Below are 56775 nucleotides of genomic sequence, written 5' to 3' on the forward strand. Positions count from 1 at the left end.
GGCCACGGAGCGCGGGCTGGCCGAGTTCAACGCGTTCGTCGTCGGCGCCGGTGACCGGCTGGCTCCTGCGACAGGGCCGCGTTCATGGCCGTCGCGAGCTGCTTGGCCGCCGCCTCGACGTCCTGGCCGTCGGTGAACGCCTTGGTGATCGCGTCGGTCTCCAGGCGCGTCCAGGCGGCGGTGTTCTTCGAGACCGGGTACGGCCGGGCGTCCGGGACCTGGTCGATGAACGCCTGGAGGTCCAGTCCGGGCATCGACTTGACCCACGACTCCTGGAGTCCCTCGTAGGCCGGGATGACGGCGCCGGCCTCGGCCTGGATGCGGTTGGCCTGCTCCGAGCCGAGGAACTTGACGAACTCCCACGCCTCCTGCGGGTGCTTGGTCTTGGCGTAGACGACGTTGGCCAGGCCGTGGATGACGGTGGCCTCGCCCTTGGGCCCGGCGGGGAGCGGGGCGACTCCGGCCTTGAGGCCCTCGGTCTTGAAGTACTGGGAGGCGTCGTACGAGCCGTCGTACCACATGGCGAGCTTGCCGCTCTTGAACATCTCGATGGGGTCGTTGTCGGTCATCTGCTGGACCGTCGGCGAGAGCTTCCGGTCGAGCAGGTCCTTCCAGAACGTGAGGCCCTCGATGGTGGCGGGGTCGTCGTAGCCCGACTTCTTCTTGTCGTCGGAGATCACATAGCCGCCGGCCTGGAAGATCGTGTTGTAGAAGACCTCCTGCGACCAGGGCATCGCGCCGATGCCGTGGACGCCCTTGGCCGGGTCGGTCAGCTTCTTGGCCGCCGCGCGGACGTCGTCCCAGGTCCAGGAGGCGTCGGGGTACTTGACCTTGGCGGCGTCGAACAGGTCCTTGTTGTACCAGAGGCCGATGGTGTCGAAGTCCTTGGGGATGCCGTACTGCTTGCCGTCGAGGGTGTAGAGGTCGACCAGCGACTTGGGGTACTTGCCGAGGTCGAGCTTGTCGGCGGCGATCCGGTCGGACAGGGGCATCAGCGCGCCCTGGGAGGCGTACAGGCCGATGCGCGGGCCGTTCATCCAGAAGACGTCGGGCGCCGTGCCGCCGGCCGCGGAGGTCTGGAGCTTGGTCCAGTACTCCTTGTTCGGGGTGAACTGGAGCCTGACCTCGATGTTCGGGTGGGTCTTGGCGAACTCCTGGACGATCTTGTTCATCGCCTGGCCCTGGTTCTCGCTGTCCCAGTAGGCGTAGGTCAGCGTCACCTTGCCGCCGGAGCCGCCCCCGTCAGACGAGGAGCATCCCGCGAGTCCTGCCACGAGCGCACCGGCGCACATCAGCGCCCTCATCTTGCCTGTCATGTCGTCCCCATCTGTCGGGTTTGCGCGTGACTGGAAGATAGCGCTCATTTATGAAAACAACTATAGATAATCGTGCAGGATCTTGCAGAAGATGCGCGCACGCGACCGCTGCGTGACAGCTTCGTGACAGAATTATCGAAGAACTCTACGAAAAGAGCAGGTCATCGGCGCGGTCCAGCGCCCACCGGACGGCGCCCAGCGTGACGCAGTCGCTGCCCAGGCCGGAGGCCACGACCTTCGGCGGGTAGTAGCACACGTCGTCGAAGTAGCGCTGAATCGGCTCGACCAGCAGGTCGCCGGCCCTGGCCAGGCGGCCGCCGACCACCACCATCTCCGGGTCGAGCGGGTTGACCAGCGTGAGCAGGCCCTCGCCCAGGTGCCGGGCGAACGCGGTGACGGCCGCCAGCGCCCGCTCGTCGCCGGCGCGCGCCCGGGCGATGGCGAAGTCGGCCGCCTGCTGGTGCGAGCGCAGCTCGCCCGGCTCCGCCTCCATCGCGTAGTCGAAGACGTGCTTGAAGGCCGACCAGTGGTCGCGGGCCTGCCGGCCGATCTCGCCGGCGGCGGCGTTGGCGCCCCGGTGCGGCCGGCCGCCGATCAGCAGGGCGAGGCCCAGCCGATGGCCGGTGAAGAGGTAGACCACGTCGTCATGACCGCGCGCCACGCCCCGCCAGTGCTCGGCGAGCACCGCGAGCCGCATGTCGTTCTCGACCAGCACGGGCGGCGCGAGCCGCCGCCCCAGCTCGGCCCGCAGGTCGAGGCCGGTCCAGCCGGGCAGGACGGTGCTCTTGACCACGCGGCCCGCGTTGTCCACCACACCGGTGGTGCCCACGCCGACGGCCGCCAGGCCGGCCATGGACAGCCCGGCCCGGTCGGCGACGGCGGAGACCAGGCCGGCGACGGCGTCGAGGCGCTCGGCCGCGGTCATCGTCGCGTGGGTGGGCGCCTTGTGCGAGGCGACGACCTCGCCGTTGAGGTCGGCCACCATGGCGCGTACGTGGGAGGCCCCGATGCCGACCCCCGCCACGTGACCCGCCGACGCGCGGAAGCGGAAGCGCCGGGCCGGCCGGCCGCGCTGGCGGTCGCCCTGCTCCTCGCCGCACTCCTCGGCCCAGCCCTCGGCGACCAGGTCCTCGACGATCACCTCGGCCGTCGGCCTGGAGACACGGGCCGCCCTGGCCAGCTCGCTCAGCGTGGCCACCCCGGCCTCCCGCAGGATGCGCAGCACCGCGGCGGAGTTGAGCCTGCGCAGAAGGGAGGCGTCGCCGCTCTGCTGTCGCACCGGACCTCCAGGGAAACCGTCAGATCGACATCTTACTTAACAAACCTTGTTGCTTAATCGCGGGGCGGCCAGGAGGCGTGCCAACACGCCGGGCGGCGGCGTGAAGCGAAGCTGTGGGGGCACTTAAGAATCCCTCGATGGACATGCCCGGAGCCGGGACGGCACAGTGCGTTAGGTTCGGGATGAGGGGGAATCTATGATGAAAGCGCTGGTCAAGGATAGGCCCGAGCCTGGTCTCCGGCTGGTCGACGTTCCGGAGCCGACGCCGGGGCCCGGTGAGGTGCTGATCAAGGTGCTGCGTACCGGCATCTGCGGCACCGACCTCCATATCCGGAAATTTGATGACTGGGCGAGAAACACCCTGAAGCTTCCCCTCGTCGTGGGGCACGAGTTCAGCGGCGAGGTCGTCGAGCTCGGCCCCGGCGTGGAGAGCGTCGCCGTCGGCGACCTGGTCAGCGGAGAGGGCCACATCGTGTGCGGCCGGTGCCGCAACTGCATGGCCGGCCGCCGTCACCTGTGCCGCAACACCGTCGGCCTCGGCGTGCACCGCGACGGGGCCTTCGCCGAGTACGTCACGCTTCCCGCCGAGAACGCCTGGGTCCACCGCGTCCCCGTCGATCCCGACGTGGCGGCCGTCTTCGACCCGTTCGGCAACGCCGTTCACACCGCCCTGTCGTTCCCCCTCGTCGGTGAGGACGTGCTCATCACCGGCGCGGGCCCGATCGGGCTGATGGCCGCGGCCGTGGCCACCCACGTCGGCGCCCGCAACGTCGTCATCACCGACGTCAGCGACGAGCGCCTCGGCCTGGCCGCCAAGCTCGGCGTCTCCCTCGCGCTGAACGTGGCCCGCGACTCCCTCGCCGACGGCATGCGCCGCCTCGACATGCGCGAGGGCTTCGACGTGGGGCTGGAGATGTCCGGCAACCCGCGGGCCATGCGCGACATGATCTCGAGCATGACGCACGGCGGGAAGATCGCCATGCTCGGCCTGCCCGCGGAGGAGTTCGCGGTCGACTGGGCCACGATCGTCACCTCCATGATCACCATCAAGGGGATCTACGGCCGTGAGATGTTCGAGACCTGGTACAACATGTCGGTCCTGCTGGAGAAGGGCCTCGACCTGACCCCGGTGATCACCGACCGGTTCCCGTACCAGGAGTTCGACGCCGCCTTCGACACCGCCGCGAGCGGCCGTACGGGCAAGGTCATTTTGGATTGGAGTTGTGCTTGATGTTCACCAACGTGCGCGAGCAGCTGCGTGAGACGCTCGACGAGATCGGCGAGGCCGGGCTGCTCAAGCCCGAGCGCGTGATCAGCACCCCGCAGAGCTCGAACGTGCGCGTCGCCGGTCAGGAGGTGCTGAACTTCTGCGCCAACAACTACCTCGGCCTGGCCGACCACCCCGAGGTGGTCGCGGCGGCCAAGGAGGCGCTCGACCGGTGGGGCTTCGGCATGGCCTCGGTCCGGTTCATCTGCGGCACCCAGGAGGTGCACAAGGAGCTCGAAGGACGCCTGTCCGCCTTCCTCGGCATGGAGGACACCGTCCTGTACAGCTCGTGCTTCGACGCCAACGGCGGCGTGTTCGAGACGCTGCTCGACGGCCAGGACGCGGTGATCTCCGACGCGCTCAACCACGCGAGCATCATCGACGGCATCCGCCTGTCCAAGGCCCGCCGCCTGCGCTACGCCAACCGCGACATGGGCGAGCTGGAGTCCCGCCTGAAGGAGGCGTCGGACGCCCGCCGCCGGCTGATCGTCACCGACGGCGTGTTCTCCATGGACGGCTACCTCGCCCCGCTGCCGGAGATCTGCGACCTGGCCGACCGGTACGACGCGATGGTGATGGTGGACGACTCCCACGCCGTCGGCTTCGTCGGCCCCACCGGGCGCGGCACGCCCGAGCTGCACGGCGTGACCGACCGGATCGACATCATCACCGGCACTCTGGGCAAGGCGCTCGGCGGGGCCAGCGGCGGCTACGTCTCGGCCCGCCGGGAGATCTGCGAGCTGCTGCGCCAGCGCTCCCGGCCGTACCTCTTCTCCAACTCCCTCGCGCCCGTCATCGCCTCCGCCTCGCTGCGCATCCTCGACCTGCTGGAGAGCACCGGGGAGGCGCGGGAGCGGCTGCGCTCCAACACGGCCCGCTTCCGCAGCGAGATGACGCGCCACGGGTTCGACATCCTGCCCGGCGACCACCCGATCGTCCCGGTCATGATCGGCGACGCGGCGAAGGCGTCGGCCATGTCGGACCGGCTGCTGGAGCTGGGCATCTACGTGATCGGGTTCTCGTACCCGGTGGTGCCGCACGGCCAGGCCCGCATCCGCGTCCAGCTCTCGGCCGCGCACTCCGCCGAGGACGTGGACCGCGCCGTGGAGGCGTTCGCCCAGGCCCGCGGCTGACCGTCCTGGCCCCCACGGCCAGGCGGGCGCCGTAGGTATTCTCACCAGCGTGATAGACACGCGCCGCCTGCGCACGCTGCGCGCGGTGGCCGACCACGGCACGGTCACCGCCGCGGCGGCCACCCTGCACCTCACCCCTTCGGCCGTGTCGCAGCAGCTCGTCGCCCTGGAGCACGAGGTGGGGCACCGGTTGTTCACCCGCGACGGCCGCGGCGTGCGGCTCACCGCCGTGGGCACGATCATGCTCAGGCACGCGGACGAGGTGCTCGCCCAGCTCGAACGCGCCGAGGCGGAGGTCGCCGCCTACGCCTCCGGGGAGGCGGGCGAGGTCACCGTGGCCTGCTTCGCCACCGCGATCAGCGCCGTCCTCGCGCCGGCCGTCGCCGCGCTCCGGCTCAAGGCCCCGGGCCTGCAGGTCCGCGTACGGGACGTGGAGGGGGACCAGGGGCTGGCCATGCTGCTCGACGAGCGGGCGGACCTGGCCGTCGTCGTGGAGTACCGCGGCTGGCCGGAGGCGGCGGACGGCCGCCTGTCCCGGGTCCCGTTGTACGCCGAGCCGTTCGACCTCGTCCTCCCCGACGAGCACCCCCTGGCCGCGGGGCCGTCCGACGAGCCGGTGGCGCTCGCGGACCTGGGCGGTGAGACCTGGATCGGCCCCCACCCGGGCAACCCGGTCCACGACGTGATCGCCTTCGCGTGCGAGCAGGCGGGGTTCACGCCCGCGTTCGCGCACTGCTCGGACGACTTCCGCGCCGTGGCGGCGCTGGTCGCGGCGGGCGCGGGGGTGGCGCTCGTACCCCGGCTCGCCCTGCGCGACATGACGCTGTCGGGTGTCACGGTACGGCCCGCGCCGGGCCCGGAGCGGCGCGTCTTCGCCGCCGTCCGCCGCGGCGCGGCCGCCCACCCGCTCCTCCGGCAGGTGCTCGACACCCTGCGCGCCATCGCCCCGGTCTGAGGCCACTTCCCCACGGTCCGGCGAGGACCGGGTCTCCGCGTGACGTCACGTGAAATTCCGCGCTCGCCCACGGACACGTACGTGATCGAGACCGGCCAGCAGCACACCGACGCGGCCGGACGCGCGGCCGGTGTCAGCCGACGGCGTACGCCCGGGTGATGGTCTGCGTCACCCGGTCACTCGCCGCGTCCGTGACCTTGGCGCGCAGCGAGACGAACCTCTGCCTGCCCGGTCCCGGCTCCACCCGGTGGCCGGCGGAGGTGACGACGACCCGGTCGCCGGTGATCAGCGTGACCGTGCCCGTCCGGTCGTTCCCTTGCCGCGTGACCGTGCCCGTCCGGTCGCTCCCGTGCCGCGTGGCCGTCCGTCCGGCGTCGGCCGCGTCCGGACCGGCGGGCGCCGGAACGGCCGTGAAGCCGACCGACCCGGCCAGGACGGCGGCCATCAGACCATTGCCTGAGCTCATGCGCTACCTCTCGCGATCGCCTGAGGGATCTTCATGACGCATGAGGAAATGTCCAGAGGGCTTCTGTCACGGCCCCGATGAAACGGAACCCCAGAGCCGGACATCTCCTGAGATGTGTCCAAAACACCGAGAGAAGCCAACATGGGCCCCCCAACGCCCGAGCAGCGCTTCGAGGAGCTGTACCTGGCGCACTACCCCGCCATCGCCGCCTACGTCACGCGACGTACCGACTCCCCCGACGACACCGCCGACGTGATCGCCGAGACGTTCACGACGGCCTGGCGGCGGCTCGGCGACGTGCCCGGCGGCGACGAGGCCCGGCTGTGGCTGTACGGCGTCGCCCGGCGTGTCCTCGCCAACCACTTCCGCGCCCAGGAGCGCCGCTCGGCGCTGGCCGCGCGGCTGCGCGAGGAGCTGACCAGCTGGTCCCGGCCCGTGGCGGACCGGGACGGCGACGCCGCTTACCAGGCGTTCAGGCGCCTGCCGCCCGACGACCGGGAGCTGTTGTCGCTCGTCGGCTGGGAGGGACTGGGCCACGCCGAGATCGCCAAGGTGCTCGGCTGCTCGCGCGGCGCCGTACGCCTGCGCCTGCACCGCGCCCGCAAACGGCTGGCCAGAGAACTGGCCGCCGACAACCTGGATCTGACCACGTACGGCCTGCGCGCCGTCGCACTCGCGGAGGGGAAGTCATGAACACCGATGTGGATCGCGTCGTCGCCCACCTCAAGCCCGCCTCCGGGCCCGGCATGAGTGAAGGGGCCCGGGCGCTGATGCGAGAGATCATGACCGCCGAGGCCGCGCCCGCCCGGGTGCCCGCCGCGACGGAGAGACATGGGCGCCGCAGGCTGGTCCTGCGCGCCGCGGTGCCGGGCGTGGCCCTGCTGGCCGCCGCGTTCCTCGGCCTGAGCTGGCTGCTGCCCGCCGGGCTCGGCCTCGGCCCCGGGACGGCCGCGGCGCTCGACATCAAGAAGGAGGACGGCTACTTCGTCATCGAGGTCAAGGACCTGTACGCCGACGCCGCCGCCTACGAGAGCCAGCTCCGTGACGCCGGTCTGGACGTGACCCTGAGGGTCATCCCCTCGACCCCGGCGTTCGTCGGGTCCGTCTTCCCTGTCTCGCCCACCGAGAACCGGTATCTCGACGAGATCAAGACCATCGACCGGCCGGGGGACTGCGACAAGCTGGGCGGCTGCCCGATCGGGGTGAAGATCCCGGAGAACTTCCAGGGACCCGCCGAGATCACCCTCGGGCGGGAGGCCCGGCCCGGCGAGCAGTTCGAGAACAGCACCATGATCGACGCCCTGGGCGAGCCGCTGCACTGCCTGCCCTACATCGGCCGGCCCGTGTCCGAGGTGCGCGACATGCTGCGGGAACGCGGCGTGACCGTCCAGGACTTCGTGGACATGGACCCCGTCTCCGGGGGGACGAAGGAGTCGGTCCCGGACTCGTGGCTGGTGGAGGGCGGCAGCATGAGGGAGCCGGGCAAGGCGAGCCTGAACGTCTACGAGGGGTCCGAGCCGCAGGAGCCGGGGGGCCGCCGCGGCTCGAACTGCCCGACTTCCTAGGCGGCGCGGGGGCCGAACTCCTGGTCGTACCGGGGCTGCTGCCCGCACGGGGCGCCGGGCAGCCGCCCTCTCCGCGAGGACACTGGGCCCGCGGCCGCGGCGGCAGGGTAGTGACTCGATCAGCCCTTCCTGGTGCCTGCCGGCGGCGAGCAGCCGTTCCAGCACGGCCCGCAGCGCCGCGGCGTCGGCGAGCGCGACCTCGGTCATGGCCCGCTGCAACGTCAACGGCGTGCGCAGCTCGTGGAGGCGTTGGCGACGAACGCCCGCTGCGCCGTGAACGCCGACTCCAGCCGGTCCAGCAGCGCGTCGAACGTGTCGGCCAGCTCTTTGAGCTCGTCGCCGGGCCCGGACGCGGCCAGCCGCCGGTCGAGCCGGTCGGCCGTGATGTGCCGGACGGTGGCCGTCATACGGGCCAGCGGGCGCAGCACCCGCAAGGGCGAGGACGTCGATGTCCGGTCGGTGAAGTACGGCGCGGCGGTGCGGGCCTGCGGCCCGCTGCTGCCGCGCGGTGACCGGCTGCCGGGCGCCCCCGCCGCGCCCGCCGCTCCGGCCGCCCCCGTGCGATCCTGAGCCTTTTCGCCGGGGATGTCACAGCTGCTCCGGTCCGGACACTGGCCATCATGTGACACTCCCGTACCGGAAGGACGACGACGTGGGACAACCCGATCCTCGCCGCCGTTTCGAGCAGATCTACACGGAGCACTACGCGGCCGTCGCCGCTTACGTGCGGCGGCGCGCCGACTCGCCGGACGACATCGCCGACCTGCTGGCGGAGACCTTCACCACCGCATGGAGGCGGCTCGGCGAGGTGCCGGCCGGCGATCGCGCCCTGTTCTGGCTGTACGGCGTGGCCCGGCGCACCCTCGCCAACCACCGCCGCGGTGAGACCCGCAGGACGGCGCTGACCCAGCGGCTGGGTGAGGAGCTGGCCGCCTGGGCCGGGTCCCCGGCGGACCGGGCGCCCGGGGCGGCGCGCGCGGCCTTCCTGCGCCTGTCGGACGACGACAGGGAACTGCTGGCGCTGGCCGGCTGGGAGGGCCTCGGCGGCGCCGAGATCGCCAAGGTGCTGGGCTGCTCGCGCATCGCCGCCCGCCAGCGTCTGCACCGCGCGCGCAGGCGGCTCGCGGCCGAACTGGCCGCCACCGACGAGGACCTCGCCGATTACGGCCCGCGGGCCGTCCGTCTCGCCAAGGAGAGCACGTGACCACGAACCTGGACGACGTCGTCGAGCGGCTGGCGCCCGCCCCGGTGCCCGCGGCGCCCCTGACTCCGCTCGCGCGGGAAATGATGAACGAGATCATGGACGCGGAGCCGGCACCCGCCGCCCGGCCCCGGCGCAGGTGGCGCCCGCTCGTCGCGCTGCCGGTGGCCGCGGCCCTCGCGGCGGCGGCCTGGATCGTCCCCTCGGCCCTGAACAGCACGCCCGCCGCCGCGCTGGACGTCAAGGAGGAGGGCGGCTACTTCGTCATCGCGGTCAAGGACCTGTACGCCTCCCCGAAGGTGTACGAGGCCCAGCTCAAGAGCCTCGGCCTGAACGTGGACCTGCGCGTCGTGCCGGCCACGCCGGCCTTCGAGGGCGAGCTGTCCATGGACACGCCCGACTGGAAGCCGATGACCCCCTTCCCCTACCGGGACAAGATCATGAGCATCGACCGGCCCGAGGGCTGCGTCGGCGTGGGCCGCACCTGCCCGATCGGCCTCAAGATCGCCAAGGATTTCACCGGCTCGGCCGGCGTGCGGCTCGGCCGCGCGGCCCGCCCCGGCGAGCAGTACGAGATCAGCGGCTCCCTCACCGCCGTCCGCGAGCCGATGAACTGCGTGCCCTTCTACGGCCGGCCCGTGGGGGAGGTGCGCGCCGAGCTCAAGAAGCGGGGCGTGACCGTCGACGAGTACGCCATCCGCAAGCCAGGCCAGCGGGGCAAGGACGCACAGGTCACGACGAGTGTGCCGGACTCCATGTACGTGCGCTGGGGCGGCCTGAGGAGCTACGGCCACGCCGTCCTGGTGGTCAGTGTGGAGCCGATGACCGACGCCTTGATGAAGAAGCTGCTCGTGAGCGACGGATGCCCGACGTCATGAACCCGGGCAGGGGGCTCGTCGCGCTCCCGCCGGCGGCCGGGGGCCTCACGGGGCCATGGGGCCCCGGCCGCCGTCGCCCGGAGGACGCTCGTCACCGAGGCGCCCGAGGGCCGGGCTCCCGCGCTCAGGGGCGCGCGGGATCCACATGCCCTCGGCGGCCTGGGTCCCTCCGGGGTTCGGGCTGGGGTGCGGGCGCCGTGTGACGGCCATCCGGGTCACACCCGGGCCCGTTCCACGGCGTCGCGGAAGCGGGTGTAGGCGTCGAGCTCCGCCTCCACGGGCTGGAGGACGTACTCGGCGCTCACCTCCCCGATGGCGGCGCGCATCGCCTTGGCCGTACGGCGGGCGCGACGCCGGCCACCCGCCCAGGCCGCCAGCCGGGACAGCAGCGCCACCAGGATCCCGGCCAGCGCTCCCCCGACGAGCAGCACGGTCGGCCACGGCACCACGCCGAGCGTGGGCACGGGAAGCTCCGGCAGCCGCAGGTAGTCCAGCGCGAACAGCACGCCCAGCCAGAGCGCGCCCACCACCATCGCCGCGAACACCAGCCACTGCACCGACCCGACAGCCTTCCACCACCGGGGCGGTCTGGCCGCCTGGACGGACGTCCGCCCCACGGCCCGGTCGACGGCGTCGGCCAGCTCGGCCGAGCGCGCCCGCGCCGCCCGCCGCACCGCCGCCGCCCACGGGCCGGGCGCCCCGGTCGCGGCGGCCTCGCCGACGTCGCGGATCGCGGTCTCCACCCGCGCCTTCTGCACGGCGGAGGCCGCCGGCAGGGACGTACGCCCGACGATCTGCCGGCCGTCGTCCCGCCGGGCGGGGGCCTTGGCGGCGGGCATGCCACCTGACGCGGCGATCGCCGTGCCGGTGCCGCTCCTCGATCCGTTCTCCGCTCCGGGGCCGGGGCCCGGGCTGATGCCTGTGCCGAGGCGGAGGCGGCGCAGGGGGTCGGGCCTGAGGCGGCGGATCCACCGGGTGACCGGCCAGCCGGTGGCGACCACGGCCCGGTGCCGGTGCCCCTTCGCCACGGCCTCCAGCACGAGCGGCACGCCGGCCGCCTCCTCCAGCGCCACCGTGAGCCGCCTTCCCAGCCGCGCCGTGACGTCTCCGGCCGGCTCCGCCTCCGGCAGCTCGGCGGAGCGCGTGATCTCCCTGCCCGCGGCCAGGACCCCGAGAGCTGTGCCGGGCGAGGCCGTCGTGGGGTGGTCGTGCTCGTCCGTCTCCCCCGCCGCCTCCTCCTCGAGCGGGGTCCCCGAGGAGCCGGTGGAGGCGGTGGCGAGGAGGTCGGCGGCGGTGGTGACGTCCGCGGCCAGCCGGGTGGCCCAGGCGCGGCGGTCCACGACGCGCCCCGCCAGGAGCGCGCGCAGCTCGGGCAGCCCCATGCCGGTACGGGCCGAGGTGGCGAGCACCGGCACGCCCTTCAGGTCGTCCTCGTCCAGGAGCCGCCGCACGTCGCGCAGGCAGCGGTCCACCGCGTCGGGCGGCAGGCGGTCGGCCTGGTTGAGCGCCACGACCATCACGTCGCGGTGCCCGGACAGCGGGCGCAGGTAGCGCTCGTGGAGCGCCGCGTCGGCGTACTTCTGCGGGTCCAGCACCCACACCAGCAGGTCGACCAGCTCGACGAGGCGGTCGACCTCCAGGCGGTGGTCGAGCCGGATGGAGTCGTGGTCAGGCAGGTCCAGCAGGATGAGTCCGGAAAAATCCTGACCTGTGGGGGTGCCTGCCTCATGGCGGGTGAAGACGTCCAGCCAGTCCAGCAGCGGCCCCGCCCCCGCGTCGCCGTCCCACACCGCCGCCTGCACGGCGGACGTGGTCGGCCGTGTGACGCCCACCGCCGCCACCTCCGTCCCCGTCAGGGCGTTGAACAGCGACGACTTCCCGCTCCCCGTGGCCCCGGCCAGGGCGACGACCGTGTGCTCGGCCGAGAGGCTGCGGCGGACCCCGGCCCGCTCGGCCACCGCCCGCGCGGACTCCACCGCGCCGTCCGGCAACCGTCCCCCGGCCAGCGCGGCGGCCTCCAGCAAGGCGTCCAGCCGGGAGCTCAGCGGCGGCCCCTCCTTGCGGCGCAGCAGCTTCATGCCGTACCTCCCGGCGTGTCCAGGGCGCCGGGTGGCAGCTCCGCGCGGTGGGCCCGCACCGACCCGGCCGCCTCCATGAGGGCGTCCGCCGTGCCCGGCGACGGCTCGACGGGCTCCAGCAGCGCGGTGTACCGCGCCGCCTCCTCCTCCATCAGCACCCGCACCCGCTCCCGCAGATCGTCCCGGGCCCGGACGGTCAGCGTCCGCACCGCCTGGTCGCCGAAGATGGCCTCCAGCAGCTTCTGCGACAGCACGCTGGTGCCGCCCGCGATGCCCACCTCGATCCCGGTCAGCCCGCCCGTCGAGGCGAACACGGCCAGCATGAGCAGCAGCCCCGCCCCGTTGACCCCGAACGACGCCAGCCGCGCCGTCGTGCGCCGCTCCCCGCCTTCCTGCCGTACGAGGTCCATCACGAACTCCTGCCAGCCCCGCACCGCGGCCTCGGCCCGTTTGCCCAGGTCCGGCGAGGCGCGGCCGAGCCGGGCGGCCTCGACGGCGCCGACCCGCTCGATGATCCCGGGGCCGCCGGGCGCGGCCGACCAGCCGTCCAGCGCGCGCTCCGCGGCGGCGTCGGCGGCTCCTCTGATCAGCGCCTCGACCCCGCTCTCCAGCGCGTCGCGCAGCTCGGCGGCGGGCACGCGGCCGGTGAAGAACGACACGAGCCGGTCGCGCAGCCAGCCCACCCGGCTCTCCAGGGACCGCATCAGGTCGCCGGTGCCGATGAAGTCCTGCCAGCGGGCCAGCACCTCGCCGCGCAGCAGCGAGCCGTCGCGCATGCCCTCGTCGAAGTCGGCCATCGCCCCCGCGTACGCCCCCGTCACGATGGACCGGAGCCCGTCGAAGCCGGCCTGCTGCCGCCGCACGGCGGTCGCGAGTTCGGGCACCCGCGCGGCCAGGCTGTCGAGCGCCCCGGACAGCGTCTGCCGCACCACGCGGGCCCGCTCGGCGGCGTCGGCGGCCAGCCCGGTCAGCCAGGCGACGATCGGCCCGACGAGCGGGGCGGGCAGGCGCGCCTTCTCGGACGGCAGCGCCGCCTCCGGCACGGTGAACAGCCGGGTGCCGTCGAGCCCGTTGGCCACGAGGAGCCGTTCGAGATCGCGGGTGACGGGCGCGGCGGCCTCCGGGGGCACCCGGTCGAGGACGACGGCGAGCGCGGTGCTCCGCTCGCGGGCCGAGCGCAGGAAGCTCCACGGCACCTCGTCGGCGTAACGGGCGGCGGTCGTGACGAACAGCCACAGGTCGGCGGCGGCGAGGAGCTGCGCCGCCAGCTCCCGGTTGGCGGTCACCACGGAGTCGATGTCGGGGGCGTCGAGCAGGGCCAGCCCGGCGCCCAGCGCCTCGGAGGTCACCACCCGCAGCGCGCCCGCCGATTCGCCGCTGGTGCGGGACAGGCCGGGAAGCACGTTCGCGCCCATGAACCAGTCGAGGTCGGCCGGGCTGGCGACGAGCGTCGGCACGAGCGTGGTCGGCCGAAGCACGCCGGGCTCGGCCACGTCGGCGCCGACGAGCGAGTTGACCAGCGTGGACTTGCCCGCCCCGGTGGAGCCGCCCACCACGGCCAGCAGCGGCGCGTCGATGGCGCGCAGCCGCGGCAGGAGGTAGTCGTCGAGCTGCCCGGTCATCTCCCTCAGCAGCCGGCGATCGTCCTCGGCACGGCCGATGGCGAGCGGGAACAGCTCTCCGTCGAGCCGGCGCCGCAGCCCCTCCAACGCACCCAGCAGGTCCATGTCCTCAAGCTAGCCCGCAGGCGGCTCCCTAAGCACATATCCGACGCTCCGCAGCGTGTGGATCAGTCGCGGCTCGACCGCGTCGACCTTGCGCCGCAGGTAGGAGACGTATGACTCGACCACGCCGGCGTCGCCGCCGAAGTCGTAGTTCCACACGTGATCGAGGATCTGCGCCTTGGACAGGACGCGCCCCGCGTTGGACATGAAGTAGTGCAGCAGCTTGTACTCGGTCGGCGACAGCCGCACCGGTTCGCCGGCCCGCCACACCTCGCGCGTGTGCTCGTCCAGCTCCAGGTCGGCGACCTTCAGCCGGGTGGCCGGCGCGCTCTCGCCCCGGGTGCGGCGCAGCACCGCGCGGATGCGGGCCTGCACCTCCTCCAGGCTGAACGGCTTGGTGACGTAGTCGTCGCCCACGCCCAGCCCGGCGATCTTGTCCTCGGTGGCGTCACGGGCGGTCAGGAAGAGCACGGGGGCGGTGATCCTCCTGGCCACCTCGAAGCCGTCGAGGTCGGGCAGCATCACGTCCAGCACCACGAGGTCGGGCGAGGTGCGCTCGGCCACCTCGACGGCCTCGTAGCCGTCGGCGGCGGTCAGCACCTGGAACCCGGAGAAGCGCAGGCTGGCGGACAGCAGATCCCTGATGCTGGGCTCGTCGTCCACCACCATGATCAGCGCCTCGGGTTCGGTCACCTACATAGCGTTACGCAGGGAGCTGAGGAATAGCTGAAGGGTCACTCCAAGGCGAGTGGGAGTTCGACGCGGAAGGTGCAGCCGGCGCCGACCTCGGTGGTCAGCGTGACGGCGCCGCCGTGGGCCTCCATGAGGGCCCGCACGATGGCCAGGCCCAGGCCGCTGCCCCGGTCGTCGCCGGCCCGCCGCCGCGAGCGCGCCGTGTCGGCCCGGTAGAAGCGCTCGAAGACCTTCTCGGCCTGGTCCGGCGGCAGTCCCGGCCCCTTGTCGGCGACCTCCAGGAACACGGTGTCGCGGCCGGCGCCGACACGGACGGTGACGGGCGTGCCCGGGTCGGTGTGGACGAGCGCGTTGGTCACCAGGTTGCCGATGACCTGGCGCAGCCGCACCTCGTCGCCGGAGACGATGAGGGCGGCGCCGCCGACGACGTCGAGGCTGATCACCCGGTCGGGCTGCAGGATGCGGGCGTCGTGGACGGCGTCGGCGGCCAGTGCGAGCATGTCGACGGGCCCCATCCTGAGCGGGCGCTGCTGGTCGACGCGGGCGAGCAGCAGCAGGTCGTCCACGAGCAGGCTCATCCGGCCGGCCGCCTTCTCCACGCGCTGCATGAGCTCGGCGGGGTCGGCGCCGGGGTTCTGCCGGGCGTACTCGGCGAAGCCGCGGATGGAGGTGAGCGGGGTGCGCAGCTCATGCGAGGCGTCCCCCACGAACTGGCGCATGCGGTCCTCGGAGCGGCGCGCCGCGGCCTCGGAGGCGGAGCGGGCGGCGAACGCGGCCTCGATCTGCGCGAGCATGCCGTTGAGCGAGCGGGCCAGCCGGCCCACCTCGGTGCGCGGGTCGCCGTCGGGGACGCGCCGGCCCAGCTCGCCGCCCGCGATGGCCTCGGCGGTGCGCTCGATCTGGATCAGCGGGCGCATGCTGCGCCGCACGCTGGTCACGCCGACGACGGCCAGGATCAGCAGGATGCCGCCGCCGCCGAGCAGCTCGATCAGGCCCAGCCGCCGGGTGATCTCGCTGACCTCGGTCAGGTCGGCGGCCACGACGAACGAGCCGTGCGGGGTCGCGGTGTGCAGGACCCGCCACTCGCCCTCGCCGTCGCCGGCCTTGGCGGTGTAGATGCCGGGGCCGGGCGAGGGCGACAGCACCGGCTTGGACTTGAAGTCCACGTCGCGGTCGATCTGGAGCGGCTGGTAGCGGCCGGCCCCGTCGCGTACCAGGACGATCGTGTCGGACTCGATGAGCAGCGGCTTGTCCCCGACCTTGCGGCCCTTCTCGCGCCGCTGGAAGTCGTACTCCAGCTTCTTCTGCATGCGTACGGCGACCAGGTTGACCTGGCCGTCGACCCGGTCGAGCAGGTAGCCGTGCAGGACCGAGACGCTGACCAGGCCGATGAAGGTGAGGCCGAGCGCGAGCAGCGCCAGCATCGCGGCGATCAGCTTGATCCTGAGCGGCAGGCCGGACATCAGGGACTCGGCGGCAGGCGCAGCACGTATCCGACACCGCGCAGCGTGTGGATGAGCCGAGGGCTCCGGTTGTCGATCTTCCGGCGGAGCACCGACACGTACGACTCGACGATGCCCACCTCGCCCCGGAAGTCGTAGTCCCACACGTGGTCGAGGATCTGCGGCTTGGACAGCACCCGGCCGGCGTTGGTCATGAAGTAGCGCAGCAGCTTGAACTCGGTCGGCGACAGCGCCACCGCGGTGCCGCCGCGCCACACCTCGTGGCTCTCCTCGTCCAGTTCGATGTCGGCGAACGTCAGCCGCGGCGGCGGCGCGGGCCCGTCGCCGGTGGTGCGGCGCAGCACCGCGTGGATCCGGGCCACCACCTCTTCGAGGCTGAACGGCTTGGTCACGTAGTCGTCGCCGCCGAGCGTCAGACCGCGGATCTTGTCCTCGGTGTCGTCGCGGGCGGTCAGGAACACCACCGGCGTGTGCGTCCCGCCGCCCCGCAGCCGCTGCACGATCTCGAACCCGTCGAAGTCGGGCAGCATGACGTCGAGCACGATGAGGTCCGGCCGGTGCCGTTGCACGGCGGCCACCGCGTCGTGGCCGCTCTTGGCCGTGGTCACGTCGAACCCCGCGAACCTGAGGCTCGCGGCGAGGAGTTCGAGGATGTTGGGGTCGTCCTCGACGATCAGCAGGCGCGCTTCCATCACATCCAAGGATGCACTCATCGGGCGAGTGCCGGAACAAGTGCGACGATATGCCGCGCGATCGCGAGACTCGACGTGGCCGCCGGAGAGGGGGCGTTGCGGACGAGCACCACCCGGCCGTCCACGTCCACGGCGAAGTCGTCGACCAGGCGGCCGTCCCTGGCCACGGCCTGCGCCCGGACGCCGCCCTCGGTGCGGCGCAGGTCCTCGGCGGTCAGCTCGGGCACGTAGCGCCGGGCCGCCTTGAGGAAGGCGCGCCTGGCCAGCGAGCCGTAGATCTCCTTCAGGCCGGTGCGCCAGTGGTGCCCGGCCATCCGCACCGTTCCGGGCCAGCCCATGATCCGCCGCACGTCCCGCACGTCGCGCCGCCGGTAGCCCTCGTAGGCGAGCGCCAGCACGGCGTTCGGGCCGACCAGCACCTCTCCGCCGATGTGCCGGGTCAGATGGACGCCGAGGAACGGGTAGCGCGGGTCGGGCACCGGGTAGATCAGGCCGCGCACCAGGTCCCTGGCGTCGCCGGCGAGCTCGTAGTACTCGCCGCGGAACGGCACGATCCTGATGTCGCCCCGGCGGCCGGCCAGCGCGGCGACCCCGTCGGTGCCGAGTCCGGCGCACACCACCAGCCGGTCGAAGGCGAAGCGCCGCCCGGCCGCCACCACCTCCACGCTCGAGGCGGTCTCCCTGATCGCGCGAACTTGGTGCTCCAGCCGTACGGACCCGCCCAGCTCCGCCACGTCGAGCGCGAGGCGGCGCGCGACCGCGGCGAAGTCGGTGATCGCCGTGTGCGGCGAGTGGACGGCGCCGACACCGACGGCGTGCGGCTCGATCTCGCGCAGGCCCAGCGCGTCCAGCTCGGCGACGCCGGGCACGCCGTTGGCCCTGGCCCGCTCGGCCAGCGCCTTCAGCAGCGGGCGCTCGGCGCGGGTGCTCGCGACGACGAGCTTGCCGACCTCCTCGTACGGCAGCGCGTGCCGTGCGCAGTAGTCCTTGAGCAGCGCCACGCCCTCGCGGCACAGCCGGGCCTTGAGCGATCCGGGCGGGTAGTAGATGCCCGCGTGGACCACGCCGCTGTTGTGTCCCGTCTGGTGGGCCGCGACCCGGCTCTCCTTCTCCAGCACGGTCACCTCGGCGCCGCGCTGCATGGCCAGCTCGCGGGCGACCGCCAGGCCGACGATGCCGGCGCCGACGATCCCAATCTTCTCCGTCACGGCGACAGTCTGCCTATTTCCCGCCGATCCAGGTGGCCTTCCGCGCAGAGCCACCGCAATGTATCCGAAACGGTGTCTCGAACCGGGCGCAAAGTGACGCCGAGCGCCTCCAGGGCGGGGGCGTCGTCGGTGGGGACCATGGTGAGCATGATCTCGGCCGCGTCGCGGGTCAGGGGGTAGGCGATCCGGGCGCCGAGCGCCTTGGCGCCGTCGAGGGCCGCCGCGACCCCGCGCAGCAGGCCGGCTGGCAGCCGGTACGCGCGCCCGCGCCGGCCGGTCAGCTCGGCGCAGAGGGCGGCGAGCTCCGCCCAGGTCAGGAAATGTCCACCGATGAGGTGGCGCCCCGCACCCTGCCCCGGCGTGAAGCAGCGGGCCAGCGCCACGGCCAGGTCGCGCACGTCCAGCACGCACACGCCGCCCGGGACGATCGGCCAGCCGGAGCGCGTCCCGGCCCGGAGACCCTCGTTGAGCGCGTCCAGCCTGGGCTGTCCCGGGCCGAGCAGGCCGCCGGGGTAGACGATGGTCACGCCGTCGAGGCTCCTCGCGTGGCGCTCGCCCTCGACCTTGGACCGGCCGTACGCGTTGCGCGGGCCGGCCAGGGGACTGCCGGCGGTGATGACCGGCCCGGCGGGCGGGACGAACACCGCGACCGTGGAGACGTGCACGACGGGGTCTAGCCCCAGCTCGACGGCCTGGTCGAGGACGTTGCGCAGGCCGACGACGTTCGAGCCGCGCAGGTCGGCGCCGTGCCCGGTGACGCCCATGTCGGCCGCGGCGTGCAGCACGGCGTCGCAGCGCTCCAGCGCGTCGCGGACGGCCCCGGCGTCGCGGATGTCGGCCCGGTGCAGGGGCCAGGAGGCGCCGGTCCGTCCGAGGCCGGCTCCGGCCAGGGAGCGCGCGGCCTTGGCCGGGTCCCTGACGAGGAGGTGCGGCTCGTGCCCGGCCTCGGCCAGGGCGACGGCCGCGTGCGCTCCGACGAACCCGGAGGCACCGGTGACCAGCACGCGCATGCGGCCAACCTAGCGCTCACTTGGTGAACGATCAACCGTCCTCCCCCTGGCCGCGGAATCGAACGTGAGTACGATGGACTCATGTACGTCCCGCCGGAGTGGCCCGCCGAGGTCCGGCCGCCGAGCGTCCCCGACTGGGAGACGTCCGCCGTGGCCTGGCTGCTCGACGCGGTGCCGCCCGACTACCGCGCCTACGAGGTGCTCAGGCGCCATCCCGTGGCGCTGGCCCGGATGGCGAGCCACCACGTCCGCTCGGCCGTCGAGGCGGCCCGCGCCGGCTACCGCGGCGCCGCCGTCGACCTCAAGGGCCACCTGCCGCCGCACGCCATCGAGGCCGTCCTCGACGCCTACCGGCAGGAGGGACCCCGCCTGGTACGGCTGTCACGCTCGATCGAGGTGGTGGAGCGCGCCCTGCGGGGCGACCTGTTCACCGCCACGATGCGCCACCACCGCTGAGCCCGCCGGACGTCAGCGGGTGCGGCGGGCGATGTAGGAGATCACACCGGTCGCGCCCGCGGCGGCGGCCAGCCAGATCAACACGTCCCGGGCGCTCAGCCCCTTCCCCCCGCCGTTCTCGCCGTCCGACGCCTCCGGCCGCGGTGAGGCGGTGCGGGCTCCCCGCTGCGAGGTGCGGGGGCTCCGGCTCCGCGTGGGTTCGGCCGACGCCGGGACGTCCCGCACCGCCTGGTCCGGGAGCGGCACCTGGTAGACCGGGCTCGACGCCCCCTCGCTGCCTGCGAGCAGCGCCCTGCCGTCGGCCGTGTACGCGATCGACTCGGCCTGGTCGAGCTCCGGCATCGACACCTTGGTGATCATGTCGCCGTCCGGCCGGTAGAGGGTGGCCGAGAAGTAGGTGCGGACCACGTACGAGGAGCCGTCCGGCGCGTACGCGGCGTCGGTGGCCATCAGCGGCGCGGCGGCCACCTTGCGCAGCACGTTGACCCGGCCGGTGCGCAGCTTCGCGGGGGCGGCGTACACGGACCCCGCGAACTCCTTGGACACCACGTACAGCCGCCCCGTGACCGGGTGGACCATGAGCCCCTCGGCGTTGCGGGCGCCGTCCTCGTAACGGAAGCGGTAGCGGACCGCTGGGAGGGTCGCGTCCCGGAGGGTCTCCGGCTCGGTCACCTTGTAGACGGAGACGTCGGGCCACGCGCCGTCCATGTTGTCGCCGATGTCGGCGAACCACAGCACGCCCCGGCCGGTGACCGGGTCCTTGGTGGCGGCCATCGCCTCCCAGTCGCGCGCCTGCGCCCCGCTCACCCGGAACGTCGCCCGGGTCCGCCCGTCGCCGCCGACCGCGTAGAAGACGGGGGCGGCGGAGCTGTCGTTGTGCGTGTAGTAGACGTCCCGGTGCGTCGGCGAGACCGCCAGGCCGCTGGACTCGGTGATCCGCTTGTCCTTGAACCGGAACAGCCTCTTGCCCACGTCGTCGGCCGCCGCGGGCGCCGAGAGAGCGCCCAGTACCACGCATGTCGCCGCGGCGGCCACGACCGCCCGTCTCAGGTCCCCCACGCCGCCATCATGCCTCAACGACCGCCCGACCGACCCGAGCGCTGTGCCGGTGGAAGCCCGTGCCCTGGAGCACGACCAGAACGAGGTTGGTCACGGCCAGGGCCGCCCACAGCCCGGTGAGCCCCCAGGTCGCCGCCACCGGCACGGCCGCCACCACCATCAGCCCGTAACCGCCGGCGAAGTAGACCATGCTGGCCGCGGACTTCTTCAGCGCGGTCAGCCCGATGCCCTGCACCGCCTGCGCGCCGTCGGCGGCCGAGGCGAGCAGCATCAGCGGCAGCAGCCCGGCCGCCCGCTCCCGGACGCCGGGGTCGTCGGTGAGCAGCGCCAGCACCGGATCGCTCACGACCAGCAGGACGAGCGCGCCCACGGCCGTGCCGCCGAGCGCGACCAGCGCCGCCACCCGGTTGGCGCGCCGCGCTCCCGCGGCGTCGGGCGCGCGGGCCACCTCGGGCACCGACGCCTGCGCCACGGACAGCGAGGCCAGCATGATGAGGGAGGTGAGCGTGGTCAGCACCGCGTGGGCGGCGGCGTCACGGGCACTGGTGGTGCTCGCCGCGAAGGTGATGACCCCGAGCCCGCCGAACTTGATCAGCACAGTGGCGGCCAGCGGCACGCTCACCCGGGCCAGCTCGGCGATCCGGGCGGGCCGCGGCCGGCCCCGGCCCACCCGGACGCCGATGGCGCGCCGCAGGCAGACGTTGGCCACCACCACGCCGACCGTCCCCCACAGCAGCCAGGCGACGCCCACGCCGGTGAGGCCCAGGCGCGGCACCAGGACGAGCGAGCAGCAGGCCATCACGGCGGTGCCCGCCAGGCTGGACCAGAGCACCTGCCGGCTGTGGCCGAGCGCGACGAGCACGGTCGTGGCGCCGCCACCGGAGGCGTACACGAGCAGGTAGAGGGCCAGCAGCCAGGGCAGCGGCCCCAGCTCGGCGACCACCTCGCCGGGAACGCCGGTGACCCGCGCGAGCAGGGGCACGGCGAGGACGGCGAGGGCGCCGGCCGTACCGACGAGGAGCGTGAGCCAGCGCGCGTCACGGAGGACGGGGACGGCGCGGACGGGATCGTCGCGGTGCGGCGCGACGAACGGCCCGAGCCCGCGCAGCGCTCCCGTGACGGCGGCGGCGGCGGCGGGGTTGAGCACGGCGGTCATGACCGCGAAGGCCGCCAGCGTGACGGTGGCGTGCCGGCCGAGCACCGAGGTGACCACGAAGGTGCCGATCACGCTGGTCACCATCGAGAGGAAGAGGGGAACCGCCGACCTGATGATCACCCCGCCCACCGGCGTCACCCTACTAGCCTGGAGTGCGCTCCAGGTATTTAGCCTGGGAGGCATGGATTATGTGAACCTCGGACGCAGCGGGCTCAAGGTCAGCCCGCTCTGCCTCGGCACCATGAACTTCGGGCCCGTGACGAGCGAGGAAGACTCCTTCACGATCATGGACCGGGCCCACGAGCTGGGCATCAACTTCTTCGACACGGCCAACGTCTACGGCTGGAAGAAGGGCGAGGGAGTCACCGAGCGGATCATCGGCAACTGGTTCGCCAAGGGCGGCGGCCGCCGGGAGAAGACGGTCATCGCGACCAAGCTCTACGGCTCGATGGGCGACTGGCCCAACGACGACCGGCTCTCCGCGCTCAACATCCGCCGCGCCTGCGACGCCTCGCTCCAGCGCATGCAGACCGACTACATCGACATCTACCAGGCCCACCACGTCGACCGGAACACGCCGTTCGACGAGTTCTGGGAGGCGATGGAGGTCCTGCGGCAGCAGGGCAAGATCCTCTACGTCGGGTCGTCCAACTTCGCGGGCTGGCACATCGCCAAGGCCCAGGAGACCGCGGCCCGCCGCAACACGCTGGGCCTGGTCAGCGAGCAGAGCCACTACAACCTGCTGACCCGCGCGGTCGAGCTGGAGGTCCTGCCGGCCTGCGAGGACTACGGCCTCGGCGTCATCCCGTGGAGCCCGCTCGGCGGCGGCCTGCTCGGCGGCGTGCTCCGCAAGATCGACAAGGGTCGCTCGGCCGCCGAGCACATGGTCAAGCAGCTGGAGAAGCACCGCGACCGGATCGAGCAGTACGAGAAGTTCTGCGACGAGCTGGGCGAGGACCCCGCGTACGTGGCGCTGGCGTGGCTGCTGACGCGGCCCGCGGTCACCGCCCCGATCATCGGGCCGCGCACGCTGGAGCAGCTCGACGGCAGCATGCGGACCCTGGAGATCACGCTGGACGAGCAGGCGCTGGCGCGTCTGGACGAGATCTTCCCCGGTCACCGCACCGCGCCGGAGGACTACGCCTGGTAGGAGGCGCGGTTCGCGGACGCGTCAGCGGAGCAGGGCGCCGATGATGACGATCAGCACAAGGAGGCCGAGCACGGTCGGCAGCAGCCAGGAGCGAGGACGGTCCACGTTGTGGAGCCTAATCGGGCCGCGAGGGTGTCAGCGCCCACTCGGCCAGTGACTCGTACCTCACCTGGGCGCCGGTGTGGCTGCGGACCAGGCGGACGGCCTCCGTCCGCCACGGCGTCCCACTGAAGCCCGACAGCGACTCGACGAGCGGGCGGAGGTCCGTCTCCGCCCGCGCGCGGGCCAGTGTCAGATGCGGGTGGAAGCGCTTGTCGTCGGCCTGACCGGCGCCCGCCCGGCGGGCGCCGGCCTTGACCGAGTCGGCCAGCCGGTTCATGGGGTCGCCGGAGACGGCCGCCCAGAAGACCCTGGCCCGCCGTACGGACGAGAACGCCCCGAACCCGGTGAAGGCCAGATCCAGGACGTGGTGGCGGCGTACGGCGCGGGCCAGGCGCACCTCCAGCTCCGGCAGGGCCGCCTCGGGCACCTCACCGAAGAAGCCGAGCGTGATGTGCCAGGTGGCGCGGTCCGGCCAGCGCAGCCCGGGCACCTCGCCGACGTGCGGCGCGATGACGCGTTCGAGCTCGTCGAGCGCCTCGGCGGGCGGCACCACGGCCGCGAAGAGCCTCATGCCATCCGATTCTGCAACGGATGGCCGGCGGCCGCCCCGCTCAGGCGGTGGCGGCCACGGTGCGGCGCACCCGGGAGCCGATCAGCCGCGTGACCACCAGCGCCAGGCCGGTGCCCGCGAGTGCGAGCACTCCGGAGAGCATCACGCCGGCCCGGGGGCCGCCGAGGTCGGACAGCCAGCCGACCAGCGTGGCGCCGACCGGCGCACCGCCGGTGAAGACGAGCATGTAGATGCCCATGACCCGGCCGCGCATCTCGGGCGAGGAGGCGAGCTGGACGCTGGCGTTGGCCGCCGTGTTTACTGTGATCAGCGCGACGCCCGTGGGGACGAGCAGCAGCAGGTACAGCGGGTAGAACGGCGCCAGACCGGTGGCGACCTGGAACAGCCCGAACCCGATCGCGCCCGCCATCAGCACCCTGCGTGACGGCCGCGACCGCCGGGCCGCGAGCAGCGCCCCGCCGAGCGCGCCGACGGCGAACATGCTGGACGCCAGGCCGAACGAGGACGCCCCCGCGGCGAAGACCTCGCGCGCCATGAGCGCGATCGACATCGAGAACGCCTGCGAGAACATCGACACGAAGCCGATCAGCAGCACCGGCATGAGGAGCTCCTCGCGCTCCAGCACGTACCGCAGCCCCTCGCGGAGCTGGCCCTTGGCCCGCGGCACCGGCTCCGACAGCTGGAGCTCGGACTTGCGCATGAAGACCAGGCTGGAGATGACGGCGGCGAAGGTCAGCCCGTTGATGAGGAACAGCGGCCCCGTGCCCCCGAGCACGTAGATCAGCACACCGGCGACGGCCGGGCCGACCACGCGGGCCAGGTTGAAGGAGGAGCTGTTGAGCGCGATCGCGTTGGACAGCTCACGCCGGCCGACCATCTCGACCACGAACGCCTGCCGGGTCGGCACCTCCACGCAGGAGATCATGCCGAGCACGAACGCCATGACGTACACGTGCCACTCCTGGACGGAGTGCGTGATCGTCAGCAGGCCGAGGGTGAGCGCGAGCACGGCCATGAGCGACTGGGCCGCGATGAGGATGGGCCGCTTGGGGTAGCGGTCGGCCAGCACGCCGCCGAACAGGCCGAAGAAGAGCATCGGCAGGAACTGCAGGGCGGTCGCCGTTCCCAGCGCCGCCGCGCTGCCGTGGGTGAGGTCCAGGATCAGCCAGTCCTGGGCGGTGCGCTGCAGCCAGCCGCCGACGTTGGAGACGGCGCCACCGGCCACGAACATGCGGTAGTTGCGATATCTGAGCGACCGGAACATCCCGGTCCCGGGTTGTTCGCCTTCTATATCCTGCTGAGCTTCTCCAGGATCGGCGCCGCCTGCCTGAGGATCGACCGCTCCTCGGGTGTCAGCTCCTTCAGCCGCTGCGTCAGCCACGCCTCCTTGCGGCGGCGCTCCTCCTTCAGCAGCTTCTGGGCGGCCTCGGTCACGGTCACGGTCACCTGGCGCCGGTCGGTCGGATGCGGGGTGCGCGAGACCAGCCCGCGTTCCTCGAGTGCGGCGATCACGCGCGTCATCGAGGGGGGCTGCACCTTCTCGAGCTCGGCCAGCTCGCCGGGCGTTATCCCGGAGTGCCGGTCGACCGCGGCGAGCGTCGCGAACTGGGTGGGAGTCAGCGTGTGCACCGCCGCCTGGCGTCGCAGCCGACGCGTCAGCCGGGCGAGCGACACGCGCAGGGCCAAGGCCAGGCCCGCGTCGCTGCGCAGATCTGTCTGTTGCTGGTTCTTCATTAGCACGTCTCATTACCTTTGCTAACTATAGGGCAGGGCAAGATATTTCTCCAACTCATTACGTGTCTCACCCGTTGATACACCGAGGCCGCCCCTCTTGCGAGGGGCGGCCTCGTCGCTGGTCAGCAGGGAAATCGTACGGGGATCAGACCCCCAGCAGGGCCCTGATGGGGCCCAGCGCGAAGTACAGCAGGAACATGGCCGACACGACCCACATGAGGGGGTGGATCTCCCCGGCCTTGCCCCGGACGACCTTGATCAGCACGTAGCTGACGAAGCCCGCGCCGACGCCGTTCGAGATCGAGTAGGTGAACGGCATGACCACGATCGTGAGGAACGCCGGGATCGCCAGCTCGTAGTCGCTGAAGTCGATCTCGCGTACGGACGTCATCATGAGGAAGCCCACGACGACCAGGGCGGGAGTGGCCGCCTCGTAGGGCACGACCTCGACGAGCGGGGCGAAGAAGATCGCCACGAGGAAGAGCGCGCCGGTGACGACGCTGGCCAGGCCGGTCCGGGCGCCCTCGCCGACGCCCGCGGCCGACTCGATGTAGGTGGTGTTGGACGACACCGACCCGGCGCCGCCCGCCGCCGCGCCGAGCGAGTCGACGAGCAGGATCTCCCGGGTGCGGGGCAGCACGCCGTCCTCGCCCACCAGGCCGGCCTGCCGGCCGACGCCGACCATCGTGCCCATCGTGTCGAAGAAATCGGTGATGAGCAGCGTGAAGATGAGCAGCGCGACGAGCAGCGCCGAGACGCGGCTGAACGCGCCGAACGGGTCGAACTCGGTGAAGAGGGTCAGAGGGTTGTGGAAGTCGAAGATCTTCTGCGGCGCGGTCGGCACGTTGAGCTGCCAGCCGCCCGGGTTGTCCGCCGACGCCGGCCCGGCCTTGGCCAGCGCCTCCACGATCACGGCGAGCACGGTCGTGCCGACGATGCCGATGAGGATCGCGCCCTTGACCCTGCGGGCCACCAGCGCGGCCGTCGCCAGCAGGCCGACCACGAACACGAGGATCGGCCAGGAGGTCAGCGCGCCCTTGATGCCCATCTCCAGCGGCGGGCCGGCGGCGACCCGGCGGACGAAGCCCGCGTCCACGAAGCCGATCAACGCGATGAACAGGCCGATGCCCACGCTGATGGCCGTCTTGAGCTGGGCGGGGATCGCGTTGAAGACGGCCACCCGGAAGCCGGTCAGCACGAGCACGGCGATGATGACGCCTTCGAGGAAGACCAGGCCCATGGCCTCCTCCCAGCTCATCACCCCCGCGATGTTGAAGGTGACGAAGGTGTTGAGCCCGAGCCCCGCCGCCATGGCGAACGGCACGCGGCCCACGACACCCATGAGGATCGTCATCACGCCGGCCACGAACGCCGTCCCGGCGGCCACCAGCGCCACGTTGGGCGCCGACCCGTCGCCGATGAACTGCTTCTCGACGTCCTGGCCGTTGGCGATGATGATCGGGTTCAACACGACGATGTAGGCCATCGTGAAGAAGGTGGCCAGACCGCCCCGTACCTCACGGGAGATGGTCGAGCCTCGTGCGGAGATTGCGAAGAATCTGTCGATAGCGGTAGTTCTGTCACTCACGCGCGAAGAGTGACAGCAGTGGCGTTCCGGTAAAAGTGCTGGTAATCGGATCGAGACCGGATTGGAAGCTACGCTGGACACGTGAAACAGGAGTGGCACCCCGATCCGGAGCCGATCGAGACCAACGACGTGGCCACCATCGCCGTGGGCACCGGCCTGTGGGCCGTCGCCCTGGTCGTGCTCCTCGTCCTGCGCCCCGGCCCGGACCACCAGTGGTGGATCTGGACGTGCGCCGTCGGCGCGTTCCTCGGCCTGCCCGGGCTCTGGTACGTCCGCAGGCGCACCACCAGAAGCTGACATTCGTCATCTCCGGCCGATCCTCGAAGTCATCCCCAAGAGCTGTTTCCGGCCACTACCTGGACGAGCGCGGCAAGCCCATGCTGATGGGCATGAAGACCACCGCCCTCGTCTCCGCCCTCTGCCTGGCCGCCCTCACCGGCTGCGCCGCGGCGAGCGGCACCCCGGCGACCACGACCGCCACCACCACCGGCGCCGCCGGCGCGATCTCCTGGCGGACCTGCACCGGTCTGACCGGCCCCGACGGCAAGCCCGCCGCCCCGGACCCGACCCTCCAGTGCGGCAAGCTCGCCGTGCCCCTCGACTACGCCAAGCCCGGCGGCGAGCGGATCGACCTCGCGCTGATCCGGGTCAAGGCCACCGGCGACCGGCTCGGCTCCCTCGTCTTCAACTTCGGCGGGCCCGGCGGCTCCGGCGTCGACACGCTGGCCATGGCCGCCCGCGCGTTCGCCGCCCTCGGCACCCGCTACGACCTGGTCAGCTTCGACCCGCGCGGCGTCGAGCGCAGCGCCGGCGTCCGCTGCGGCGGCGACGTCGAGACCATCCTGAACGCGAGCGACGGCGCGAGCGGCGACAAGGCGGTCAAGAAGTACGTGGCCGCGTGCCGGAAGGACTCGGGCAAAGTGCTGCCGTACGTCGGCACGATCAACGCCGCTCGTGACATGGACCGCATCCGCGCCGCCCTCGGCGACGCCAAGCTCAACTACTTCGGCCTCTCGTACGGCACGCAGCTCGGCGCCGTCTACGCCACCCACTTCCCGCGGAACACCGGCCGGCTCGTCCTGGACGCCGCGTACGACCCCACGGGCACCTTCGCGGACCGGGCCGTCATCCAGGCCACCGGGTTCGCGACGTCCTTCGACGCCTTCGCCAAGGACTGCGTCGCCAAGGGCTGCGACCTCGGCCAGGACCCCGCCGCGGTGAGGAAGACCGTCGAGACCTTCGTGGACGGCCTGCGGGACGAGCCGATCAAGGTCGGCAAGCGCTCGCTCACCCACGCGCTGGGCCAGCTGGGCGTCATCACCCCGCTGTACGCCAAGGCCTCGTGGCCGCTGCTGGAGCAGGCCGTCGCCGCCGCCGTGAAGGGCGACGGCACCATGCTCCTCGCACTGGCCGACACCTACACCGGACGCCGCGCCGACGGCACGTACGCCACCACGCTCACCAGCATGCAGGCGATCACCTGCGCGGACACGTCCGAGCGGCCCACCCTCGGCCAGGCCGCCGCGGTCAACCGCAAGATCAAGAAGATCTTCCCCGTCCTGGCCACGAGCGGCACGGTCGCGCCGTGCGCCCACTGGCCGGTGCCGGGAGACGACCGGGCCAAGCGGATCGACGCCACGGGCTCGGCCCCCATCATGGTGGTCGGCGCCAAGGGCGACCCGGCCACGCCGTACCGGTGGGCGACCAGCCTCACGGCCCGGCTCAGGACGGGCGTGCTGCTGACGTACGAGGGCGAGGGCCACGGCGCCTACCTCAGCGGCAGCGCCTGCGTCGCCCAGCACGTCAACACGTACCTGCTGACCGGCAAGCTCCCGGCCCGCGACACGAGCTGCCCCGCCGCCTGACCCCCGGGTCTTCGCGTCGGCCGGTGAGCGCGCCCCCGCGCTCACCGGCCGATGTACGCGTGCCCGGCCTCAGAGCCTCCGGGGCCCCGGTCTGAGGCTCGCAGACGCGGCCTCAGGGGCCCGATCGGGGCCGCCCCGGGAGATCCGGACTCTTATTTCCACTCGGTGGTGCACCAGGTGTAGCGCCGGGTCTTCGGGTGGACCTGACAGGCCTTGAAGTCGACCCGGGTGGCCGTCCTTTGGAACCAGCCCTTGAGTGTTCTTCTCTGCTGGTTGCCGCAGGCCACCCAATCCTTCCAGCTGCTGTAGACCTTGCCGTCCATCCGGACGAGCGCGCCGATGCATCGCCCGTCTGCCCGGTTGTCGAGGACCTCGGCGTTGATGTAGAGCTCATACGGAGCTCTTCCATGCCACCACACCCTGCCCTCGAAGAGGCCGGGGAGCGTCAGTCGATCGAATCCCAACCGAGCCCTTGCTCTGAAGTGGCGGCTTGGTGCGCCTGCGGTGGCCGCCTCGTCTTCTTCGGGGCTGGTCTCCGTGGTGGACAGTTCCGTGACATCTTCGTATTCGGCGGGCATCGGCGGGTCGGTGAAGTAGCCCCGCATCGACACCTGGACGTGGGTGGTGCCCGGCCCGCGGTTGGTGACGGTCACACGTCCTTGGGAGTCGGGGATGACCAGGTCGAATCCGGTGGTGCTCTCCGCCTGGTCGTAGTTGACGCTGGAGATGTCCGGGTCGCCGTCCTCGGCCGGATAGGCGGTGAGCCAGCCCTTGTCCGTCGGCTGGCGAGCCTGGATGGTGAGCGCCGCCGAAGCCATGATCTTCTCGCCCAGGTCGACGCCCTGCGCGACGTCGAAGGTGACGGACTCGCCCGGGGCGAGGGCCCGGGTGCTTCCGCCTGGCACGCCGGTGCCGGTGAGGGTCTCGACGATGACCCTGGACGGGACGGCGGCGTACCCCGCACCGCCCTCCTCCGCGGTTCCCGTGAAGTAGCCGCGGAGGGTGAGGGCCACGTGTACCGTGCCGCTGCCACGGTTCTCGATGATCAGCTTGCCGCTGCCGGTCAACTGGGCCACGGTGAAGCTGCTGTCGGTCTCGTCGGGGACATAGTCCACCGTCGCCACGTTGTTGGCCGGCTGATCGGACGGGTGCAGGCTCAACCAGCCTTTCTGGCCCTGGGACCAGGCCACGACGTTCAGCGCGACCGCGTTCGCGCCGGTGGCCGGAACGCCGCGCTGTCCGGCGACGTCGATCGTCACCGACGAGTTGGCCGGGATGGGGGTGGCCTCCCGGGCCGGGGACCCCGTGACATGCCCGGGCCGGGTGTCATACAGGTACTGGGTGTCGACCGGGTAGTACTCGTTGCCCGCCTGAGTGTCGGCGGCGCTGAGGAAGTAGCCGCGGACGGCGACGACGACGTGCACCGGACTGTCGCTGTTGTTGACGACGGACACCATGCCCGTGCCCGTCAGGCGGGTGAAGTCCTCGCCCGTGACGTTCTCGCCCGGGTAGAAGGTCAGCGTCGACACGGTGGCCGGGGCGTCAGACGGGTGGACGGTGAGCCAGCCGGGCTGCTCTGCTCCCACCGCCGTGATGTTCAGGGCGACCGCCGACACCCCAGAAGCCGGAACCTCCGCCTGGCCGGCGACCTGAAAGGTCACCTTGGCCTTGCCCGGGACCTTGGCGGAGCCGACTCCGCCGGTCCCGTTGCGGGTGTCCGCGAGGACGGCCGGAGGCACGGCCACGAACTGGTTGTCCGGGGCCTCGTCGGCTCTGGCCGGATGGGCCGACGAGATGGCCGCCATGAACGAGGTCAGCAGGACGAGGACGATCGCCACCGCTGTGACGGCTCGCCCGGTCCGGCGAGCAGGTAAAGCATGCATATGTGCACCTTTCGTAGTCGATTCGCCGGTTGCGGAATCAGGCGAGGAAACGGGGCTTCGCATTCAGGGGAACGGTGGCGCTTGTCGTGGTGCCTTCTCCCCGTACGCCATTGACGGTGAGGCGCCCGCCCAGTCCGGCGACTTCAGCCCGCCGGCCGTGCAGACGGGCCTCGAGCACCTCCGCCGACATCCCGGAGCCGTCATCGCTGACGGTCAGGCGCAGCCTTCCGGCAGCCACGGTGAGGGCGATGGAGACGGTGCGGGCCGATGCCTGCCGTTCCACCTCCTGCAGGACGTCACGGATCGTGCCATGGACGATCTCGGCGAGCACGGCGGGCAGCGGCTCTTTCGGCAGAGCCCAGATCTCCACCGTGATCCCGCTCTGGAGCGACCATTCCGCCAGGTGATCCGCCACAGGCTGTGAGGCGGTGTGGCCGCCTGTCTCGAGTTCACCATGTGAGCTGTCGATCATCGATGCTCCATCGCTCGTCACTGGTCGTCTGCGCCCGGGCAGGGCATACGGAGTGGCTGCGCCGGAACGGTCACCACCGGCGCCATGCCTGCGCAGCGGAGAGCGTGCAGGGCCACTGGATCGCCTTCTTGCCCTGGCGCTGCTCGCCCCGCCCGATGGCGAGACACATGCCTGTCGCCCTGTTCCGAAGCCGCTGCCGACCGTCGTAGATCCACTCCTGCGCCGGTCCGCCGTCCGTGCACGGCCACTGGATCGCGACCTTCCCCTGCTTCTGCTCGCCACGCCCGATGGCCAGGCACAGCCCGGTCTTGACGTTCACGAGCCGGCGGTCGGACCGGTGGATCCAGCGCTGCGACTTGCTCCCGATGCACGGCCACTGGATCACCGGCTTGCCGGCCCTCACCTCTCCCTGGCCCACGGCCAGACACATTCCGGTCGCGCCGTTGACGTACTCCAGGCCGGACCCGGCGGAGGCCACGGCGGCTCGCGCGGCCGCGGCGGGCGACAGGGACAGCAGGGTCAGGGCGGTCACGACCACGGCGGCGGTCTTGGAGCTCGTGCGCATGGATGTCCTTTCTCGGCTGGTCGATCAAGGGAGGAGAGGATCGCGAAACTGGTCGCGATCATGAGCAGGTCACACGTCCGTGTGCCGGCTCCCCGCGGTTCTCAGCGGCAGGCGGTCCCGTGGCCGCTTGCCGCCGACGCCTGTGGCCCCAGGATCGTGACGGCAGGATTGTTCGGCATCCCTCATCGGGCCGGCAAACAATGCTTTTCTCGGCGAACGGCTACTTTTCGCGCGGCGATCGGCGCGCCGGGGTCCATAGTTGAAGTGATCAACGAGCGCGTCCGAGCCTCTTCGTCGTCCAGCGAATGGAGTCCAGTACCGGTGGTGGGCCGTCGCGAAAGCCCGGTGGACCCGGCAGCGGGACCGGTTCAACGCTTCGCCTCCGAGTTGCGCAAGCTGCGCCGGGAAGCGGGCGGCCTCACCTATCGGGCCATGGCCACGCGCGCGGGCTACTCGGTCACCACGCTGTCGCAGGCGGCGGCAGGTGAGCGTCTGCCTTCGCTGCCCGTCGTCCTCGCCTTCGTGGAGACCTGCGGCGGAGACGTCTCGGCATGGGAGCGCCGCTGGCAGCAGGTCATCGACGAAGTGGCCCGTGAAAGGGCCGACGATGACGGCGCCGCCGGGCCGTACCCCGGTCTGGCCCCGTACGGCACAGATGATTCCGGTCGGTTCTTCGGGCGGGAGCGACTCGTCGAGGAATTGCAGGAGTTGCTCCGACGACATCGTTTCGCCGCGGTGTTCGGCCCTTCGGGCAGCGGTAAGTCGTCCCTGTTGCGTGCCGGCCTCGTGGCCACGGCACGCGCCGAGAGCGGCGATCCCTTGGCGGAGTGCCTGATACTCACTCCGGGCGAGCACCCGATGCGGCACGCCGACCGGTTCTCGCCGGGCGAGGGCGACTCGGCCACGCTGATCGTGGTCGACCAGTTCGAGGAGGTGTTCACGCTCTGCCGCGACCAGCGCGAGCGGGGGCGGTTCATCGACCTGCTGCTCAGCGCGCGGCAACCGCAGAGCCGGATGAAGGTGGTGATGGCGGTGCGCGCCGACTTCTACGGGCGCTGCGCCGAGCACCGCGAGCTCACCGAAGCCCTGCGCGAGACCAATCTGCTGGTGGGGCCGATGCACCAGGAAGAGCTCAGGGAAGCGATCGTCCGGCCGGCCATGGCCGAGGGTCTGACGGTGGAGCGGGCGCTGACGGCCGAGATCGTCGCCGACGTCGCCGACGAGCCCGGGGCGCTTCCGCTGATGTCGCACGCGCTGCGGGAGGTCTGGCGCCGCCGTACGGGGAAGATGCTGACCTTGGACGCCTACGAGGCCGTGGGCAGAGTCCAGGGGGCGATCAGTCATACCGCGGAGGAGCTCTATGCCGGCCTGTCGCCGGCACAGGCGAGGATCGCCCGGCGGATCCTGCTCAGGCTGGTCCAGCCGGGTGAGCAGGCCCAGGACACCCGCCGTCCCGCCGCCCGGGCGGAGCTGGACCCCTACGAGGAGGCGGACACCGCGCTGGTCATCGAGCAGCTGGCCAGGGCCAGGCTGCTCACGCTGCACCAGGACACCGTGGAGCTCGCGCACGAGGCCCTGATCGAATCGTGGCCGCGGCTGCGGGGCTGGGTGGACGAAGGACGCGATCGCCTGCGCACCCATCGGCAGCTGACCGACGCGGCCGAAGCATGGGAGGCGCACGGCCGGGATGCCGGGCTCCTCTACCGGGGCGCCCGCCTGGCCGTCGCCGACAAGCTGTTCATCGAGCCGGGGAACCGCGACGACCTCACACCCCTGGAACGGGACTTCGTCGACGCGAGCGCGGCACTGGCCCGGCGCACATCCCGGAGGCAGGTCGCCGTCTCGGCCGTTCTGGTGGTCCTGCTGGTCGCCTCCATGGCCGCGGCGGGAGTCGCCATCCGGCAGGCCGGCGTCGCCGACGACCGGCTGGCGGAGGCGACGGCCCGGCTGGCAGCCAGGCGCGCGGACGCCCTGCGGATGAGCAACCCGAAGCTGGCCCGCCGGTTGAGCGCCGCGGCCTGGCGGCTCGCCCACGTCCCCGAGGCCAGGGCCGCGCTGATCGACTCGATGGCGCTCCCCCTGGTGGACGTCGTCAGCGCCCCGTACAGCACGACGGACCTGGTGGTGCGTGGGCTCAGCGTGGACGGCACCAGGTTGGCCGTCTACCCACCCGGTCCGGAGGAGGGGCCGGGCGTCCTGCGCGTGTTCGACGTGGCCACGATGAAGGAGATCGCCAGCACCATATGGACGGGGCAATCCGCCTCGGAAGTGGTGTGGAGTCCTGACGGCCGTACGCTGGCGGTGGACGACGGAACCAACGCACGGCTGTGGACCGTCGGCACCAGGGGCCTGACGGACCTCGGCGTGGCGATCCCCGGCCTCGACCCTGTGAAGTTCAGCCCGGACGGGCGTCTTCTCATCGGAATCCGCAACTATCGCAGCGAAGCGTGGAGTATCGCGGACCGGACACGCGTGCTCGACGAGCAGGTCAACGCCGTCAGCCCGGGCGGCCGGCTGGCCCTGGTCATCCCGGCGGAAGCCGATGAATGGACGATCACCCCGTCGGCCTCCGGCGGCAGGGCGAGCTCGGGACGGAGGGTGGAGCTCTGGGACCTCGAAAAGCGCAAGCCGCTGCGGGCCCCCTGGCTACCGGCAACCGCCTCGGAAGGCCTGTTCAGTCCGGACGGGAAACACCTGGCCGTCTCGACCAACGACGGTGTCCGGCTGTTCGACATCTCCTCGGGCAAGGAGGTCCTACGCCCGCTGCTTCCGCCTGCGGAGCGTATGGAGTTCACCCCCGACGGCCGGTTCCTGGCCGGGACACGGAGTGAGGGGTGGGTGGGTCTGTGGCGGGTGGACGACGGCGAACTGCTGATGAGCTCCTCGGTCCTCACCGACGATCTTGTGGGAGCCGATCCCCGCATTTCGCCGGATGCCCGGGTCCTCCGGGTGATCGGCCAGTCCGGCACGGTGAACGTCCTGGACATCTCCCCCTACACCCGCCCCGAGGTGCTCGCTCCGGGAGGCGAGCGGCTGTTCAGCCCTGACGGCCGCTTCCTGGTGACGACGAATCGCCGAAAAGGCAGGTCGGAGGTGCGCCTCTGGAATGTCGCCGCGCGCGAACCCGTGAGCGGCCCGCTACCCGTCGATGATCTCCCCGAGGACATCCCTGCAGTGACGGAGTACGATCCGACGTTCAGCCCTGACGGGCGCATGCTTGCGCTCGCCCACCCCGCGTCTCCCGTGGTGACCTTGTGGGATGCCACGAACGGCCGCAACATCGGCGCATTGCGCGTAAGGAAACAGAGAGCCGTCGGAGTCTCGTCCGTGGTCTTCTCCCCCGACGGCAGAACCGTCGCGATCACCTCCCTTAGCACGGCCCCGGACGACAAAGAGGATCCTCACGGCCTGGATTTCGACGACCTGGAACTGTGGGACGTGAGAGCCAGAAGATGGATCCGCACCGTCTCCGGTGCGGGATCGGACATTGTGATCTTCGAGCCGGACGGGCGCCGGTTGTTCGTGGAGGGATCCAACCAGGGGCGGATCCTGGTCGATATCGCCACTGGAGAGATACTCCAGCACCCATCCGACGCCCGCGCCGAGGGAGTGATCCTCTTCTTCGAGAACAAGGCCGCGGTCGGCGACATGAACGGGCGTTTGACGTTCTGGGACAGGGAGTTGCGCAGACCACTGGCCCCGCCGCAGACCGTGTACACGACCTCGATCGCCGGTCTTGAGTCTTACCCGCAGGGCGAACTGCTCGTCACCGTCGCCGGCGAAGGCGAGTCCGGCATCCAGCTATGGGACTGGCGGGGCTATCAGCGGATCGCCTCACCGATCAGCTTCGACACCGAGAACGCACCGACCGTGGCATTCAGCCGGACGGCTCTCCTCATCTCGTCCCCCGATGGGGCCTTACGTGAGATCACCGTCGATCCAGGCACCGCCACCGCCGTGATCTGCCGCCGGGACGGCGGCCTGTCCCCTGCCGAGTGGCGAGAACGCATCCCGGAACTGGCCTATCAGAAGACCTGCACCTGATGGCGCTCCGGCCGGGCGGGCCGGAGCGCCGGAGATGTCAGGACAGGTCGGCCTCGGCGAGGAGGAGGGGGACGGCGGACGGGTCGCGGAGGAGGGCGGCCACCGCGAGGCGGTCGTTCCACTGCCCCGTCGCCCAGGCCAGCCCGCGCGCCAGCCCCTCGACCCCCGTGCAGTGGACCATGCCCTCGAAGAACCGCCACGTGCAGGCCACCCCGTCGACCAGGAGCTTCTCGTGCTCCACGTACGTGGCGGGCGCCGTGGGCAGCAGGGAGCGCACCTCGGGCGGCACCGGCCGGGTCTCGCCCTCGGAGGTGACCTCGCCGGTGGCGAGCTCGCCCGCCAGCGGCAGGTCGAGCAGCTCCGACAGCGCCTCGGCCAGGTCGTACGGGGCCAGCACCAGCGGGCGCTCCACGACGAGCTGGAGCAGGTCGGGCGCCTCCACCACGACGGCGTCGTCGGCCGCGGCCACCACGATGTCGCCGCGCAGCACCGCCCGCACGTGGGAGGGCGGCGCCACCCGCGCCGGGTCGACCGCCGCCAGGGCCATCCACAGCGCCCGGAGCTGGGCCCGATCGACCTCGACGGCCTCGTCGGCCAGCAGGTCGAGCAGCTCCTCCGGACCGCCGTGGGAGGCGAGCAGCTCGGCCAGCGTGGTGCGCACGCCGAGCATGGCCAGCGCGCCCTCGTCGAGCCCGGCCGGAGCGTCGGCGTACAGGCCCTGGAGCAGCGGGTCGGCACCGGGCAGCCGCAGCTCGCGCGGCCGGCGCCCGTCGAGCACCGAGTGGTTGGACAGCCACCACGCCGTGTAGGACGGCACCTCGACGCCCTCGACGCGCAGCGGGTGCAGCGCGGCCCGCAGCGGCGGCCTGGCCAGCAGCGTGAGCGCGGCGGGCCAGTCGGCGACCAGCTCCAGGTCGCGCACCGCCGTGAACTCCGCCACGACGGGCGGCACGTCGAGGTCGGGCAGCAGGTCGATCACGTGGTCGAGCCAGTCGTCCTCGCCGTCGAGGTCGTGGTCGCATTCGTCGTGGTCGAGCAGCACGTCGGAGTCGTGGACCACGGCGAACCCGTCGAGCACTCCGGCGGCGGCCAGCACGCGTGAGCCGTAGGTCTCCTCCAGCTCGGCCGCCGCCACGCCCAGGTGGCCGCCGGGCTCGACGAGCCGGGCCAGCGCGCCGTCGGCCAGCATGAGCTCGCCCGCGGCGTACAGCTCGCCGTCCGTGCCCGGCAGCGCCAGCTCGGCCAGCCACGGGGCCTCACCGGGCGCCAGGCCGGCCGCCTCGACGAGCGACAGCACCGCCCTGGCCACGGGCTCGGGGTCGGGGCTGTCGAGCGACTGGGAGACGGCCTCCTTGGTGAGCGGGTCCTCCAGGACGGTGCGCGGCGTGGCCTCGGCCGCGCCGAGGCGCAGCAGCACCGGGTGAGCGGCCTCGGGATGCACGATGCGCAGCCCGAGCGGCGTGAGGTCCAGCCCCGTCCGCCCGGCCGCGGCTCCGGCGGCGCCTCCGGCTGTGGCGCCGCCTCCGGCTGTGGCGCCGCCTCCGGCCGTGGCGAGGTCGAGGTGGAGGATGAGGGTGCCGCGCGGGCCGCGGACCAGGCGGCCGTCGGCCAGCGGCACGGGCAGCGCGCCGAGCGACTCGGGATCGTCGGCGGGCAGCACGTCGTACAGCGAGCGCCACCACGACGGCTCGCGCCCCTCGACGGCCTCGCCCGACAGCAGGTCGACGACCTCGGCCAGCTCGACCCGGCGCACCCCGAGCGAGGCCATGGCCGGGTGCCGGGCGGGCCAGCCCGCGGGCAGCAGGCCCGGCACGAAGTCGGCGACGGCGGCCAGCAGCTCGCCGGAGCCCGCCACCACGGCCGCCTCGCGGCCCGCGACCACCCAGCCGTCGCCCTGGCGCTCCGGCGCCGGATGCTCGACCCGCCACTCGGCGTCCGGCTCGTACACCTCGGCGTCGGCGAACGACGGCGTCTGCACGGCCGGCGCGGGGGCCGACAGGGCGGGCAGCAGCGGCGTGCCGGGGAGCCTGCGCAGGATGGCGCGCCGGATGCGGGCGTCGAGCTCGCCCTTGCCCATGAGGGCGGGGACGAGGTCGAGCAGCTTCGGCGTGCGCGGCAGCTCCCGCAGCAGCCGGACGTAGGCGTCGGCGGCGCGCTCCACCAGGAAGTCGGTCAGCGGCCCCTTGGCGACGTGGCGCCGGTCGGTGGCCATCGGGAACGACGCGATGAGCAGCGCCGGCAGGTCGAGCGGCTCGTCGCTGGGCGTCGGCGCGTGGACCACGGGAGGCACGGTCGCGGGCAGCCGCGCCGGCTCCCGGCCCCCGGCGTCGCCCTCCACGCCGCCCGCGCCCGCCGACGCGGCACCCGCGCCCACCGACGTGACGGCGCCCGTGCCCGTCACCGGGACGGCCCAGCGGACCGACCAGTACGGCCGGGCGCGCTCCTCGGTGGGGCGGTCGCCGAACAGCTCGGCGACCTGCTCCGGCCCGAACTGGCCCGACTCCGACACCACGTGCCACCCGTCGGCGGCCACCGTGCGGACCTGGCCGTCGAGGTCGATCTCGATGGCCGTCAGCGCGGGCATGCCCAGCGGCAGCGCCGGGCTGGTCTCCTCCAGCATGCGCCGCACCGCCGCGACCGCCGCCTCGTCGCGCAGCGGGAGCCGTACGAGCGTGTCGAAGCTCTCCGGCACCTCCAGCGGGGCGGCGGTGAACGGCAGGCGCAGCAGCGGCACGTGGCCGGAGCGGGAGGCCAGCTCCCCGGCGAGCGCGGGCACCTCGGACACCAGCGCGGCCGTCTCCGTCCGCGACCAGCGGACCGTGCCCGCGTCGCGGGAGCCGACGGACGGCTCGTCGCACACCGACACCACCGCGGCGAACCCGACGCCGAACCGGCCCGCCGTGCCCGCCTCGCCCCGCTTGCCGGACACGCGCAGCGTCGACAGGCTCTCCACGCCGGTGGCGTCGAGCGGCGCACCGGTGTTGGCGGCGGTCAGCACGCCGTCGCGCAGGGTCAGCCGCAGCACCCCGGGCACGCCCGCGCGCAGGGCCGCGTCGGCGGCGTTCTGGGCGAGCTCCACGATCAGCCGGTCGCGGTAGCCGCCGAGGGCGAAGTCCTCCTCGGCGTTGGCGTCCTCGCGGAATCGGGCGGGCGAGGCCGTCCAGGCGGCGAGCACGGCGGCCCGCATCCGGTCGGTGCCGAAGGTGTCGGTCATTGATCACGATCCTGATTGGGAGTAGGGGGCCACCGTAGGTTAGCGGCCCTCGCCGACACTCCCGGCCCCGTCGGCGATCACGGAGTCGCGACCGCCGGACGGGCTCAGGAGTGGCCCAGCTCCTCGGAGGCCAGCTCGTCCACCGACCCCTGCTCGGCCCGGTCCTCCTCGATCAGGTCGTACCCGAGGTCGTCGAGGATCGGGGTGGCCTGCTCGACCGGCGGCGGCATGACCGCCGCCTCGGAGTGGGCGCCGCAGCCGTGGTCGGCGGCCACCACCTTGCCGTCGTCGGGGGCGTACTCATTGGCGCAGACCCCGAACATCTCCCGGAGCCCGCCCGCGAGCAGCCAGTAGAAGCCGCAGGTGGAGCACTGCGCGGGAGCGGCGTGTGCGATCGGAGTGTGCGGCCCGTGCTCGCCCGAGTGCCAGCGTCTGGCAGCCCGGTCCTTGCCGACGGCCGAGAGCACACGTGCCCGGCCCAGGCCGTACTCGAAAACCATCTGGCGGTCTACGTCTTCGTCGGTCTCGGTGAAACCCGGCGCCAGCCGGTCGTCGTCCTCCGGGGTCGGCAGCAGGTCGCCCACGCCGAGGTCGCCGGGGCGCAGGCGCTCGCTCCACGGCAGCCACTCGGGCGCGAGCAGGGCGCCCGAGCCGGGCAGCAGGACCGCCTCGCTGACCGTGACCTTCTTCGCGCGGGAGGCGCGGGTGACCGTGACCGCCCAGCGCCAGCCGCGGTAGGCCCGGTCGAGGCAGGCGAAGTAGTGAGTGACGACACGGTCGCCCTCGGCCTCGTGGCCGAGGTGCTCGCCGGGCTCGCCCGGCCGCGCGAGCTCCTCCGCGGCGGCGCGCGCCAGGTCGACCGCGGCGACGCAGGCCTGGTCGGGGGCGGAGACGCGGGTCCGGGTCCGGCTCATCGGACCGCCTCCGCCGAAAGGTGCTGTTCGCTCACACTTCATTCTCACCCATGACCGGACCTGAAGGTGCCGACTGTGCCGATCTCTCCGCACGCTCCCGCCACGGGAAAGGCGAATCCGGTCCCTATTCGTCCCTAGTGCGAAATTCCGCAAAAGATGTCGATAGCGGGCGAAGACCCCGCGAAGGGCCAACGGTGAACCGTGATCGCCCGGCAGCGGGCGTCCATCGGGTAAGACTGGTAACCGTGGAGGGTGGGTGGGACAGGGCGCGGCGGGTCTCGCGGCGCGTCGGCCGCGGGATGGCCGGCGCCGGCCGCGCGACCGTACGCGCCGGGCGGGCCACCGCCTCCGGCACCGGCAGGGCCGCCAGGGCGACCGGCCGCGGCGTCAGGCTCGCGGGCCTGACCACCGTCGGCGGTGTGCGCGGGGCCGGGCGCGCCACCCGCCGCCTCACCCACGCGGGCGGGGCCGGCCGCACGGGGCTCGGCCGCCTGATCGAGCTGACCGCGGGCCACAGCGCGGGCGACGCGCTGGTCACGGTGGCGCTGGCCAGCACGGTGTTCTTCGGGGTGCCGGTCGGCGAGGCGCGGGGGCCCGTGGCGCTGTACCTGGTCATCACGATGCTGCCGTTCGCGCTGCTCGCGCCGTTCGTCGGGCCCATCCTCGACCGCTTCCGGTCGGGCCGGCGTTACGTCATGGCCGGCACGCTGTTCGGGCGCGGCCTGCTGTGCTTCGCGATGGCCGCCGCCGTGGGGCCGGGCGACGTGGTGACGCTGTTCGGCGGGGCGCTCGGGGTGCTCGTGCTGTCCAAGGCGTACAACGTGTCACGCGCGGCGATCATGCCGAGTGTGCTGCCCGCCGACATCACGCTGGTGTCGGCCAACGCCCGGGTCGCGCTGTTCTCACTGGTCTCGGCGGGCGCGCTGGTGCCCGTCGGGGCGGGCCTGTCCGCCTGGCTGGGCAGCGCCGCGGTGCTGCGCGTCGCCATGGTGGTGTTCCTCCTCGCGGGGGTCTCGGCGGTACGGCTGCCACGGCACGTCGACTCGCCCGACCTGGAGGAGGTGGAGGAGGAGGGCGGCGGGCAGGGCCGCGCGCCGAAGTGGCGCACGCTGCTCCAGGTGGGCCCGGCCGTGGCCGAGTCGGTCTGGGCGAACGTGGCGATCCGGCTGTTCTCCGGCTTCCTGCTGTTCTTCCTGCTCTTCCTCGTGCAGGACGGCGGCGTGCCGTGGCTGGGCGGGCGGGACCCGTTCTTCGACGTGCCGAAGACGATCGCGCTGCTCGCGGCGGCGGCCGGGCTCGGCGGCCTGCTCGGCGCGGTCGCCGCCAACTGGGCGCGACGGCACTCGCCCCAGGTGATCGTGCTCATCACGCTGGCCGTCACCAGCGTCACCACGATCGTGAGCGCCGTCCTGTTCGGCCTGTGGACCGCCGTGGCGATCTCGCTGGTCACGGCGTTCGCGCAGGAGCTGGGCAAGCTGGCCCTCGACGCGATCGTGCAGCGGGAGATCGGCGAGGAGGTGCGCTCGTCGACGTTCGGGGTGGTCGAGGCGCTGCTTCAGCTCGCGTGGGTGTTCGGCGGCCTGGTCGGGCTGCTGCTCTCCCTGACGGAGAGCAGCGTGGCGGGGCTCGCGACGCTGGGCGCCGTGCTGACCGTCACACTGGGCTGGCTGGCCGTACGACGGGGCCGCCGGCTACGGACGGTGGACGAACGGATCAGCGCCGAGACGGGCGGCGGGACCGACCCGCGGACGGACGAACAGCCCGGCGCCGAGCCGGCCCAGCCTCATCGGCGGCCCGGTCGCTCCGGGCACGCCGATCTGGACACCACCCTGGAGCGGACCAAGCCCCTGACCAACCCCAACGCCTGACGGGGCCCCGACGCCTGACGCGGCCCCCACGCCTGACGCTGCTCAGTCGTCGAGGTCGTCGGCCACCGCCCGCAGCACCTGCGCGAGCTTCTTGGCGTGGGCCGCGTCGGGGTGCTTGCCCCGCTGGTACGAGGTCGAGACGCCGTCGAGCAGCTTGATCAGGTCCTCGACGATGACGACCATCTCGTCCGGCTTCTTCCGCTTGCCCTTGGGCTTGGCCTTGGCGAGGGTGGGCGGCTGTTCGAGGATCCTGACCGAGAGCGCCTGTTGGCCGCGCCGCCCCTCCGCCACGCCGAACTCCACCTTCTGGCCGGGCTTGAGCGGCCCGGCGCCGGCGGGCAGTGCGGAGGAATGCACGAACACCTCACCGCCGTCGTCACGGGTGAGGAAGCCGAACCCCTTGTCGGCGTCGTACCACTTGACCTTGCCACTCGGCACAGGAGGGACCTCGTTCGAGCTGTCGTAAAGGATGAATGGATGTAGGTTATGCCCCCGAGCGCGCCTGGGCGACCGGGTAATTCACGGAGCAATTACACGAGTTCGTCCTGGGGGCGCCAGCCCGCGAACCAGGCGGCGAATTCGGTCAGGTCTCCCAGCGCCACATCGGCTCCGTGATCACGCAGCTCCTCCACCGTGTAGGGGCCCGTCGCGACCGTCACGCTGACGGCCCCGCCCGCCCGCGCGGCCTCGATGTCGGCGACATGGTCACCAACATAGGCGGCGGCGCCGAAGCGCGCGAGAGCCGTTCCCTTGGCGGCCCCGAACACCGACCCCACGACCTCGTCCACCTCGAACCCGAGCGAGGTGACCGTGCGCACCGCGTCATGGACGTTCTTGCCGGTCACGACGATGACCCGGCCCCCGCGGGCCCGCACGGCCTCGATCGCCTCCGCCGCCCCGTCCATGGTGGTCGTCATGGGCACGGCCACCTCCGGATAGATCTCCCGGAACAGCGTCGCCACGGCCGGGATCTCCTCCGCCGGGAACCAGTTCGCCAGCTCCGTCTCCAGGGGCGGCCCGAGCCGGGTGACGATGGCGTCACTGTCGATCGGCACGCCCAGCCGCGCCGACACCTCGTCGTAGACGGCCGCGATACCGGAACGCGTATCCGCCAATGTCAGATCCAGATCGAAACCCACCGAAGTCATCACACGCTGCAGGATGCCAAACGCCGCAGAGTTCCCCACAACCGCCCTTGTTGTGCGACGGTGGGGAATGGGCGGAAACGCCATTGTCTTATCGGAGCGACGACCGCTTACGCGCGCCCGGGGAGGCCGCTGTCCGGACCGGACCGGACGCGACCGGCCGTGATGACCGCACTCCTCACCGCGACTACGCTCCTTACCGCGACTACGCTCCTCACCGGAGGTGTCACCGAGGACATGACCAGATCGCCAGCCGCCTCGGCCGGGAGCGGGCCCGCCAGGACCGGGACGCGCCCCGCCGTGAGCACGCGCGAGCGGATCATCGACGAGGCCCTGCGCCTGTTCGCCGAGCGCGGCTACGCCGCGACGTCGGTGGCCGAGATCGAGGCCGCCTCGGGGCTCTCCCCCGGCGCGGGCGGGCTGTACCGCCACTTCAGGTCCAAGTACGAGGTGCTCGCCGCGGCGATCAACGAGCACGCCGCGCGCACCCGCACCCAGGTGGCCGAGAGCCTGGCGGTGCTGGGCGACATGGAGGGGTCCGTCGACCTGGAGGCACGGCTGTCGCGGCTGTGCCGCGCCGGGCTGGCCAAGGTGCGCGAGGAGTCGGAGCTGACCCGGGTCTTCTTCCGCGACCTCAGCCAGTTCCCCGAGCTGGTGGCGGTCGTGCGTGAGGGGCTGCTGCAGCCGATGTTCGACGCCATCACCACGTGGTTCCGCACGCAACCGGAGTACGGCGAGGCGGACGTCGACTGGAGCGGCGTCGCGGCCGTGCTCGGCGGCGCCGTGGTCCACTACCGGATGTTCCAGGAGACGGTGGGCGACGCGCCGGGTCACACCGACAAGGACCAGTTCGTCGCGGCCTGGGTGTGCCTGGCCATGGGCCTCGTGCCAGGTCCCGCGATCCGCCGCTGAGCGTCCGCGCGGCCCCGGCACCCCGATCAGGGGGACATACCATGGCATCGATGGAGTTCACGGAGTGGATCAGGGGCCGCAGCGACGAGCAGCTGCGGGCGCTCGTGTCCGCGCGCCCCGAGCTGATCACTCCCGTCCCCGCCCATCTGGAGGGCCTCGCCGCGCGGGCCGGCAGCCCCTCGGCCATCGGCAGGGCCCTCGACCGCCTCGACCGCTTCACCCTGGCCGTCGTCGAGACGCTGGCCGTACAGGACGGGCCGGTGCCGAAGGAGGCGCTGCGCGACCTGCTCGGCCGCGCGCTGGCCGCCGGCAAGCCCGAGCCGGCGCTGAGCGCCGCGCTCGACCGGCTGCGCGACCTCGCCCTCGTGTACGGCACCGACGGCGCTCTCGACCTGGCCCCCGGCGTGCGCAAGGCGCTCGACGACCCGGCCGGCCTGGGGCCGCCCGTCGCCGAGGTCTTCCGGCACCACCCACCCGAGCAGCTCGGCGAGCTGGCCGACGACATCGCCCCCGGCACCACCGGCACGGGCAAGGACCGGCTGGCCGTGGCGCTCGCCGAGCCGGGCAAGCTCGTCGAGGAGGTCTCCGGCGAGGCCCGTGCGGCGCTCGACCAGCTCGCCTGGGGCCCGGCGACGGGACGGGTGCCCAACGCCCGCCGCGAGGTGCGCGTCGAGTCGGCCCGCTCCCCCATCGAGGAGCTGCTGGCCCGCGGGCTGCTGGCCGCCACCGGCGAGGAGAGCGTGACGCTGCCCCGCGAGGTGGGCCTGCACCTGCGCGGCGGCCGGATCCACCGCGACCTGCTCGCCACGCCCCCCGCCCTGGAGGGGACGGCACGCGACCAGGAGCTGGCCGACCGCACCGCGGCCGGGCAGGCGTTCACGTTCGTCCGGGTGGTCGAGGAGCTGTGCGAGCGCTGGAGCGTCGCGCCGCCCGGCGTGCTGCGCACCGGCGGGCTCGGCGTCCGCGACATGAAACGCGCCGCGACGGAGCTGGACGTGCCCGAGTGGACGGCGGCGCTGGCCGTGGAGGTCGCGCACGCGGCGGGGCTCGTCGCCACCGGCGGCGGCGTGGACGGCGAATGGCTGCCGACCACCGGCTACGACCTGTGGCGGGTGCGGCCGACGGCCGACCGGTGGGTGACGCTCGCGCTCACGTGGCTGCACATGGACCGCCTGCCCGGCCTGGTCGGGGAGCGCGACGAGCGGGACCGGCCGCTCAACGCCCTCCATCCCGACCTGCGCAGGACGGCCGCGCCGGTGGTGCGGGCGGCGGCGCTCGGCGTGCTCGCCACGGCGCCCGGCCTGGCCCCCACGCGGGAGTCGGTGCTCGACCGGCTGGCCTGGGAGCAGCCGCGCCGCCGGGGGCCGCTGCGGGAGCAGCTCGTCGAGTTCGCGCTGCGCGAGGCCGAGCAGATCGGTGTGACCGGTCTCGGCGTGCTGTCCGCCCACGGGCGCGCCCTGCTGTCCGCCTCGCCGAAGGGCGCCACGGCGGACAAGACAGTGGACAAGACGGCGGACAAGACGGGGGCCAGGAAGGCCGCCAAGGCGGCTGCCGATCCGGCCGCCGTGCTCGCGCCGCTGCTGCCCGAGCCGGTGGACCACGTCCTCCTCCAGGCCGACCTCACCGCCGTCGCGCCCGGCCCGCTGACCAGCGAGCTCAACCGCTGGATGACGCTCGCCGCCGATGTCGAGTCCAAGGGCGGCGCGACCGTCTACCGGTTCAGCGACGCCTCCGTCCGGCGCGCGCTGGACGCCGGGCAGGGCGCCGACGAGCTGCTGGCCGCCCTGGAGCGCCACTCCGCCACTCCGGTGCCGCAGGCGCTGTCGTACCTGGTCGCCGACGTGGCGCGGCGCCACGGCCGCATCCGGGTGGGCACGGCCGGCGCGTACGTCCGGTGCGACGACCCGGCCCTGCTCGATCAGATCACCGCCGACCGCCGCTCCGCGTCGCTGCGGCTGCGCCGGCTCGCGCCGACGGTCATCGCCTCGCGCACCTCCCGGGCCGCGCTGGTCGACTCCCTGCGCGCCATGGGGTACGCGCCCGTCGCCGAGTCGCTGGACGGCGACGTCATCGTCTCCCGGCTCGACGGCCGGCGCAGCGAGGGCCCGGCCCAGGCCCGGCCCGTGCCGGTCGCCAACGGCCTCGACCCCGAGGTGGCCGGGGCGGCCGTCCGCGCGCTGCGGGCCGGCGACGCCGCGCACCTGTCCCGCCGCGAGCCGGTCGCCGCGCCGGGCGGCACGGTCCCGCGCGGCCCGGCGACGACCACCATCACCGCCCTCCAGGACGCCATCAAGCAGGGAGTCCGCGTATGGATCGGTTACCTCGACTCGCAGGGCAACGCCACGTCCCGCATTCTCGAACCCGCCCGGATGGAGGGCGGCTACCTGACGGCGTACGACGAGACCAGGGCGGCCGTGCACCGCTTCGCCCTGCACCGCATCACCGGAGTCGCCGGACTGTCCTGACAACCCTTGACTCGGGGACGATGATCGCGCGAGGTTGGAGACCGTGAGTATGCGAAAGACCGCGCCCCGGCCGGGCGAGGCGAGGAGGCGCCGTGGGTGAGCTGACACTGGGCCGGCTGGCCGAGGAGGCATGGAACAGGTTCGACGACCACGACGCGGTGTTCTACGACGGCGTCTGGCACCGCGGTCACGCGCTGGCCGAGCGGGCGCGGCGGGTCTGCGGCGGGTTCGTCGAGGCGGGGATCAGGCCGGGCGACCGGGTCGCCGTGATGATGGCCAACTCGCCGGACGTGGCGGTGATCTACCAGGCGCTGTGGGCGGCGGGCGCCGTCGTGACGCCGGTGGTGTCGCTGGTGGGCGCCGCCGAGCTGCGGCACATCCTGACCGACAGCGGCGCCTCCGCCATCGTGACCTCCCCCGAGCTGCTGGCCACCGTGGAGGAGGCCGGCGTCGGCGTCCGCACGTTCGTCGACACCGCCGAGCTGCGGGAGGCGGACGAGCACGGGCCGGTGCCGCGCGAGCCCGGCGACCTGGCCGCGCTCATGTACACGGGCGGCACCACCGGCAGGGCCAAGGGCGTCATGCTCAGCCATCGCGGCCTCTGGCAGGTGGCCAGGGACGCCTTCGAGATGTCCCACCAGGAGGGCCTGGACCGGGCCATCGTGCCGGTGCCGCTCTCCCACGCGTACGGATTGATCGTCACGGTCGCCTGGATGCACGCGACGACGCCGCAGCAGGCGGTGCTGATGCGCTGGTTCGACCCCAAGGTGTTCCTGTCACTGGCCGCCGAGCAGCGCGTCCAGTACGGCACGGTCGTGCCCGCGATGCTGCACCTGCTGCTGGCCGAGCCGCTGGAGTCGCATCCGCTGCCCGACCTCAAGTTCCTCACGTGCGGGGCGGCCCCGCTGGGGCGCGAGGCGCTGGCGGAGTTCGAGCGCCGGATGCCGGGCACCCAGATCCTGGAGGGCTACGGGCTGACCGAGACCAGCGCGGTCACCACGTTCAACCCGCCGGGCCGGCGGCGGGCGGGCAGCGTCGGCCTGCCGCTGGCCGGCTACGAGATCGCGATCCGCGACTCCTCCGGCGAGGAGGTCGAGTGCGGCGACGTGGGCGAGATCTGCGTGCGCGGCGAGTCGCTGATGCTGGGCTACTGGGGAGAGCTCGCGCACGATCCGGACGGCACCGCGCTGGCCGATGGGGAGCTGCGCACGGGCGACATCGGCTGCGTCGACGACGACGGCTACCTCTACGTCGTGGACCGGAAGAAGGATTTGATCATCCGGGGCGGGTTCAACGTCTTCCCGCGGGACGTGGAGGCCGCGCTGAACGAGCATCCCGAGGTGGTCATGTGCGGCGTGGTCGGCCGCCCGGACCCGCGCGTGGGCGAGGAGGTCGTGGCGTTCGTGCAGCTCATGACGGACGCCACGGTGACGGCCGCCGAGCTGATCGCATGGGCGCGGCAGCGGGTCGGGCGGGTCAAGTACCCGCGCGAGGTCGTCTTCGTGGACTCGGTCCCGGTGACGAGCGTGCTCAAGCTGGACCGCAAGGCCCTGCGCGCCCGCCTTCCCTGATCGCGTCCCCGGTGGTCTGACCGACATGTCGTGATAGATGTTGACCTCCTAGGAGGTGAACATGAGCCACCCGAGCCCGCCGGGCGACCGGCCGTACGAGCAGCACCCGCCGTACGAGCAGCACGAGCAGCACCCGCCGTACGAGCCGTACGGCGGCCCCTACGGACAGCGGCCCCCGCCCGGCTACGGCCCAGGCCCGTACTACGGCCCCCCGCCGCCCCGGGGCGGCGGGGTGAACGCCGCCGCCCTCGTCGCGCTCATCCTGAACCTGCTGTCGATCGTCTCCTGCTGCAACATCCTCGCCATCCCCGGCTCGATCCTGGCCGGGCTCGCGCTGCGCGCCGACACCCCGCCGGACCGTGCCCGCGGCATGCTCGCGTGGAGCTGGACCCTGTTCGGTCTCGGCTTCGTGCTCGCCGTCGGCGTGTTCGTCCTCCTCGGTGTCAACGGCTACCTGGACGACTGACCGGCGGTTTTCGCCGTTCGGGGACTGTTCCGGGCTCCGGATGTGTTGGATAGGCGTCAACCGGAGGAAGGATGTCCGTGAACGACGGCCCGCTCATCGTCCAGTCGGACAAGACTCTGCTGCTCGAAGTCGACCATGCCAAGGCCGACGAGTGCCGCAAGGCCATCGCGCCGTTCGCCGAGCTCGAACGCGCGCCCGAACACGTGCACACCTACCGCGTCACCCCGCTCGCGCTGTGGAACGCCCGAGCCGCGGGCCACGACGCCGAGCAGGTGATCGACGCCCTCATCAGCCACAGCCGCTACCCCGTCCCCCACGCGCTGCTGGTCGACGTCGCGGAGACCATGGCCAGGTACGGCCGGCTCCGCCTGGAGAAGGACCCGGTCCACGGCCTGGTCCTGACCTCCAGCGACCGGGCCGTGCTGGAGGAGGTGCTGCGCTCCAAGAAGATCCAGCCGATGCTGGGCGAGCGGCTCGGCGCCGACTCGGTGGCCGTCCATCCGAGCGACCGCGGCAACGTCAAGCAGGCGCTGCTCAAGCTCGGCTGGCCGGCCGAGGATCTGGCCGGCTACGTGGACGGCGAGGCCCACCCGATCGACCTGGCTCAGGACGGCTGGAACCTGCGGCCCTACCAGCAGGAGGCGGCCGACGCGTTCTGGCACGGCGGCTCCGGCGTGGTGGTGCTGCCCTGCGGCGCCGGCAAGACGATCGTCGGCGCGGCGGCCATGGCCCACGCCCGCGCCACGACGCTGATCCTGGTCACCAACACGGTGAGCGCCCACCAGTGGAAGCAGGAGCTGATCAAGCGGACCTCGCTCACCGAGGACGAGATCGGCGAGTACTCCGGCTCGAAGAAGGAGATCCGGCCGGTCACCATCGCCACCTACCAGGTGATGACGACCCGCCGGAAGGGCGTCTACAGCCACCTGGAGCTGTTCGACGCGCGCGACTGGGGCCTGATCGTCTACGACGAGGTCCACCTGCTGCCCGCGCCGATCTTCCGGATGACCGCCGACCTTCAGGCCCGCCGCCGCATCGGCCTGACCGCGACGCTCGTGCGCGAGGACGGCCGCGAGGGCGACGTCTTCTCCCTGATCGGGCCGAAGCGCTACGACGCGCCGTGGAAGGAGATGGAGAACCAGGGCTGGATCGCCCCGGCCGACTGCGTCGAGGTGCGGGTGACGCTCTCCGACGAGGAGCGGCTGGCGTACGCGATGGCCGAGTCGGAGGAGCGCTACCGCTTCTGCGCCACCACGCCGTCCAAGACGCGGGTCACCGAGGCGCTGGTCCGCCGTCACCTGGGCGAGCAGGTGCTGGTCATCGGCCAGTACATCGACCAGCTCGACGAGCTGGGCGAGCACCTCAACGCGCCGGTCATCAAGGGCGAGACCAGGATCAAGGAGCGCGAGCGCCTCTACCAGGCGTTCCGTGACAAGGAGATCCAGGTGCTGGTGGTGTCCAAGGTGGCCAACTTCTCGATCGACCTGCCGGAGGCGGCGGTGGCGATCCAGGTGTCAGGCACGTTCGGCTCGCGCCAGGAGGAGGCGCAGCGGCTCGGCCGGGTGCTGCGGCCCAAGGCCGACGGCGGCGGGGCGCGGTTCTACACGGTGGTCAGCCGCGACACGGTCGACCAGGAGTTCGCGGCGCACCGCCAGAGGTTCCTGGCCGAGCAGGGGTACGCGTACCAGATCATCGACGCGGACGACGTGCTGGGCGGGGTGTGAGGCTCATGGGCCTCAATGGCCTCACGGGCCTCACCGGCTGATGACCCGGCCGCTGCGCGGCCGGGCACCGGTGTCCGTCACGTCCACGAGACTCCGCGGGCCGTCGACAATCGAACCACCCCCCTCTGCGTGCGATCCGCCGCCGTAGCCGAACCGCTGGCGACATACCCCCATGATCGGGCAAACCCACCTGATATGCCCCAATTTCTTAGTTTTGCCAGCCTTCTTCCAGGTTGATTACCCGGCCAGCATGCCGCCCAGGAACAGCACTCCCTCGGCGGCGATCCAGGCCGCCACACCCGCCCCCATGAGCCAGGTGAACGCGCGCGAATCACGCCTGGTCGTCGGGATCAGCCACGCCCCGGCCGTGCAGCACGCCGCCAGGACCGCGAACAGTCCCGACACCGTCGAGACCGCGTCCAGCCGCTGCGTGCAGACCTCGGACCGGCCGCCCGAGCAGAACGCCTCCGTGCCCCAACCGGCGAACACCGACAATCCCCACAACGCGGCCAGCAGGAAGCTGGCGATGGTCGGGATGATCGGCGAGAAGCGAAGCTGAACGCGTCCCACGCCCTGTGCCTACCCCGGGTAAATCCATTGGAAGCATGCCGGAGCCCCCACTAAACTGTCCGGCTCGCTACCTTGCATGACCACCACCACCGCCGACGCTCCTCAGGGAGGCGCTTCCGCATGCCCGCACACCAGCTGGCCCCCGACATACCCGACGCCCCCGCCGACGTGCTCGCCGCCGAGCAGGCCCACCTGGCCGAGTCGCGGACGGCGCTGCGCGCGATGCGCACCCATGCCCAGTCCCTGTCGGCCGACGCGGCCGGCGACTGGGTCTCCCAGCAGGTCCTCCAGGGCCTGCTCGACCAGCGGGTGGCCGCCCTGGCCGACCACCCCGACACTCCGCTGTTCTTCGGCCGCCTCGACCGCGCCGGCGACGACGACCTGCCCTCCACCATCTACGTCGGCCGCCGCCACGTCCACGACGGCACGAGCCGCCCCCTCGTCATCGACTGGCGGGCGCCGGTGTCCCGCGCGTTCTACCAGGCCAGTCCCGCCGAGCCCATGGGCGTCGTACGGCGGCGCCGCTTCGGCTATCACGGCGGCGCGCTCACCGCGTACGAGGACGAGCCGCTGGCCGAGGGCGGTGAGATCGGGCCGTCCCGGATCCTCACCGACGAGATCGAGCGCCCGCGCACCGGCCCGATGCGTGACATCGTCGCCACGATCCAGCCCGACCAGGACGAGATCGTCCGCTCCACGCTGGCCCAGACCGTGTGCGTCCAGGGGGCGCCCGGCACCGGGAAGACGGCCGTGGGCCTGCACCGGGCCGCCTACCTGCTGTTCACCCACCGCGAGCGGCTGGCCCGGTCCGGCGTGATGATCGTCGGGCCGAACCGGGCGTTCCTGTCCTACATCTCCTCCGTGCTGCCCGCGCTCGGCGAGGTCAAGGTGGACCAGACGACGGTCGCCGGGCTGCTCGGCGAGCACGCCACCCCCGAGGACCCCGAGGTGGCGGCGCTCAAGGGCGACGCGCGCATGGCCAAGGTCCTCCACCGCGCCCTGTGGCTGCACGTCGTCAAGCCCGAGGAGGGCGTGGTCTTCACCAAGGGCGCCTACCGCTTCCGGGTGGCCGACCACGAGGTCCGCGAGATCGTCGCCTCCCTGCGCGGCACGACCCGCTACGCGCCCGGCCGGGCCGCGCTGGCGCAGCGCCTCGCGCACCAGGTGCTGGTCCGCATGGAGCAGCGGGGCGAGTCGCCCGACGACCGGGTGCAGGACGCCGTGGCGCGCTCCAAGCCGGTGCGGCAGCTCGTCGACGCGGTCTGGCCCAAGCTGACGCCCGAGCAGGTGCTCTTCCGGCTGCTGTCCGACCCGGAGTTCCTGGCCCGCGCCGCCAAGGCCGACCTGTCGCCCGAGGAGCAGCAGCGGCTGCTCTGGCCCAAGCCGTACCGGGGATGGAAGTCGGCGAAGTGGTCGGCGGCCGACGCCGCGCTGCTCGACGAGCTCGCCGACCTCATGGAGCGCACGCCGTCGCTCGGCCACCTGGTCGTGGACGAGGCCCAGGACCTGTCGGAGATGCAGCTGCGCGCGCTCGGCCGCCGCTGCCGCAACGGCTCGGCCACCGTCCTCGGCGACCTGGCCCAGGGCACCACGCCCTGGTCGGCCACCACGTGGGAGGCCGTGCTGGCACACCTCGGGCAGGAGGGCGAGGTCACGGAGCTGACCCTCGGCTTCCGCGTGCCTCGCGAGGTGCTCGACTACGCCGCCCGCCTGCTGCCCTCCATCGCGCCCGGCCTGGCCGTGCCCCGCTCGCTGCGTCCCGGCGCGGGCTCCCTGAGCGTACGGCAGGGCGGCGACCTGGTCACGGCCGTCCGTGACGCGCTCGGCCGCGAGGGGTCGATCGGCCTCATCGCGCCCGACGCCCTGGTGGCCGAGGTGGCGGGAGCGCTGGCGGAAGCCGGCCTCGCCCACGCCGTCCTCGGGCCCGACTCGACCGAGGAGCACCGGCTGCTGGTGGTGCCCGCGACGCTGGCCAAGGGTCTGGAGTACGACCACGTGATCGTGGTGGAGCCGGCCGACATCGTGGAGGCGGAGCCACGGGGGCTGGCACGGCTGTACGTGGTGCTGACCCGCGCGGTCACCTCGTTGACGGTCGTCCACAGCAAACCGCTGCCGGCGCAGCTCACGGCCTGACGCCGGCCCCGCCCGGGTCGTCGCCGACCGAGTCGGCCCTGATCGGGTCGTTCCCGATCGGGTCGTTCCCGATCGAGCGGAGCAGCCGGTCGGGGACGACGAGGTCCGCGCGGTCCCGGGTGGTGGCGATCAGATCGGCGTTGCGCTGGTCGGTCCCCATCACCCAGGCCACGGCCGCCTCCGGCTCCTTGCCGAACCGCGTGTGGCGGGAGACGAGCCGGCGCACCCGCTCCGTGGAGTCGAGCGCGCAGTACCACACCTCGTCCAGACCGGGCCGCACCCGCGCCCAGTCGCCCTCGTCGAGCAGCAGGTAGTTGCCCTCGGTGATGACGAGCCGGGCGGCCCGGGGCACGGGGATGCTGCCCGCGACCGGCTGCTCCAGGTCCCGCTCGAACGCGGGCGCGTAGACCACATCGTCCTCGTCCTCGCGCAGCCGGCGCAGCAGCGCCGCGTAGCCGGCCGCGTCGAACGTGTCGGGAGCGCCCTTGCGGTCGCGCCGCCCGAGCCGGTCGAGCTCCACGTCGGCCAGGTGGAAGCCGTCCATCGGCACGTGCGCCACCCACTCGGGCGGCCGGCCGGCGGGCGGGGTCTGCCGCAGCGCGCTCACCAGGTGCTCGGCGAGCGTCGACTTGCCCGCTCCGGGCCCGCCGGTGATGCCGAGCAGCGCGCGTCCGCCGCCCCGGACCAGGGAGCGGGCCCGGTCCGCCAGGTCGTCGAGGGTCATCGGGCGCGGCTCGCGTGGAGCTGGCCGCCGATGAACGCGCGGGCGTGGCGGGCCAGGTCCTCCCCGTCCGTCCACAGGTTGCGCCAGATGGCCAGGTCGTTGGACAGGCCGCGCATCACGACCGCCGAGGAGAACGACTCGAACGTGATCGGCCCCTGGTAGCCGATGTCGCCCAGCGCGTGGAAGAACGCGGTGAAGTCGATGTGCCCGGACCCGAGGTAGCCGCGATGGTTCTCACCCACATGGACGTAACCTAGCCGGTCCCCGACCTCGTGGACGGGCCGGACGAGATCCTCCTCCTCGATGTTCATGTGGTACGTGTCGAGGTGGATGAGCACGTTGTCCTCGCCGATGTCGTCGGCCAGGCGGAGCGCGTCGCGGGCGGTGTTGACCACGTTGGTCTCGTACCGGTTGCAGATCTCCAGACCGAGCGTCATGCCCTCCTCGGCGGCCTCCTGGGCCAGGCGGCGCAGCACCGACACCACGTTGCGGCGGCCCGCCTCGGTCAGCGGGTGGCCGTACTTGCCCAGCGCGCTGTAGAGGGCGCCGGTGAAGTGCGTGCCTCCGAGGCCGCGCGTGACGGCGAGGGAGTCGTGCAGCAGCTTCTCGCCGCGTTCGACCACGGCGAGGTCGTCGCTGGAGACGTCGGCGTCGAAGGCGAGGCCGCGCGAGCAGGCCACGCCCAGGCCGGCGGAGCGCAGCGACTCGCGCGCCGCCGCGACGTCGAGGTTCGCCGAGTCGTGCAGGGAGATCTCCAGCAGGTCGAACCCGGCGGCCTTCGTCTTGCCGATGGCGAGGTCCAGCGAGGCTGGACTCGTGTCGCCGACCCATACCAGGGCGTGAACGCCGATCGGGTTGGCCGGGTTGTCGGTGGCCATCGGAGCATGCCTTCTTTCGTTCGGTGGATGTTCTCAGGAGCCGATCGCGCCGGTGACCAGGCCGACGATCTCCTCGCCGGTGGTCTCGGCGGTGCGCCGCCCGCCCACGCAGCGGCCGGCGCGCATGACCCACACCTGCTCGCTGAGCCGCATGACCTGGGCGAAGTTGTGGCTGATGATCAGTACGGCGTGTCCCTCGTCGCGAAGCCGGAAGACGAGCTCCTCGACGCGGGCCGTCTCCTGGACGCCGAGCGCCGCCGTGGGCTCGTCCATGATGACGAGCTTGGAGCTGAAGCCGGCGGCCCGGCAGATGGCGACGGCCTGGCGCTGCCCGCCGGACAGCCGCCGGACGCGCGACCCGACGGCCGGCACGTTGACGGCGAGCGCCGAGACCATCTCGCGGGCCCGGGACTGCATGGCCCGCCGGTCGAGCACGGCGACGGGGCCGAGTTTGCGGACGAGCTCGCGGTTGAGGAACAGGTTCTGCCACACCGTGAGGTCCTCGACGAGGGCCAGGTTCTGGTGGACGGTCTCGATCCCCGCCTCGCGGGCGTCCTCCGGCGAGTGGAAGTCCGTCAGGCGGTCGTCGAAGGCGATGCTTCCGCTGTCCGGCCGGTGGATGCCGGAGATGCAGCGGACCAGCGTCGACTTGCCCGCGCCGTTGTCGCCGACGAGCGCGGTGATCTCGCCGGGCCGCAGCGTGAGCGAGACGTCGACGAGGGCTCGGACGTTGCCGAAGGACAGGGACACGTCCTCGCAGGACAGGAGCACGCCGGGCTGGGGCCGGCCGTTCTGCTGCTGGTCGGTCATTTTTGGAACCTCATGAGGAGCGCGGCCAGCACCACGACGATGCCGACGGCGAGCGGCTGGTAGAACTGCGAGACGCCGAGCAGGGTGAGCCCGTTGACCAGGGCGATCAGCAGCAGGGCGCCGAAGATCGGCCCGATGATGGTGCCCCGGCCGCCGAAGAGGCTGACCCCGCCGAGCACCACCGCGGCCACCGAGTTGAGCAGGAAGGCCGTGTTGGCGGCGGGCTCGGCCGCGCCGATCCGGCCGACCAGCAGGATCGCGCCCAGCCCGGCGAGCAGGCCGCTGATCAGGTAGACGGCGATCTTGATGCGGGCGGTGCTGATGCCCATGGCCGTCGCCGACTCGGGCGAGCCGCCGGTGGCGAGCAGGTGGGTGCCGAAGCGGGTGTGGAAGAGCGCCACGTGCGCCACCACGGCGACCACCAGCGCGATGACGAACGACCAGCCGAAGATCCCGATGCCGCTCGTGGACAGGCGCAGGAGCAGCGGGTCGATGACGGTGACCGGCTTGCCGTCGGACAGGATCAGGGCGAGCCCGGAGGCCGCCGACAGCATGCCGAGGGTCACGATGAAGTCCGCGATCTTCCCCCAGGCGACGATGATCCCGTTGACGGCGCCGGCCACCGCCGCGGCGACCACGGCCAGCAGCGACGCCATCCCGATCCCCAGCCCGGCCGCGTACGCCTGGCCGAAGACGACCGCGCCGAGCGTCATCACGGAGGCGATCGACAGGTCGATGCCCGCGGTGGCGATCACGAACGTCTGCCCCACCGCCAGGATGATGAGGATGGCCGCGGCCACGAGCATCGAGGCGATGTTGCCGGGGCTGAGGAACGTCGGGTTGAGCGCCTGAAAGACGATCACCAGGACGATCAGCCCGACCAGGGCGGCCCATTCCGCCCAGAACCCGGCGTCCTTCAGCCGGTGCGACCAGCTCTGTCCTTCACCGGCCCTCAGCGTGGTGGTGTTGGTCATGAAGGTCTCTCCTCCGCGGATGCGTCGCGGCTACTTGGTGAGAGCCTTGAACGGATCGTTGTACGGTCCGAACGGCTTGGGCGTGGACGCGAGCGCCTGCGCGGCGTTGTCCTTGGTGACGAGCTCCACCGGGGCCGCGACGCCGGCGGGCAGCGTCTTGCCGCTCACCGCGGCCTGGCACGCCTCGACGCCCATCATCCCGATGGTGTACGGGTACTGGGCGACGGTGCCGTCCAGCGTGCCCGCCTTGACGGCCTCCAGCGCGTCCTTGATGCCGTCGACGCTGATGACCTTCACCTTGCCGGTCTTGCCCGCGTCGGCGATGGCGCGGGACACGCCGAGCCCCATGTCGTCATTGGCGACGAAGAAGCCCGCCAGGTCCGGGTGCGCCCGCAGCACGTTGGTGGCGGCGGTGAGGGCGGTCTGCCGGTCCCAGTCGGCGGCGACGGTCTGCACCACCTTGAGGTTCGGGCCGATGCCCTGCTGGAAGCCCTCGATCCGGGCGCCGCTGGTCACGTCGCCGGCGATGCCGCCGATGGCCGCGACCGGTCCGCCGGAGGGCAGCAGCTCGGTCATCCGCTGCCCGGCCATCTTGCCGGCCGCCCTGTTGTCCGTGCCGACGTACGTGGCGAGCTTGACGTTCGCGCTCTTGGCCGCCGTCGGGTCGACGGGACTGTCGATGTTGACGATGGGCTTGTTGAGCGCGGACAGCTTGGCGAGGCCCTGGATGAGGTTCGTGCCGGAGATCGGGTTGACGATGTAGCAGGCGAAGTCCTGGCCGGCCAGGCCGTTGAGCTTGTCCGCCTGCCCGGTGGTGTCGGTGATGGCGTTGGC

50 protein-coding genes (1 of these 50 only partly in view) are annotated in these 56775 nt (G+C 72.4%); 20 read left to right on the forward strand and 30 right to left on the reverse strand.

Annotated elements, in window-relative coordinates; translation table 11 throughout:
• Window positions 1-26: 26 nt before the first annotated feature.
• Complete coding sequence (locus ABZS51_RS23875; protein ID WP_355444858.1) at window positions 27-1316, reverse strand: sugar ABC transporter substrate-binding protein; 1290 nt, start codon at window positions 1314-1316, stop codon at window positions 27-29.
• Between the two features lie 145 nt (window positions 1317-1461).
• Complete coding sequence (locus tag ABZS51_RS23880) at window positions 1462-2595, reverse strand: ROK family transcriptional regulator (RefSeq protein ID WP_310715611.1); 1134 nt, start codon at window positions 2593-2595, stop codon at window positions 1462-1464.
• A gap of 199 nt (window positions 2596-2794) precedes the next feature.
• Between ABZS51_RS23880 and tdh the strand changes: the two genes are divergently transcribed.
• The 3 genes from tdh to ABZS51_RS23895 are packed head-to-tail and all read left to right on the forward strand — an operon-like array spanning window position 2795 to window position 5950.
• Entirely contained in the window at window positions 2795-3826 is a 1032-nt protein-coding gene (gene tdh / locus ABZS51_RS23885; protein WP_355444983.1) for an L-threonine 3-dehydrogenase, read from the forward strand.
• Window positions 3826-4995, forward strand: a complete 1170-nt coding sequence (locus tag ABZS51_RS23890; protein WP_310715625.1) for a glycine C-acetyltransferase — start codon at window positions 3826-3828, stop codon at window positions 4993-4995. Before tdh ends, ABZS51_RS23890 begins: the two co-directional genes overlap by 1 nt.
• Window positions 4996-5044: 49 nt before the next feature.
• Window positions 5045-5950: a LysR family transcriptional regulator gene (locus ABZS51_RS23895; RefSeq protein ID WP_355444860.1), complete on the forward strand. Its 906-nt coding sequence runs from the start codon at window positions 5045-5047 to the stop codon at window positions 5948-5950.
• 133 nt (window positions 5951-6083) lie between these two features.
• On the opposite strand, the gene ABZS51_RS23900 is transcribed toward ABZS51_RS23895, so the two are convergent.
• The gene (locus tag ABZS51_RS23900) at window positions 6084-6416 is read right to left on the reverse strand and encodes a hypothetical protein (RefSeq protein ID WP_355444862.1); all 333 of its coding nucleotides are present in this window, start codon (window positions 6414-6416) and stop codon (window positions 6084-6086) included.
• A gap of 141 nt (window positions 6417-6557) precedes the next feature.
• Between ABZS51_RS23900 and ABZS51_RS23905 the strand changes: the two genes are divergently transcribed.
• Window positions 6558-7109 carry a sigma-70 family RNA polymerase sigma factor gene (locus ABZS51_RS23905; protein ID WP_355444864.1) on the forward strand — a complete coding sequence of 184 codons (552 nt, stop codon included), beginning with the start codon at window positions 6558-6560 and terminating at the stop codon, window positions 7107-7109.
• Complete coding sequence (locus ABZS51_RS23910) at window positions 7106-7981, forward strand: hypothetical protein (RefSeq protein WP_355444867.1); 876 nt, start codon at window positions 7106-7108, stop codon at window positions 7979-7981. The genes ABZS51_RS23905 and ABZS51_RS23910 overlap by 4 nt, the downstream gene beginning before the upstream one ends.
• A gap of 221 nt (window positions 7982-8202) precedes the next feature.
• On the opposite strand, the gene ABZS51_RS23915 is transcribed toward ABZS51_RS23910, so the two are convergent.
• Window positions 8203-8388 (reverse strand): HAMP domain-containing protein, encoded by a 186-nt coding sequence (locus ABZS51_RS23915; protein ID WP_355444870.1) that lies wholly within the window; start codon window positions 8386-8388, stop codon window positions 8203-8205.
• Here ABZS51_RS23915 and ABZS51_RS23920 point away from each other — a divergent pair.
• The 3 genes from ABZS51_RS23920 to ABZS51_RS23930 all read left to right on the forward strand — a co-directional run bounded on the left by ABZS51_RS23920 (window position 8378) and on the right by ABZS51_RS23930 (window position 10060).
• Complete coding sequence (locus tag ABZS51_RS23920) at window positions 8378-8551, forward strand: hypothetical protein (protein WP_355444873.1); 174 nt, start codon at window positions 8378-8380, stop codon at window positions 8549-8551. The two genes, ABZS51_RS23915 and ABZS51_RS23920, sit on opposite strands and share 11 nt — an antisense overlap.
• A gap of 82 nt (window positions 8552-8633) precedes the next feature.
• Entirely contained in the window at window positions 8634-9185 is a 552-nt protein-coding gene (locus ABZS51_RS23925) for an RNA polymerase sigma factor (RefSeq protein WP_355444876.1), read from the forward strand.
• Window positions 9182-10060, forward strand: a complete 879-nt coding sequence (locus tag ABZS51_RS23930; RefSeq protein WP_355444879.1) for a hypothetical protein — start codon at window positions 9182-9184, stop codon at window positions 10058-10060. The genes ABZS51_RS23925 and ABZS51_RS23930 overlap by 4 nt, the downstream gene beginning before the upstream one ends.
• Window positions 10061-10275: 215 nt before the next feature.
• Here ABZS51_RS23930 and ABZS51_RS23935 read toward each other — a convergent pair whose 3' ends face one another.
• The 7 genes from ABZS51_RS23935 to ABZS51_RS23965 form a co-directional block, all read right to left on the reverse strand.
• A complete protein-coding gene (locus ABZS51_RS23935; protein ID WP_355444882.1) occupies window positions 10276-12138 on the reverse strand; it encodes a YfjP family GTPase in 1863 nt (620 codons plus the stop codon).
• The gene (locus ABZS51_RS23940) at window positions 12135-13865 is read right to left on the reverse strand and encodes an ABC transporter (RefSeq protein WP_355444885.1); all 1731 of its coding nucleotides are present in this window, start codon (window positions 13863-13865) and stop codon (window positions 12135-12137) included. Before ABZS51_RS23940 ends, ABZS51_RS23935 begins: the two co-directional genes overlap by 4 nt.
• A 9-nt stretch (window positions 13866-13874) precedes the next feature.
• Window positions 13875-14531 carry a response regulator transcription factor gene (locus ABZS51_RS23945; RefSeq protein WP_355444987.1) on the reverse strand — a complete coding sequence of 219 codons (657 nt, stop codon included), beginning with the start codon at window positions 14529-14531 and terminating at the stop codon, window positions 13875-13877.
• A gap of 65 nt (window positions 14532-14596) precedes the next feature.
• Complete coding sequence (locus ABZS51_RS23950; RefSeq protein ID WP_355444887.1) at window positions 14597-16018, reverse strand: HAMP domain-containing sensor histidine kinase; 1422 nt, start codon at window positions 16016-16018, stop codon at window positions 14597-14599.
• Window positions 16018-16710, reverse strand: coding sequence for a response regulator transcription factor (locus ABZS51_RS23955; protein ID WP_310716251.1), 693 nt, complete (start codon window positions 16708-16710; stop codon window positions 16018-16020). Before ABZS51_RS23955 ends, ABZS51_RS23950 begins: the two co-directional genes overlap by 1 nt.
• 17 nt (window positions 16711-16727) lie before the next feature.
• Window positions 16728-17918, reverse strand: a complete 1191-nt coding sequence (lhgO, locus tag ABZS51_RS23960; protein ID WP_355444890.1) for an L-2-hydroxyglutarate oxidase — start codon at window positions 17916-17918, stop codon at window positions 16728-16730.
• Window positions 17915-18928: an NAD-dependent epimerase/dehydratase family protein gene (locus ABZS51_RS23965; protein WP_355444893.1), complete on the reverse strand. Its 1014-nt coding sequence runs from the start codon at window positions 18926-18928 to the stop codon at window positions 17915-17917. Before ABZS51_RS23965 ends, lhgO begins: the two co-directional genes overlap by 4 nt.
• A gap of 81 nt (window positions 18929-19009) precedes the next feature.
• On the opposite strand from ABZS51_RS23965, the gene ABZS51_RS23970 reads away from it, so the two are divergent.
• Window positions 19010-19384: a hypothetical protein gene (locus ABZS51_RS23970; protein ID WP_310716257.1), complete on the forward strand. Its 375-nt coding sequence runs from the start codon at window positions 19010-19012 to the stop codon at window positions 19382-19384.
• Between the two features lie 12 nt (window positions 19385-19396).
• Here ABZS51_RS23970 and ABZS51_RS23975 read toward each other — a convergent pair whose 3' ends face one another.
• Both ABZS51_RS23975 and ABZS51_RS23980 read right to left on the reverse strand, forming a co-directional pair.
• On the reverse strand, window positions 19397-20443 hold the full coding sequence (locus tag ABZS51_RS23975) for a hypothetical protein (RefSeq protein ID WP_355444896.1): 1047 nt from the start codon (window positions 20441-20443) through the stop codon (window positions 19397-19399).
• Between the two features lie 7 nt (window positions 20444-20450).
• On the reverse strand, window positions 20451-21728 hold the full coding sequence (locus tag ABZS51_RS23980; protein WP_355444899.1) for an MATE family efflux transporter: 1278 nt from the start codon (window positions 21726-21728) through the stop codon (window positions 20451-20453).
• A 52-nt stretch (window positions 21729-21780) separates the two neighbouring features.
• Here ABZS51_RS23980 and ABZS51_RS23985 point away from each other — a divergent pair, with 52 nt between their 5' ends.
• Window positions 21781-22749, forward strand: coding sequence for an aldo/keto reductase (locus ABZS51_RS23985; protein ID WP_355444902.1), 969 nt, complete (start codon window positions 21781-21783; stop codon window positions 22747-22749).
• A 115-nt stretch (window positions 22750-22864) separates the two neighbouring features.
• On the opposite strand, the gene thpR is transcribed toward ABZS51_RS23985, so the two are convergent.
• The 4 genes from thpR to ABZS51_RS24005 form a co-directional block, all read right to left on the reverse strand.
• Complete coding sequence (gene thpR, locus ABZS51_RS23990) at window positions 22865-23422, reverse strand: RNA 2',3'-cyclic phosphodiesterase (RefSeq protein WP_355444905.1); 558 nt, start codon at window positions 23420-23422, stop codon at window positions 22865-22867.
• A 40-nt stretch (window positions 23423-23462) separates the two neighbouring features.
• Window positions 23463-24686, reverse strand: a complete 1224-nt coding sequence (locus tag ABZS51_RS23995; RefSeq protein ID WP_355444908.1) for an MFS transporter — start codon at window positions 24684-24686, stop codon at window positions 23463-23465.
• A gap of 23 nt (window positions 24687-24709) precedes the next feature.
• Window positions 24710-25156, reverse strand: coding sequence for a MarR family transcriptional regulator (locus ABZS51_RS24000; protein WP_355444911.1), 447 nt, complete (start codon window positions 25154-25156; stop codon window positions 24710-24712).
• Window positions 25157-25301: 145 nt separating this feature from the next.
• Window positions 25302-26744, reverse strand: a complete 1443-nt coding sequence (locus ABZS51_RS24005) for an NCS2 family permease (RefSeq protein ID WP_355444914.1) — start codon at window positions 26742-26744, stop codon at window positions 25302-25304.
• An 81-nt stretch (window positions 26745-26825) separates the two neighbouring features.
• Between ABZS51_RS24005 and ABZS51_RS24010 the strand changes: the two genes are divergently transcribed.
• Entirely contained in the window at window positions 26826-27041 is a 216-nt protein-coding gene (locus ABZS51_RS24010; RefSeq protein WP_310716271.1) for a DUF2530 domain-containing protein, read from the forward strand.
• 92 nt (window positions 27042-27133) lie between these two features.
• A complete protein-coding gene (locus ABZS51_RS24015) occupies window positions 27134-28609 on the forward strand; it encodes an alpha/beta hydrolase (RefSeq protein ID WP_355444918.1) in 1476 nt (491 codons plus the stop codon).
• Window positions 28610-28761: 152 nt separating this feature from the next.
• Here the strand turns inward: ABZS51_RS24015 and ABZS51_RS24020 are convergent, their stop codons facing one another.
• From ABZS51_RS24020 to ABZS51_RS24030, 3 genes are all read right to left on the reverse strand, one after another.
• On the reverse strand, window positions 28762-30492 hold the full coding sequence (locus ABZS51_RS24020) for a hypothetical protein (protein WP_355444921.1): 1731 nt from the start codon (window positions 30490-30492) through the stop codon (window positions 28762-28764).
• Between the two features lie 37 nt (window positions 30493-30529).
• The gene (locus tag ABZS51_RS24025; protein ID WP_355444924.1) at window positions 30530-30964 is read right to left on the reverse strand and encodes a hypothetical protein; all 435 of its coding nucleotides are present in this window, start codon (window positions 30962-30964) and stop codon (window positions 30530-30532) included.
• 70 nt (window positions 30965-31034) lie between these two features.
• Entirely contained in the window at window positions 31035-31529 is a 495-nt protein-coding gene (locus ABZS51_RS24030) for an RICIN domain-containing protein (protein ID WP_355444927.1), read from the reverse strand.
• A gap of 321 nt (window positions 31530-31850) precedes the next feature.
• Here ABZS51_RS24030 and ABZS51_RS24035 point away from each other — a divergent pair, with 321 nt between their 5' ends.
• Window positions 31851-35573, forward strand: coding sequence for a helix-turn-helix domain-containing protein (locus ABZS51_RS24035; protein ID WP_355444930.1), 3723 nt, complete (start codon window positions 31851-31853; stop codon window positions 35571-35573).
• 37 nt (window positions 35574-35610) lie between these two features.
• On the opposite strand, the gene ABZS51_RS24040 is transcribed toward ABZS51_RS24035, so the two are convergent.
• Together ABZS51_RS24040 and ABZS51_RS24045 are read right to left on the reverse strand one after the other, a co-directional pair.
• Window positions 35611-38787, reverse strand: coding sequence for a hypothetical protein (locus ABZS51_RS24040; RefSeq protein ID WP_355444933.1), 3177 nt, complete (start codon window positions 38785-38787; stop codon window positions 35611-35613).
• Between the two features lie 104 nt (window positions 38788-38891).
• A complete protein-coding gene (locus ABZS51_RS24045) occupies window positions 38892-39701 on the reverse strand; it encodes a DUF3027 domain-containing protein (protein WP_310716277.1) in 810 nt (269 codons plus the stop codon).
• 245 nt (window positions 39702-39946) lie between these two features.
• Between ABZS51_RS24045 and ABZS51_RS24050 the strand changes: the two genes are divergently transcribed.
• Window positions 39947-41569 carry an MFS transporter gene (locus ABZS51_RS24050; protein ID WP_355444936.1) on the forward strand — a complete coding sequence of 541 codons (1623 nt, stop codon included), beginning with the start codon at window positions 39947-39949 and terminating at the stop codon, window positions 41567-41569.
• A gap of 42 nt (window positions 41570-41611) precedes the next feature.
• Here the strand turns inward: ABZS51_RS24050 and ABZS51_RS24055 are convergent, their stop codons facing one another.
• Window positions 41612-42007 (reverse strand): cold-shock protein, encoded by a 396-nt coding sequence (locus ABZS51_RS24055; protein ID WP_310716281.1) that lies wholly within the window; start codon window positions 42005-42007, stop codon window positions 41612-41614.
• 92 nt (window positions 42008-42099) lie between these two features.
• The gene (locus ABZS51_RS24060; RefSeq protein ID WP_310716367.1) at window positions 42100-42717 is read right to left on the reverse strand and encodes an HAD family hydrolase; all 618 of its coding nucleotides are present in this window, start codon (window positions 42715-42717) and stop codon (window positions 42100-42102) included.
• A 234-nt stretch (window positions 42718-42951) separates the two neighbouring features.
• Between ABZS51_RS24060 and ABZS51_RS24065 the strand changes: the two genes are divergently transcribed.
• The 5 genes from ABZS51_RS24065 to ABZS51_RS24085 all read left to right on the forward strand — a co-directional run bounded on the left by ABZS51_RS24065 (window position 42952) and on the right by ABZS51_RS24085 (window position 49852).
• The gene (locus ABZS51_RS24065) at window positions 42952-43626 is read left to right on the forward strand and encodes a helix-turn-helix domain-containing protein (protein WP_310716283.1); all 675 of its coding nucleotides are present in this window, start codon (window positions 42952-42954) and stop codon (window positions 43624-43626) included.
• Window positions 43627-43676: 50 nt separating this feature from the next.
• On the forward strand, window positions 43677-46091 hold the full coding sequence (locus ABZS51_RS24070) for a helicase-associated domain-containing protein (RefSeq protein ID WP_355444940.1): 2415 nt from the start codon (window positions 43677-43679) through the stop codon (window positions 46089-46091).
• A 92-nt stretch (window positions 46092-46183) separates the two neighbouring features.
• Window positions 46184-47662: an AMP-binding protein gene (locus ABZS51_RS24075; RefSeq protein ID WP_355444943.1), complete on the forward strand. Its 1479-nt coding sequence runs from the start codon at window positions 46184-46186 to the stop codon at window positions 47660-47662.
• A gap of 61 nt (window positions 47663-47723) precedes the next feature.
• Window positions 47724-48128 carry a hypothetical protein gene (locus tag ABZS51_RS24080; RefSeq protein ID WP_355444946.1) on the forward strand — a complete coding sequence of 135 codons (405 nt, stop codon included), beginning with the start codon at window positions 47724-47726 and terminating at the stop codon, window positions 48126-48128.
• A 71-nt stretch (window positions 48129-48199) separates the two neighbouring features.
• A complete protein-coding gene (locus ABZS51_RS24085; protein ID WP_310716290.1) occupies window positions 48200-49852 on the forward strand; it encodes a DNA repair helicase XPB in 1653 nt (550 codons plus the stop codon).
• Window positions 49853-50089: 237 nt separating this feature from the next.
• Here ABZS51_RS24085 and ABZS51_RS24090 read toward each other — a convergent pair whose 3' ends face one another.
• Window positions 50090-50422, reverse strand: coding sequence for a hypothetical protein (locus tag ABZS51_RS24090; protein WP_355444950.1), 333 nt, complete (start codon window positions 50420-50422; stop codon window positions 50090-50092).
• 120 nt (window positions 50423-50542) lie between these two features.
• On the opposite strand from ABZS51_RS24090, the gene ABZS51_RS24095 reads away from it, so the two are divergent.
• The gene (locus ABZS51_RS24095) at window positions 50543-52555 is read left to right on the forward strand and encodes an AAA family ATPase (RefSeq protein WP_355444953.1); all 2013 of its coding nucleotides are present in this window, start codon (window positions 50543-50545) and stop codon (window positions 52553-52555) included.
• Here the strand turns inward: ABZS51_RS24095 and ABZS51_RS24100 are convergent.
• The 5 genes in view from ABZS51_RS24100 to ABZS51_RS24120 are tightly spaced (at most 33 nt apart) and all read right to left on the reverse strand, a layout consistent with a single transcriptional unit that may run on beyond the window.
• Window positions 52545-53279: a nucleoside/nucleotide kinase family protein gene (locus ABZS51_RS24100; protein ID WP_355444956.1), complete on the reverse strand. Its 735-nt coding sequence runs from the start codon at window positions 53277-53279 to the stop codon at window positions 52545-52547. The genes ABZS51_RS24095 and ABZS51_RS24100 overlap by 11 nt on opposite strands.
• The gene (locus ABZS51_RS24105; protein WP_310716297.1) at window positions 53276-54157 is read right to left on the reverse strand and encodes a sugar phosphate isomerase/epimerase; all 882 of its coding nucleotides are present in this window, start codon (window positions 54155-54157) and stop codon (window positions 53276-53278) included. The genes ABZS51_RS24100 and ABZS51_RS24105 overlap by 4 nt, the downstream gene beginning before the upstream one ends.
• A gap of 33 nt (window positions 54158-54190) precedes the next feature.
• Complete coding sequence (locus tag ABZS51_RS24110; RefSeq protein WP_355444959.1) at window positions 54191-54967, reverse strand: ATP-binding cassette domain-containing protein; 777 nt, start codon at window positions 54965-54967, stop codon at window positions 54191-54193.
• Complete coding sequence (locus tag ABZS51_RS24115) at window positions 54964-55941, reverse strand: ABC transporter permease (protein WP_355444962.1); 978 nt, start codon at window positions 55939-55941, stop codon at window positions 54964-54966. Before ABZS51_RS24115 ends, ABZS51_RS24110 begins: the two co-directional genes overlap by 4 nt.
• 30 nt (window positions 55942-55971) lie before the next feature.
• A protein-coding gene (locus ABZS51_RS24120) for a substrate-binding domain-containing protein (RefSeq protein ID WP_355444965.1) crosses the window boundary here: on the reverse strand, window positions 55972-56775 show its 3' portion. Its footprint extends 228 nt past the window's final position; 804 of the gene's 1032 nt are visible here — the last part of the coding sequence; its start codon lies beyond the right edge, outside the window; it ends in the stop codon at window positions 55972-55974.

Source organism: Nonomuraea sp. NPDC005501, assembly GCF_040605905.1.
Taxonomy (GTDB): domain Bacteria; phylum Actinomycetota; class Actinomycetes; order Streptosporangiales; family Streptosporangiaceae; genus Nonomuraea.

Bases quoted from the DNA above. Each gene is read 5' to 3' on its own strand.
- ABZS51_RS23875 (WP_355444858.1), bottom strand. From the start codon at position 1,316: ATGACAGGCAAGATGAGGGCGCTGATGTGCGCCGGTGCGCTCGTGGCA.
- tdh (WP_355444983.1), top strand. From the start codon at position 2,795: ATGAAAGCGCTGGTCAAGGATAGGCCCGAGCCTGGTCTCCGGCTGGTC.
- ABZS51_RS23890 (WP_310715625.1), top strand. From the start codon at position 3,826: ATGTTCACCAACGTGCGCGAGCAGCTGCGTGAGACGCTCGACGAGATC.
- ABZS51_RS23900 (WP_355444862.1), bottom strand. From the start codon at position 6,416: ATGAGCTCAGGCAATGGTCTGATGGCCGCCGTCCTGGCCGGGTCGGTC.
- ABZS51_RS23905 (WP_355444864.1), top strand. From the start codon at position 6,558: ATGGGCCCCCCAACGCCCGAGCAGCGCTTCGAGGAGCTGTACCTGGCG.
- ABZS51_RS23910 (WP_355444867.1), top strand. From the start codon at position 7,106: ATGAACACCGATGTGGATCGCGTCGTCGCCCACCTCAAGCCCGCCTCC.
- ABZS51_RS23915 (WP_355444870.1), bottom strand. From the start codon at position 8,388: ATGACGGCCACCGTCCGGCACATCACGGCCGACCGGCTCGACCGGCGG.
- ABZS51_RS23935 (WP_355444882.1), bottom strand. From the start codon at position 12,138: ATGAAGCTGCTGCGCCGCAAGGAGGGGCCGCCGCTGAGCTCCCGGCTG.
- ABZS51_RS23940 (WP_355444885.1), bottom strand. From the start codon at position 13,865: ATGGACCTGCTGGGTGCGTTGGAGGGGCTGCGGCGCCGGCTCGACGGA.
- ABZS51_RS23945 (WP_355444987.1), bottom strand. From the start codon at position 14,531: ATGGTGGTGGACGACGAGCCCAGCATCAGGGATCTGCTGTCCGCCAGC.
- ABZS51_RS23950 (WP_355444887.1), bottom strand. From the start codon at position 16,018: ATGTCCGGCCTGCCGCTCAGGATCAAGCTGATCGCCGCGATGCTGGCG.
- ABZS51_RS23955 (WP_310716251.1), bottom strand. From the start codon at position 16,710: ATGGAAGCGCGCCTGCTGATCGTCGAGGACGACCCCAACATCCTCGAA.
- ABZS51_RS23965 (WP_355444893.1), bottom strand. From the start codon at position 18,928: ATGCGCGTGCTGGTCACCGGTGCCTCCGGGTTCGTCGGAGCGCACGCG.
- ABZS51_RS23970 (WP_310716257.1), top strand. From the start codon at position 19,010: ATGTACGTCCCGCCGGAGTGGCCCGCCGAGGTCCGGCCGCCGAGCGTC.
- ABZS51_RS23985 (WP_355444902.1), top strand. From the start codon at position 21,781: ATGGATTATGTGAACCTCGGACGCAGCGGGCTCAAGGTCAGCCCGCTC.
- thpR (WP_355444905.1), bottom strand. From the start codon at position 23,422: ATGAGGCTCTTCGCGGCCGTGGTGCCGCCCGCCGAGGCGCTCGACGAG.
- ABZS51_RS23995 (WP_355444908.1), bottom strand. From the start codon at position 24,686: ATGTTCCGGTCGCTCAGATATCGCAACTACCGCATGTTCGTGGCCGGT.
- ABZS51_RS24000 (WP_355444911.1), bottom strand. From the start codon at position 25,156: ATGAAGAACCAGCAACAGACAGATCTGCGCAGCGACGCGGGCCTGGCC.
- ABZS51_RS24015 (WP_355444918.1), top strand. From the start codon at position 27,134: ATGAAGACCACCGCCCTCGTCTCCGCCCTCTGCCTGGCCGCCCTCACC.
- ABZS51_RS24020 (WP_355444921.1), bottom strand. From the start codon at position 30,492: ATGCATGCTTTACCTGCTCGCCGGACCGGGCGAGCCGTCACAGCGGTG.
- ABZS51_RS24025 (WP_355444924.1), bottom strand. From the start codon at position 30,964: ATGATCGACAGCTCACATGGTGAACTCGAGACAGGCGGCCACACCGCC.
- ABZS51_RS24030 (WP_355444927.1), bottom strand. From the start codon at position 31,529: ATGCGCACGAGCTCCAAGACCGCCGCCGTGGTCGTGACCGCCCTGACC.
- ABZS51_RS24040 (WP_355444933.1), bottom strand. From the start codon at position 38,787: ATGACCGACACCTTCGGCACCGACCGGATGCGGGCCGCCGTGCTCGCC.
- ABZS51_RS24045 (WP_310716277.1), bottom strand. From the start codon at position 39,701: ATGAGCCGGACCCGGACCCGCGTCTCCGCCCCCGACCAGGCCTGCGTC.
- ABZS51_RS24060 (WP_310716367.1), bottom strand. From the start codon at position 42,717: ATGACTTCGGTGGGTTTCGATCTGGATCTGACATTGGCGGATACGCGT.
- ABZS51_RS24065 (WP_310716283.1), top strand. From the start codon at position 42,952: ATGACCAGATCGCCAGCCGCCTCGGCCGGGAGCGGGCCCGCCAGGACC.
- ABZS51_RS24070 (WP_355444940.1), top strand. From the start codon at position 43,677: ATGGAGTTCACGGAGTGGATCAGGGGCCGCAGCGACGAGCAGCTGCGG.
- ABZS51_RS24080 (WP_355444946.1), top strand. From the start codon at position 47,724: ATGAGCCACCCGAGCCCGCCGGGCGACCGGCCGTACGAGCAGCACCCG.
- ABZS51_RS24085 (WP_310716290.1), top strand. From the start codon at position 48,200: ATGTCCGTGAACGACGGCCCGCTCATCGTCCAGTCGGACAAGACTCTG.
- ABZS51_RS24095 (WP_355444953.1), top strand. From the start codon at position 50,543: ATGCCCGCACACCAGCTGGCCCCCGACATACCCGACGCCCCCGCCGAC.
- ABZS51_RS24100 (WP_355444956.1), bottom strand. From the start codon at position 53,279: ATGACCCTCGACGACCTGGCGGACCGGGCCCGCTCCCTGGTCCGGGGC.
- ABZS51_RS24105 (WP_310716297.1), bottom strand. From the start codon at position 54,157: ATGGCCACCGACAACCCGGCCAACCCGATCGGCGTTCACGCCCTGGTA.
- ABZS51_RS24110 (WP_355444959.1), bottom strand. From the start codon at position 54,967: ATGACCGACCAGCAGCAGAACGGCCGGCCCCAGCCCGGCGTGCTCCTG.
- ABZS51_RS24115 (WP_355444962.1), bottom strand. From the start codon at position 55,941: ATGACCAACACCACCACGCTGAGGGCCGGTGAAGGACAGAGCTGGTCG.